Raw genomic sequence first — 57,671 nt, 5'->3', positions numbered from 1 at the left:
GCCAACTCTTCTTGAGCCAGACCTTTTTTCTTTCTAATCTCCCGAATTTTAGTTCCTATTTCGTTCACAGCTTTTATAGTTAATGATTAGAACGAAAGTAGTTATGGAGTAACTTATTTGGTAGCGGCTTGTCTGCGGCATTTTTACGACAATCTTGTCAAAAGTTTATTTTATAGCTCTAATTAGGGCTAACGGTTTGCACAGTAGGAGCGGCTGACGTTAAGAGCCAGGTTAAGAAGATAGCAAATGGCAGTGAACTTTGCTACTCCAGGAAACCAGCCGTTACTACTTTGCGGTGTTGCCCACAGTTATTTTTTGAGCGTTCTGTAATATAAATTCCAGGTTCCTGAATTTGCCTCTATAATGTCGGGAAATCCATCATCATTTAAATCTCCAATATTAATATTGTAGGTATCATCTTTTAAGTCCTCTCGTAAACCAATCTCCGTAAATTCTAAATTACCATTGCCTAAAAGCACATAATTTCGGTCTTCAAAATTCCCTTCCACTATGTCCAAATATCCGTCTTGATTTAAGTCTGCAACTTTTATTGATGAAGTCATACGCTCCTCTCTAAATTCAAAAATTCTTTCAAAAGATAATTTCTCATCACCAAAATATATAATATTTTTTGAGCCTAAATTTCCTGTTATAATATCTAAGTAACCATCCTTATCAAAATCTCTAATGTCAATAGAGCGGGTTTCATCTTTTTCATTTCCAAACTCAATTATTTTTGAAAAATTATGGCTTCCATCATTGAGATAAATGTTGTTTTTAGCCCCTCTTTCTGCTGTAATTAAATCTAAAAATCCATCTTTGTTTATGTCAACTATAATTGTTTGCAAAGTTTGGTCTGATTGTTTTCCAAAAGTTACTATTCTTTCAAAATTGCCTTTTCCATCATTTAAATAAATTTTATTTTTAGCTTTCCTATTTGAAAGTATGAGGTCAAAATCTCCATCATTGTCAATATCCGCTATTTCAAGATTACGTGAGGGCGATTTTGAACCAAAAGTTGTTTCTTTATCAAAGTTCTGGTTGGCTGAACCAAAGTATATTTTATTCGCAATATTGTCATTGGCAACAGCAATGTCCATAAATCCATCATTGTTAAAATCGGCACTTTTTATAGCATAAGAAGCGTCAAGGAATTTGCCAATGGGTTGGGCTACTTTAAATCCTCCATAACCGTCATTGTAGTAAATATAATTTTGTTCCGCCCAATGTCTTCCATTGGCTACTAAGGCATCTAAGTCTCCATCTTGATCAATATCAAATAAAGTTATAGAAGCCGTACGGAACGATTGTGTTCCGATGGAAAAAAATCCATCAGCATTGAAAAATGACACCTCTTGGGCAAATCCATTAATCGTGATTGTTAAAAAAGCAAAAAATATTAATTGTGTTCGTATTTTTTTCATAATTGTGGGCAACTATCGGCTAAACAGAGTTATTCGGCCTATCTGTCGAAATCTAGAGATAACCGTAACCGGACTAACGAACATACTATATATACGGAGCAATATAAAGGAACCTGCAGACAATTCCGCACCCCGTGAAAGTACCAAAAGGAGCGGGTGCGATTCCAGCCCCTGGGGGATGTATCACCTATAACTAACGATATGCTAAATGGAGGCCATTTTCTGGAAAGAGTTCAAATTAACTGTAACAAGGAATGGGGTATCCTTTCTAGTTTTTCAACCTACAGTTCTGAAATAGTCTAATCACAGTTGCTTATACGCTGCTTTAAAGCACTACAATCAGTAATACCGCCCTACTTTCTCCACTATCGTTTTCTTCATTTCAGCAGGCACGATAGTGCCTTGTTTACGGTACAGCACCTTGCCACCCGGCTCAATTAAAAGCGTATAGGGCAGCGCTCCCTGCCACTCCGGGTCAATGGCCTCTATCAATGCATACTTGTCTTCTGAATTGAAGAGGTAGTTCGTGTTGGATGCCTCCAGCTTCTTCAGAACAGCCAGGGCTTTATCTTTCTTGTCTGGCTTATCGGCGCTGATGGTGATAAATTCGAAATCGCGGTTGCGGTACATGCGGTTGATGTCCACAAAATCAGGCAGCTCCTGCACACAAGGACCGCACCAGGTAGCCCACACATTTACCAGGCGTACTTTATCGGTATCGTTCTTCAACAGGGCTCTCAATGCCGGCTCGTCAATCAGGTCCAGCAACACTTCTTCCTTTGCCCATTGCGCCCTTGCCCGCTCCGCCATTTCTTTCTTGTCGGCCCACTTTATAGAGCAGCCAAACGTTTTTGTTTTGGCAACAGGCACGGGTTTATCCGTCAGCAAGGCGTCTATGGCATTCCGTGTGTCTTCCGCGTTAGCAGAACCGGGCTTTTCAGAGGAATCGAGCCTGCCGTTATACTGTAGTTTACGCTGCTTATCAAAGACAAAAACATGCGGCGTAGCGGCCGGTCCGTAAGCCATCGACATTTTTTGGGTATCGCCGTCGTAGAGGTAAGGGAAGTTGTAGCCCTTCTCCTTCGCCCGGGTTTTCATTTCTTCAAAGGTGTCGCCCATGTCGCTGTAGCCCAGTTCGTCCAGGCTAACTGCCTCCGGGTCATTCGGGGAAACCACCACCACAGCCACTCCTTTATTTTTGTAATCTGCCGCTAAAGCCTTCATACGGTCTTCGTAGGCCTGTGCCGTAGGGCAATGGTTGCAGGAGAAAATAACCGCCAGCACTTTGGCGTCGGCAAAGCTTTTCAGCGTATAGGTCTTGCCGTCAGTACCCGGAAGGCTGAAATCAGGTGCCGGTGCTCCAATCTCCAGGGGCTTGGGATCGGCTGCAAAGCTCTGGGTAACCAGCAAAAGGAGGCAAGACAGCAGGAGGCTTTTTTGTAGAACAGTTCGTATCATAGTCATTCCCGTTTAGCAGTCCGTAATTCAGGTAAATCTTTAATTCCCAAATGAATATATCAAAATTATACCCTGCCACCAAACACCTGCAGGTTTATATCTTCTGCTATGGTATGTGCCTCGGTGAAGATTGTCCGTCTTTATAAACAAAACGCCCGCGCCAGGTAGTATGGCGCGGGCGTTTTGTTTTAGATATGCGAACAGCTTATGCTGCCGGCTTGAGTGTAAATGTACGGGTTACGGTGTTAAATGGACCCGGAATTACATTCCCGTTATTGTCTATCAGCTCCAGTTGAATGGTGTTCTCCCCCATAGGAAGCCCCTCCATGATATACGGCAGCCATCTGTTCAGCACAAACTCAGTACCGTTGATGGTTGCGCGAACCTTGTTGCCTTCGGCAGAAAGGTCTGTGTTAACCAGGTAGAAATCCAGCATCACCTGCTCTGTATCTGCACCTATATACTCCCCTTTCGGACGGCTATAGAACATATGTTGGGCATCGGTATCAAAATTCATCCGCTCTGCAGGTCTGCCTGCTGTCACCACACGCAAATCATAGGCACCTTTGTGCTTTAAGCTCTCGTGGTAAGAGCGGGACAGGAACGACAGGATAACGTGGTCACCTTCCTCCAGCTCTTTCGTGAACTCTGTTTCGTAGTGCGCCGTGTACGGTTCGTTGTCCACGATGTTATGGATGTGCTGCCCCTCCTGCGAGTTTGCCAAATGCTCCGCATTAGAGTGTGGCGTCATGCGGGTCAGCTGGTAGTTCGAAAGGTCGTAGTCAAACTGCACCGGACCGGGCTCTACCACTCCTCCTGCAGGTGGCACATTCAGGCGCAGCATCGACTCCGGGTAATTCTGAGAATTGTCGAAAGCAAACACGCGTATGCCGCCCTTGCTCTGAACAGCGCCTACAGGCACCGGGCCTGCTCCTCTGCGTGGAGTTGTAGTTGCTTGAGTATCGGTGTCCTGTGTCTGGCGGGCAGTATCACAGGCTGTAAAGCCTATCATAAGGGCTGATGCCAGCAGTAAGTACGTTTTTTTCATCTAATTGTAGTTTGGTTTAGCAATTGAGCCAATTTAGCGATTTTATTTTTTCGTATATTGCGAACTACGTAAAAATCACTAAAAAGTATACAGTTATTACTATATGAGCGAAATTTTGTTTGATGAGGTTCCCTCGCTGGATTTGGCGGACTTTACATCAGGTGATGCTGAAAGAAGGGCTCGGTTTGTAAACCAACTAAGCGATGCCTATCAGAATATTGGCTTTATCGCGCTGCGCAATCACGGTTTAAGTGATGAGCTGACCCAAAGGCTGTATGCTGCCACAAAGGCCTTTTTTGCCCTGCCTGATGAGGTAAAGCAACAGTATGAAGTACCTGAACTGGCAGGCCAGCGCGGCTATGTGGGCAAGGGGAAAGAGCATGCAAAAGGCCGCAATACCGGCGACCTGAAAGAGTTCTACCATGTAGGCCAGGAAGTAACAGACAACGACCCGATCAAAGAAGAATACCCGGACAATATTTTCCCGAAGGAGATACCAGCGTTCAGAGAGGTAACACTGGAGGCTTACCAAAAGCTGGAAGCAGCCGGCAAGCAGGTGCTGAAGGCCATCGCCATCAACCTTGACCTCGACGAGAATTACTTTGACGACAAGGTGCACAACGGCAACAGCATTCTGCGCCCTATCCACTACTTCCCTATCGAAGACCCGGACAGTGTACCAGCTGATGCCGTTCGCGCTGCCGAGCACGGTGACATTAACCTGATTACGCTCCTGATGGGGGCCAGTGCCGATGGCCTGCAGGTGCTGCGCCGCGATGGCAAGTGGATTCCGATAACGGCCCTGCCGGAGCAGGTGGTGGTTAACGTAGGCGACATGCTGGCCCGCCTGACAAATAACAAGCTGAAGTCTACCATCCACCGTGTGGTGAATCCGCCGCGCGAGCTGATGAACACTTCCCGCTACTCTATTCCGTTCTTCATGCACCCGCGCTCAGAAATGGACCTGACTTGCCTGGAGAGCTGCATTGATGCACAAAATCCGAAAGCATACCCTGATGCCACAGCAGGAGAGTACCTGAATGAGCGCCTGATTGAACTCGGCCTGAAGAAAGCATAAGCGTTTGTGATATTTTGCCTTTGAAAGCGCGCTTTTGCAGCTCAAAGAATAAAGTTACACAAGCTTCAAAAGTAAAAGACAATATTAAAAAGAGAGATAGTTAAAACCTGTCTCTCTTTTTTTACTTTTATGCCCACATGAGTTTGCGCTACTACATCTTTCTCAGAGACGTTCTGACGCTGGCCCTCACTGCTTTCGGGGGGCCGCAGGCGCATATTGCGCTGATGTTTAAGCTGCTGGTGGACAAACGCCATTATTTAACGGAGAAGGAGTTAATAGAGCTTAATGCGCTTTGCTCTATCCTGCCAGGCCCCACCTCTACCCAAACCATCACCGCCATTGGGTTTAGAATTGGTGGCCCTAACCTGGCCTATCTCACCCTGATTGTCTGGATAGCACCTGCCGCCACCATCATGGCGCTGGCGGCCTTAGGCATATCGTACCTGCAGGAACAGGGCATATCGCTGGGCTTCCTGCGGATTATCTTACCAATGGCCGTAGGCTTTGTGGCCTACGCCGCCTATATGATAAGTGTTAAAGTGGTGCACACGAAAACAGCTATCGTGCTGCTGGTCATCTCTTCCATACTTGTTTACTTTTTCTCCTCCCCCTGGGTGTTCCCTGCTTTACTGATTGCAGGAGGCGCTGTTACAGCGTTACGCTTTAAACAGCAACCCATGGAGGAAAACAAGCACCTGCATATACAGTGGGCTAACTTTATACTTTTTGTGGGAGTGCTCATAACGGCGGCGGTGTTAGGCGCTACCACCTCTTCGCTGCCCGTCAGGCTTTTTGAGAACTTTTACCGGAACGGCACCCTGGTTTTTGGCGGGGGGCAGGTGCTCATTCCCCTGCTTTACACAGAATTTGTTGACTTTAAAGGCTACCTTACCGGCGAAGAATTCTTATCTGGCTACGCGATTGCGCAGGCACTGCCAGGGCCAACTTTCTCCTTTTGCGCCTTTGTTGGTAGCCTCGCGATGCGGCAGTTTGGCTTACCTGGCCAGTTGTTAGGTTCTTTTGTGGCCACGGCAGGTATTTTTCTGCCAGGCACCTTCCTCATCTTCTTTGTTATCCGGTTTTGGGACGAGCTGAAGAAGTATAGAGTAGTCCGGGCCTCACTAGAAGGCATTAGCGCCGTGAGTTCCGGCATGGTAGTGGCAGCAGCTATACAGCTGTATCACCCCATCGAAAACACGCCCCTGAACTTTGGTATAGTGGTAGCGACTTTCTGCCTGCTCCTCTTCACCAAGATTCCGGCCCCCGTGCTCATCCTGACGGGGCTGGTGCTGGGGCTAGCTATTTATTAAACAGAAACGTCCGGCCAGGTTTCCTCAGCCAGACGTTTCTGTTAAAACATGCTGTTGCTATCTACTTCAGGATGTTCAGCAGGTACTCCCCGTAGCCGCTCTTTCGCAGTGGCTCCGCTACGCGCTGCAACTGTTCGGCGTTAATAAAGCCCATACGATAAGCAACCTCTTCTATACTACCGATTTTCAGCCCCTGCCGATCCTCTATTACCTGCACAAAGGTAGCGGCTTGCATCAACGAAACGATAGTACCTGTGTCGAGCCAGGCTGTACCTCTGTCCAGAATGCCCACTTTGAGTTTGCCCTGGCGCAGGTACTCTTTGTTCACGTCTGTGATTTCGTATTCGCCGCGGGCGCTTGGCTCCAGGTTTTTAGCAATTTCCACCACATCGTTGTCATAGAAATACAGGCCCGGCACCGCAAAGCTTGACTTTGGCTGCTTCGGCTTTTCCTCTATGGAGATAGCCTTGTTATTCTCGTCGAATTCTACCACACCGTAGCGCTCCGGGTCTTGTACGTGATAGGCGTACACCACACCACCGTCCGGATCGTTATTAGCCTGCAGCAGCTTGCTCATACCAGAACCATAGAAGATGTTGTCGCCCAGTATCAGCGCTGCTTTGTCACCACCAATAAACTCCTCTCCGATGACAAAGGCCTGCGCCAGCCCGTTTGGCACTTCCTGCACGGCATAACTGAAATTACAGCCAATCTGGCTGCCGTCGCCCAGCAGGCGCTCGAACAGCGGCAAGTCATGCGGTGTGGAAATGATCAGAATGTCCCGGATGCCGGACAGCATAAGGGTAGACAGCGGATAGTAAATCATCGGCTTATCATACACTGGCATCAGCTGCTTACTAACGGCAATGGTTAATGGGTGTAAACGTGTTCCGGAGCCTCCGGCAAGTATGATTCCTTTCATTCTCGTTGTTCGTTATTAGTTATGCGTTGTTCGCGCTCTTCCTCCCACTCTTTCCCAACGAACAATTCATAATTTGAAATTCATAATTTATAATTGCCGCTTTAGCGGCTGACATACTGCTGATCGTAATAGCTTTGGTAATTACCCGACGTTACGTTCTCGAGCCATTCCGGGTGCTGCAGGTACCAGTCTACCGTTTTGCTGAGGCCTTCCTCAAACGTGACAGACGGCTTCCAGCCAAGCTCATTCATCAGTTTGGAAGAGTCGATGGCATAGCGCAGGTCGTGGCCGGCACGGTCTTTCACAAAGGTGATGAGCTTACGAGAGTGCCCCTGCTCACGGCCTAGCTTTTCATCCATCTGGTCGCAGAGCAGCTCAATCAGGTCAAGGTTTTTCCACTCATTCACGCCGCCGATGTTGTAGGTTTCCCCCACCTTTCCTTCATGGAAAATAACATCGATGGCGCGGGCATGGTCGATAACGTACAGCCAGTCGCGCACATTTTCGCCTTTGCCATACACCGGCACAGGTTTCTCGTTCCGGATGTTGTTTATTGCCAACGGGATCAGCTTCTCCGGGAAATGATTCGGGCCGTAGTTGTTGGAGCAATTTGATATTTTTACCGGCAGGCCATAGGTATGGTAATAGGCCCGCACAAAATGATCAGAGCTTGCCTTGGAAGCCGAGTAAGGAGAGCGTGGATCGTAGGCTGTCTCTTCTGTAAAGAGTCCTTCTTTGCCTAACGAGCCATACACTTCATCTGTGGAGATGTGATAGAACACATGATCCTGCAGGTTATCTGCCCACTGCTTACGCGCCGTGTTCAGCAGGTTTACCGTCCCAATCACATTGGTGTACACAAACGCCAAGGGATCGGTGATAGAGCGGTCCACATGCGACTCCGCCGCCAGGTGAACCACGGCATCAAATTGATGTTCGTTGAAGATGCCATCCACGTAAGCTGCATCCACTATATCTCCTTTCAGGAACGTATAGTTATCCTTGTCCTCGATATCTGTCAGGTTTGCCAGGTTGCCGGCATACGTCAGCTTATCGAGATTAAAAATCTGGTAATTGGGGTACTTGTTTACAAATAAACGTACCACATGCGAGCCGATAAATCCGGCACCGCCTGTAATCAATATTTTCATGCTTATTTTTTTGATTTGTCTTGAAGGGAAAGCTGCCAGTCCCAGGCACTTTTCATTGCTTCATCGAGGGTACTGGTGGTTTCAAAGCCTAGTACTTCGGTGGCTTTGGTTACATCGGCATAAATCTTCGGCACATCACCGGCACGGCGGGGTCCGATTTTATAGTTCAGCTTTTCGCCTGTGGCACGTTCAAAAGCCTGCACGGCCTCCAGCACAGTGTTCCCCCGGCCGGTGCCTACGTTAAAGAACTCTATCGCGTCTACCTTGCCGGCTATCATTCTTTCTACCGCTACTACGTGTGCTTTGGCAAGGTCCACCACGTGCACATAGTCGCGGATGTTGGTGCCATCCGGTGTATCGTAATCATCTCCAAAAATAGTTAAAGCTTCCCGAATGCCTGCGGCTGTCTGGGTAATGAACGGCACCAGGTTGCTTGGCACGCCCAGCGGCAACTCTCCTATTTTAGCGGATGGATGCGCTCCAATTGGGTTAAAGTACCGCAGCGCAATGCTCTTGATACTGCTGCCACTGTTGGCCAGGTCTGTCAGGATATCCTCACAGATTTTCTTTGTGTTACCGTAAGGAGAATTTGCTTTCTGCACCGGCGTCTGCTCTGTTACCGGCAAGCTTTCTGGTATGCCATACACCGTACAGGAAGAAGAGAACACCAGGTTCGTTACTTTAAGCTCACCCATCACCTGCAGCAGCGCAATAAGAGAGCCCACATTGTTGTGGTAGTACTTCAGTGGCTGCTCCACCGACTCACCCACGGCTTTATAAGCTGCAAAGTGAATAACACCCGCGATGTCCTGCTCCTGCTCAAACACACCTCGTAGTGCGGCCGCATCCGTACAATCAATGCGGTGGCACGGTACGCTGCGACCTACTATAGCCGCGATGCCTTCCAGTGCGCTTTCTTCAGAATTTGAGAAGTTGTCTATAATTACAGGCTCATAGCCTGCTTCTATCAACTCTACCACTGTATGCGACCCAATGTAGCCCGCACCTCCGGTAACCAGTATTTTTTCTTTTGCCAAAGTACTATTGAATTTATCTTAAAAATTGTGATTACAAACCGCTATGCATTTGAAGCCCTATATATATTTAAAATATTATATATACGCCATTCTGGTTGTAAAGGTACAAATTTTGATTTTTTATACAACTGCCTAAAATCCAGCACTTCAAACTCTAAACTATTTCACAGCACGCACCATGCGGTCTTTGCCAAATAGGTCCTGCACCACGGCAGCCTCTGTAAAACCAGCCTCCAGCAGACCCGCCTGTACCTGCTTCCCGTAGCGTTCGTTTATTTCAAAGTACAATTTACCTTTTTCCTTTAAAAGCTCCTTTGCTACCGCTGTTATTCTTATGTAATATTTCAGCGCATCCGTATCCGGCACAAACAGTGCGAGGTGCGGCTCGTACTGCAGCACGTTTGGGCGCATCAATTGCTTTTCTTCTTCCAGTACATAGGGCGGATTGCTTGTAATGATGTCCAGAGACCCGTCTGCTATACTTTGCACCGGCTCAAAGATATCCTGCTGCAGCCACCCTACCGGCAGCTTGTATTTTTCAGCATTGGCCTTTGCCACCTCCAGTGCTCCTGCCGATACCTCCAGCCCATACGCTTTTGCCGCCGAGAGGTTAGCCGCCAGTGCCAGTGGTATACAGCCGCTTCCGGTGCAGATGTCCAGCACCTGCAGCCCCTGCTTCCCTTTATGCTCTTTTAGCACCAAATCTACCAGCTCCTCCGTCTCGGGCCTCGGAATCAGCACCCGTTCATCTACCTGCAGCTCTAAGCCATAAAAATGCGCCGCACCCAATACATACTGCACCGGCTCCTGCTGCTGCAGGCGCGCTATTGCCTCCTGTACCTGCGCCTCCTGCGCGCTGCTTACTACCTCCTGCTGCTGTAGCCTCAACTGCATTCGTGACTTTTGCAGCACATGCTCCAGCACCAGCTGCGCAATGGCCCCCGCTTCCGGTTCCGGATAGGCATCACGTATATTCTGACGAATTAGTTGCTGAACTTGCTGGACAGTGGCCACAGATATGCTTTCGTTAGATTTTAGGTATCTTTGCAAAAGTAGCTCTTCTGAGTTAGAAAGTTAAAAAGTTAGAGGGTTAGAGAGTTAAAAAGTTGTTTGAGTTTGAAGATGAAAAAATATCTGAGTTTAAGAGTTTCGAAGTACATGAGGATAAGGTAAGAACATAGTATATGTCTTAATATATATCTACGGTATTAACTTTTTAACTTTCTGACCCTCTAACTCTCTAACTTATTAGACTTTCTAACCCTCTAACTTTTTAACTTTCTAACTCAGTAGTAACTTTCTAACCCTCTAACTCAAGAAATGTCCGACGAACGATACATGCGCCGCGCTTTGGACCTGGCCCGACTGGGCAACGGCTTCACCTATCCTAATCCGATGGTTGGCTGCGTGGTGGTGCACGAAGGGCAGATTATTGGCGAAGGATGGCACAGAGCTTACGGCGGACCACACGCGGAAGTAAATGCACTCGCCGCTGTGGAAGACAAAAGCCTGCTGCCGAAGAGCAGGGTGTACGTTACTTTAGAGCCTTGCTCTCATTTTGGTAAAACGCCACCCTGCGCGGATCTGCTTGTGAACAGCGGCGTGAAAGATGTGGTGATTTGCAATACAGATCCGAACCCACTGGTGGCTGGCCGCGGCATTAAAAAGCTTTTTGAGGCGGGGGCGCAGGTAAAAGTAGGCGTGCTGGAGGAAGAGGGCCTGGAGCTTAATAAACGCTTCTTCACCTTTCTCAGTCAAAAGCGGCCGTTCATCCTCCTGAAGTGGGCCGAGACAGCAGACGGTTTTATAGCCGCAGCCGATTATAAGCAGGAACAGATCAGCGGTAAGCTGGCACAGCGGCTGGTGCACAAATGGCGCTCCGAAGAGCAGGCTATCCTGATCGGGAGCCGCACGGCCCTTTACGATAACCCACGCCTGAACACCCGCCTCTGGACCGGCAGAAACCCATTGCGTGTGGTCATAGACAAGAACCTGCTACTACCCCAGCACCTGCACCTGTTTGACAAGAGCCAGCCAACGGTAGTATATAATTATCAGAAGCAGGAGGAGCAGGAGAGCTTACACTATGTGCAGCTCCAGGAAAAAGAACTCATGCTTCCGCAGATAATGCAGGACCTGCACCAGCGTAATGTGCTTTCGGTGATGGTGGAGGGCGGAACATTTCTGCTCGAAAGCCTGCTGCAGGCAAATCTTTGGGACGAGGCATTGGTTTTCAAGAGCCTGCACAAAACGCTTCCTGCTGGAATAAAAGCTCCGGGCATAGCTTATGGCCAACTACAGAACGTTCAAACTTTAAGCCCTGATCAGTTGTTTCACTACCGCAATAATTCATTTAACAATTAACATTTAACAGAAGGTGTAATCACTTCACATTTCTAATTATTCAGTCATTCAAAATTCAGTTATTCAAAATTCCCTATGGCAGAATCACTTTTAGTTGATGCAAATCTCAGTAAAGAGGAAAAATACAAGGCCCTTGTACCACAAATTGAAGCATTAGTAACGGGCGAGACAGACCTGATTGCAAATATCTCTAACCTCGTGGCGGCTTTGCGGCAGGGTATGGGCTTCTTTTGGGTAGGCGTGTACTTTAACAAAGAGGGAGAATTGGTGCTGGGGCCGTTTCAGGGACCGGTGGCTTGTACCCGCATTCCGTACCACAAAGGAGTATGCGGTGCCTGCTATACCCGCCAGGAAACAATTCTGGTACCTGATGTAGAAGCTTTCCCCGGCCACATCGCCTGCAGCAGCGATTCCAAGTCGGAGATTGTGATTCCGGTTATAAAAGACGGTGAAGTAAAACTGGTGCTGGACGTAGACAGCGATAAACTCAACGACTTTGACGAAGTAGATCAGAAGTACTTGGAGCAACTAATGAAGCTGGTGGAAAGCTGGTATTGATTTTTGCGTATCATGTAGCACAATTTATGTAGCACGTATTACGACACACGTAGCACGATAAAAAACACAGAAGGCTTTTAGTTGCTGTCCTGACTCCGTTTTGTAACGTTGTCTTTTCAGCCACTCTTTCCCGCCAGTTAAAAACTGACTCCATAAAAACCACACGTTAAGCTTCGCTAAACTTGCGGTAGAATAGAAAAAAGGAAGGCCGCTGCAGTTTATATCTGCAGCGGCCTTCCTTTTTATCGTGATACGTGTGTCGTGCTACGCAGAGAATTATCCAAAGAACGTTGGTGTCTGCGTTTTCAGCTGGGCAATAACGGTCTGACCGCCTTTTGTTTTCTGACCAAGCTCCACTTTAATATCTGTATCTAAAGGCACAAAAACGTCTACGCGGGAGCCGAACTTGATAAAGCCGAACTCCTCGCCCTGGCTCACTTCATCTCCCTCGTTTACATACCAGACAATACGACGGGCCATAGCTCCGGCAATCTGCCGAAAAAGTACTTCCGGGCCGGCAGTAGACTCTACCACCACGGTGGTACGCTCGTTCTGCGTGCTCGACTTCGGGTGCCAGGCGACAAAGTAGTTGCCAGGGTGATATTTAAAATACTTCACAATACCTGAAACCGGGTTCCGCGTAATGTGCACGTTAATCGGCGACATGAAAATGGAAATTTGCTTGCGCTTACCCTGGAAATACTCCGGCTCCTCCACCTCCTCAATCACCACTACTTTCCCATCAGCAGGGGCCGTAATTAAATCTTCGTGCAGCAGCAGGTTACGGTAAGGGCTTCTGAAAAACTGAAGGATCAGGAGAAAGAGCACGACAGAAACAGCTGAGAATATTCTGTTAAAGGTTCCATTCTCAGTGTTGAAGTAGTAGAGCAACAGGTTGAGCACTAGCAAAACCAATAATGTAAAAAATAATATTCTCCGTCCTTCTTTATGAATCTTCATCCGTGTTTTGGGTTATCCGCAGGTACTGTCTATCTAACAATAGCCCATCCATTTTGGTGGACGGGCTATTATCCTGCTCCAAAAATAACAAACTTACGTTTATAGTTATAAAAATTTAATATTTAGAATCCACCACGGTACTTATACGTCATCGCCACTTTATCGATTGCCACGATATAAGCCGCAATACGCATCGGTACGTTATATTTTTGTGAAGCTGCATAAACACGCTCAAAAGCTTCATTCATAATACGCTCGGCGCGCTCGTTTACGCGTTGCAGGGTCCATTTAAAGCCCATGCGGTTCTGCACCCACTCAAAGTAAGACACCGTAACACCGCCCGAGTTGGCCAGGATATCCGGCACCACCATAATGCCTTTTTCGTTGATGATGCTGTCGGCTTTGTAGGATGTAGGACCGTTGGCACCTTCCACAATCAGGCGGGCCTGTATCTTATCCACATTATGAATCGTGATAACATCTTCCACGGCGGCAGGCACTAACACATCCACTTTGGTTGTCAACAGCTCATTGGGATCCATCATTTCGGCGCCTTTGTAGCCTTCCAGACGGCCGTTGTGCTCGTTCTTATACTCAATGGCCGCCTCAATGTCAATGCCGTTGTCGTTCCAGTAGGCGCCGCTCACATCGCTGATTCCTAAAATCTTTACGCCGCGCTCCGCCATCAGTTTGGCAGCCCAGGCCCCTACGTTACCGAAGCCCTGTACCACGGCTGTAGATTTATTAGGGTCCATACCCAGTTTTTCCATGGCAGCCATAGCAGACACCATTACCCCACGACCAGTAGCCTCTACACGGCCCAGTGAGCCACCTAATACAAGCGGCTTTCCTGTAACCACCGCATGTTCTGTAGAACCTCTGGTTTTAGAGTACTCGTCCATCAGCCAGGCCATTTCGCGCGGGCCTGTTCCCATGTCCGGCGCTGGAATGTCACGGTCCGGACCAAAGATATCTATGAGTGAGTTGGTATAAGCTCTTGTTAAACGCTCAATCTCACCGGCAGACATAGAGTAAGGGTCGCAGATGATACCGCCTTTGGCACCGCCATAAGGGATGTCAACCACGGCACACTTCCACGTCATCCAGGCGGCAAGGGCTTTCACCTCGTCCAGGAACACATCCGGGGCATAGCGGATACCGCCTTTAGAAGGACCTAGGATGTTGGAGTGCATCACCCGGAAGCCTTCGAATACACGTACTTTCCCATCATCCATTGTAACAGGAATATTAACGATTACCTGCCGGGTAGGCGACTTCAGGACGTTGTACACCTCCTCATCCAGCCCTAGTACCTCAGCTGCAACGTTAAAACGCGACATCATCGATTCAAAAGGATTTTCTCTGTCCTTGATCGGTGCAGGCTCTTTATATAGCATCATCTACTATGTATAATTTATAGTGAGTAATCAATTATTCGGCAAAGTTGATAATATTAGTTGCAACCTCCTAAAGGCCGCGCGCAATTTTTTTAGAAGATTTTAAGGAAGACAACGATGAAGGGGATTGCCATTAAAAGACTGTCAAAGCGGTCTAACAGCCCCCCATGGCCGGGCAGCAACGTTCCGGAGTCTTTTACACCCAGGCTGCGTTTCAGCATGGATTCTGTCAGATCTCCCAGCACCCCGAACACAGAGACAATTGCTGCTACCCCAACCCACTGGTACACCTGCAGGTCTAAGAGAAAAATCGACAGCACATACCCTACTGCTATAGAAAACAGGGTACCGCCTGCCCACCCCTCCCAGGTTTTACCTGGTGAGATGCGCTCAAACAGTTTGTGCTTCCCAAAATTCTTCCCGGCAATATAGGCGCCCGTATCAGCGGCCCAAATCAGCAGCATCAGGCCCAGGATAGGTTGCCAGGTATATACCCCCTCCAGATAAGCCAGCAGGTGCAGCAGACCGAACGGACCAGCCACGTACACCATTCCTAATATAGTAAAGGCTATATTTGTGAATGGCTGCGGCCGTTTGCGGTAAAGTTCATTGATGAAAACAAAAAAGAGCACCGGCAGCGTCAGGTACAGCAGCTCGCCGGGCATTACCTCTGCCTGCACTAAGAACATGGACACGAAGAATAAGCCACCCAGTAGAAACCCGACTCCCCGGTTTGCATGAATGCCCTGCTCGTGCACCATCCTGTAGAATTCAGCTATCCCCAGGAGCGTAAGCCCCAGGAAAAGCAGGAAATAAGTCCATTCGCTAAAGCAGATACTCCCGATAAAAATCGCGGCACCCAGCACCCCGACAATGATACGTTGACTTAAATTACTGAGGGTGGATACTTTTTTTCTCATGAATTGCTTTTGTGTCGGCGGGGCGACAGCTCGTGTGTTTGTTTAGGAGTTATAGTGGCTCTGTTCTTCTTCCGTAGCCTCTGCTGCACTTTCCGGGCGCACCGGCAAGGCGGCAAACTGCTGATAAAGAAAATAAATAATAGCCGCACTCAAAATTAAGGAAACCGCGATAGCATATAAAGGCATGGCCTCCGTACTTTCTATATCAGTCTCGATGGTACGGGTTTGGTGCAGGTATAGCATAAACACCGTAAAGCCGTTGTTTACAAAGTGCGCCACCATCGGGATAATAATTCGGCCCGACCAAAAATATAAATACCCGAACAAGGCACCAAGCAAAACCCTCGGAAAGAAACCGAAGAACTGCACATGAATAGCGCCAAAGATGATAGCTGCCAGCCAAATAGCCACATGCTGATTCTCTAACCAGCGGAAGAACTGCCGCTGCAAAATACCCCGGAAAACCAGTTCTTCGCCAACAGCAGGTATAAGGGCAAACACCACCAGGCCTATCAGCAGATCACCCACTGTATCAAAACGGGTGATGAGCTTCATAATCTCGGCCAGGCTATCTTCCTGCTCCCGCGCCCAGCGCTCAAACCCTTCCATAAAATCGGGGAAGTCAAGATTGGCGTTCCAGTTGATGATAGCGGAGTTGGCGGGCATGATGGTGATGATCAGCAGGCCACTCAGCAGCACCAGCAACAAATTTGGCCGCACCTTCCAGCTTAAGTAATGACCGATATTATAGCCAAGCACCCGGAGCAGTATGAGCGGACCAATGATAAAAGAGGTAAACTGTAGCACCGCCTGCAGCAGGATCATCACGTTCGGCCCCTGCGGATGCGAGGCAGGGTCAGCAGCCACATCCATCAACTCGAAAATACCCACTCCAAAAAACCACTCAGCCAGTAGAGTAACTATAAACGTGGCCACAAAATAGCCCCCAAACATAAACGCCAACAGCAGCAATATTACCCAAAATGGGTGCAGACCTTTGGAGATGAAACCTTTCATACAGAAGATTAGGTTTAATTGACGTAAATTTACGCGAAAAAATAGATTTAGCTGTGGTAAAGATAGCGAACATAGAGTTGGGGGAGTTTCCGCTGCTGCTGGCACCGATGGAAGACGTGAGCGATCCGCCGTTCCGGAAGGTATGCAAAGCGAATGGCGCAGACCTGATGTATACTGAGTTTATCTCGTCGGAGGGCCTGATACGAGATGCGGCAAAAAGCATTCAAAAGCTGGATATTTTTGATTACGAACGCCCCATCGGCATTCAGATCTTCGGTTCTGACATTGAGTCCATGCGGGAGGCGGCAATTGTCTCTTCACAGGCCGGGCCCGATTTAATTGACATTAACTATGGCTGCCCTGTAAAAAACGTGGCCTGCAAAGGTGCCGGTGCTGCCCTGCTCCGCGATATACCCAAGATGGTGAAGATGACGGAGGAGATCGTGAAAGCGACGCACCTGCCGGTAACGGTGAAAACCCGCCTGGGCTGGGATGAGAACACCAAATACATTGTAGAAACAGCCGAGCGGCTGCAGGACATTGGCATCCAGGCCCTCAGCATCCACGGCCGCACCCGTGTGCAGATGTACAAAGGCGAAGCTGACTGGAGTTTGATTGCCGAGGTGAAGAACAACCCGCGCATGAAAATCCCCATCTTCGGAAACGGCGACATTGACACGCCGCAGAAGGCGCTGGAGTACCGCAACCGCTATGGCGTAGATGGCATCATGATTGGCCGCGCCAGCATCGGCTACCCGTGGATCTTCAACGAGATAAAGCACTTCATGAACACTGGGGAGGTACTGGAGGGGCCAACACTGGAGGAGCGCGTGGAAGTTTGCCGCCAGCACTTCACGCATTCGCTGGAGTGGAAAGGCGATAAGCTGGGCATTTTTGAGATGCGCCGCCACTACACGAATTACTTCCGCGGGCTGCCGCACTTCAAGCCGCTGCGCATGCGCCTCGTACAGTCCGAAGACATCAATGAGATCTACGACACCCTGGACGAGATTGCCCAGACGATGAGCTATGCTACTCTTTAGAGAGTTAGAGAGTTAAAAAGTTAGAAGGTTACAAAGTTGAAAAGTGGGGAGTTGGAGTTTCTGATGTTTATTTTCAAAGTTCCAACTCTTTCAGTTTTTCAAATTTCTGACTCGCTCTAACTTTCTAACTCCAGTAACTTTTTAAATTTCTAACCTTCTAACTTTCTAACTATTAAGACCGAAGCCGCTCCCGCGCAGGAGAAAACCGCTACCCCGCTACTGACCTGGGTGTTGATTGTGGTACTCACGTTTATCTGGGGTACTTCTTTTATTCTCATCAAGAAAGGGCTTGTTGTTTTCAGTTCTGATGAGCTGGGGGCACTGCGTATTGTGATTGCCTGCCTCTCGCTTTTACCTTTTGCCATCGCCCACCTCCGGAAAGTGGAGCCGCACCGTTGGAAATTTTTGGTGGCCAGTGGCCTGCTCGGTAACCTGTTCCCTGCTTTTCTGTTTGCCTACGCCGAAACCCAGCTGGCAAGTGGGCTGGCAGGCGTACTTAACTCCCTTACAGCCCTCTTTACCCTGTTGATTGGGGCCATTTTCTTTCAGCAGTCCATCACCTGGATGCGCATGGTGGGCATACTGGTAGGCATAGCAGGTACTGCCATGCTGATTTTTACAGGTAACGGCAGTGCTGATTTCAGCAATGCCTTTTATGGCCTGTTCATTGTGCTGGCTACTGTGTGCTACGGCGGCAGCGCCAACATCATCAAGTACCGCCTGCGAGGCATCAAGCCAATCGTGATGTCGAGCCTGGCGCTGCTCACGGTGGGGCCTGTGGCCGCAGTATACCTTTCTACTACTGATGCCTTTCAGAAGCTGCAATATGCGCCTGGCGCATGGGAGGCGCTGCTGTACATTGCGCTGCTGGCTGTTTTCAGCACAGCCGTCGGCCTTATTCTACTCAACAAGCTCATCCACATTTCCACACCGCTGTTTGCCAGCACCATTAATTACCTCATCCCGATTGTGGCGCTCATGTGGGGCGTACTGGACGGGGAAACCATACACCTGTGGCACTATGTGGGTATGGTGGTGATATTGGCAGGTGTGTTTATCGTGAACAGGGCCAAATAGCGATTGCCCAAACCTTAGATGCATCTCAAAAGAGCATCTTTGCCAGGAGAAGTACCTCCTACAGAATAGACCTTAACTCCGGATACTTCCCGAAGCCTGCAGTTCGCCGGCTCCCAGGCAAATTTCCGTTTGTCGCCTTTTTTTGCTTACTTGAGGGTTTGTAAAATACGCTACGCCCAATAAATGAAGCTATATAAGTCCCTGCTGAGCCTGATGCTGCTCCTGCTGCTAAGTTCTCAGGCACAGGCTCAGGAAGCAATAGATAAGACCGCTATTGAAGAGCTTACCCTACAGGCCATTAACGATACAGCCTTTACCCTCCGCACCACCAATGAGGCCGGAAACTTAGTTAAATACACCGGTACACTGCCGCTCCGGGTTAACGGAGAGTTGCAGGAAGCTACGCTTGTTGATGGTGAAACATTGCTTGCATTACCCGAGGCCGCTGCACTGGTGCAGGTAAGTGCTAATTTAGGCACCCATACTCTGGCGCGCCTTTACCGGCTGGATGATGAAGCGGAGGGAGGGCTGCGCGAGTTTCCGATGTGGCTCTCCATTCTTCCGCCACTCATCGCTATTGTGCTGGCGCTCATTTTTAAGGAAGTGCTGCTGGCCCTTTTCGCCGGCATTTGGGTAGGCGGCTTCGTTATCTACGGCTTGTCTCTCAAATCCCTTTTCACAGGGTTGCTGGCTGTTGGCGACACCTACCTCGTATCAGCGCTTACAGACGCAGACCACATTGCTGTCATACTTTTTTCGATGCTGATTGGCGGCATGGTGGCTATCATTTCTAAGAATGGCGGTATGGCCGGCATCGTGAACCTGCTCTCCAGCTATGCAAGATCGGCTAAGAGTTCACAGGTCGTGACGTGGGCATTGGGCATCGCTATCTTCTTCGACGACTACGCCAACACGTTGATTGTGGGAAATACCATGCGCCCCGTTACGGACGGGCACAGAATATCCCGCGAAAAACTGGCTTACCTTGTAGACAGTACTGCTGCACCGGTAGCGTCCATCGCATTTGTAACGACCTGGGTGGGCGCAGAGTTAGGCTATATCAAGGATGCAGCCGCCTCACTGGGGATAGAAGAAGGAGCTTATTCGTTGTTCTTTCACTCGCTGGAGTACGCGTATTACCCGGTGCTGACGCTGGTGTTTATGTTGATGCTCATCCTCATGAACCGCGATTTTGGAGGCATGCACCGCGCAGAAATACGCGCCCGCAGCACCGGCGCCGTTACCTCCGCCAGCATGGATCCTAAAGGCGAGGCGAGGCAACAGCAGGAAATGGCAGAGTTTGAGCCTATTGATGTTACCCGCACGCGTGCTGTAAATGCGCTGCTACCCGTGCTGGTCGTTATTTTCGGCACACTAGGGGGGTTGCTCTATACGGGCTACAGCCCCGACATATGGGCAGACCCGAGCCTGAGTTTCGTGCGCAAACTCTCCATTACCATCGGAGACTCTAACTCTTATACCGCCCTTATCTGGGCTTCGCTTTCCGGAGTAATTGTGGCGGTTATACTGACGGTGAGCCAGCGCATCATGAGCCTGACGGAGACGATGGAGTCCTTAGTGACGGGCTTCAAAACAATGCTACCGGCTATACTCATCCTGGTGCTGGCCTGGTCGCTGGCAACGGTAACACAGCAGCTCTATACTGCCGAATACCTGACTTCGCTTTTCTCGGGCAACATCTCTCCGCACTTCCTGCCGGAGATTACGTTTTTCCTGGCAGCTATTATTGCTTTCTCCACAGGCTCCAGCTGGGGCACCATGGCGATTTTGTACCCGCTAATGCTACCTGCTGCCTGGTACGTATGCCAGATGCAGGGTTTTACGCTGGAAGAAACAATGCCGATTATATACAACGTTATCTCCGTTGTGCTAGCGGGCTCTGTGTTCGGCGACCACTGTTCCCCTATTTCTGACACCACTATCCTGAGTTCGCTGGCATCAGGCTGCAACCACATCGACCATGTGAAAACGCAGTTGCCGTATGCTGTTACGGTAGCCTTGGTTGCCAATGTAGTCTGCACGAATTTATCGACACTGGGCGTACACTGGCTGTTGGTTTACCTCATAGGGGCGGGCATTCTCTGGGGAGTCATCAGGGTAATTGGCAAGAAAAACGAAGTGGAAGCGGTGCCTGCCGCAGAAGCAGTTTAATCAAGATTTAATTCAAAGAGAAAGGCTGTTCTTACCCGGAATAGCCTTTCTTTTTGAGTTGCTATAACTAAAATTGCAGCTCGTAAAAATCATGCACCACGGTGCGTGCACCGTAGCTTTCCTTGTTCCGGACCAGTCCCTTGTTCAAGTGCTGCCCCTGCTGCTCCGTAGAAATGCCAAAGTCAAAGTATTTTTTGTGAGGGTATGCCTTGGTGATCAGATAGTCTGTTAAAGCATCCAGTGCAGAGATACTCCTGCCATAAGCTGTTGATGCCGTGTATTGGCAATGGGCCACTGTTTTAGTCTCGTATATGATAATGCCCGCATGCATTTCACCGGCCTCATACGCACCGTAGAGCTTGATTTGCTCCGGAAAAGAAGCCGCCAAATGCATCATTTCTGCTGCCGTGTGCACCGGCAGTTTGTTATACTTCTCCATCAACAGCGCGCGCTCCATTTCCATAAAGGTAGAAAAGTCATCTGACTGCCGAAGCTCAATACCTGCGTTCGATATTCTTGACAAGCGCCACCTCCTGTCCCGGTCATATCCTACAGCCTGCAGCAGTTCCACCACCGAGCTCACATCGCGCCTGTACAGCCTGGCATTATAACGAAACAGGGCGTACAGGTCCTCCTCTGCCGGCACCTGGTGGTATATGTGCGGTATGGCTTTGTATAGCATGCGCCGGAAGCCTTGATCCTTAAAGTACACCTTCATTGCCTCAAAAACCTCCAGCATCACAGACGCCTTCATGCGGCTGTCGCTGATGATGCCACCATAGGTCAGGCCGCCGTGCGAATGCACCTCCTGCCCCACCTCGTTGGCTGGCAGCAAAGCAATCAGTAGATCCTTGCGGTAAAAAAGCAGCGAATGATCCGTAAACCTGTCGGCGTGATACTCCATATAGTCGCGGTGCAGCAGAAAGGTGCCGTTCCTGGAGCTTGCTACAAAAGCATCCCAGGCAGCCTTATGCTCCGAGCCATACTTTACTACTTCTACCATTTATTTGACAAAGGACTACTAGATGAAGGACTTGTGGACAAGGAAAACAGCACAGGAAAGAACCCTCCCCCAATCACCCCTTTTAACTTTCTAATTTTTTAACTTTCTAACCCTCTAACTCCCAAACTCTCTAACTTCTTTCACCGGTTCAGCACAATCCTGAAAGTCGTGCCTTTGCCTACCTCCGACCATTTCACGTAGAGTCTGCCTTCGTGGTAATTATCAATAATGCGCTTGGCCAGTGCCAGACCAAGGCCCCAGCCCCGCTTTTTAGTAGTAAAGCCTGGCAGAAAAACAGCAGCCATTTTACTTTTAGGAATACCTTTGCCTGTATCGGTAATGTCCACAGCTATACTGCTTTTACCGAGCAACGACATCTGTATATCTATATTTCCCTTCCCCTCCATGGCATCCACCGCGTTCTTGCAAATATTCTCAATCACCCAATCGTAGAGCGATACGTTTACCTTCGCTGTAATATCCGGAGAGAAATTAGAGGTGACAGAAAAAATTACCTTGCGGGAAATGCGGTTTTGCAGGTAATTGATAGCGTTTTCCGTTACCTGCAGTATATTCTCGTCGCGGAGCAGCGGCACAGAACCAATATTGGAGAAGCGCTCGGTAATTATCTCCAGCCGCCGCACATCCTTACCCAATTCATCAATAATAGGCTCATTCTCGAACTTCGGACTCGCTTTGATGTACTCGTACCACGCCATTAAAGAGGACAGCGGCGTACCTAACTGGTGCGCCGTTTCTTTGGCCAGGCCTACCCAAACCCTGTTCTGCTCGGCACGGCGCGAATAGCTGAAGGCAAAATAGGCCATCGATATAAAGCAGGCGATGACGATGAGCTGAACGTAAGGATAAAACCTCAATTGAGAGAGCAGGGCAGAATCTTTGTAAAATACATAATTGACAGAACCCTCGCCCCAAGGCACTACAATGGGTGCGTGCTGCGTTTTCATCTTCTCAATCTCGCGCTGCAGCAGTTGATTTATTTTATCTGTGTCTCCCGAAATGTTTTCTGGAATATTTATGTTCTTTGAATCAAGAATGTTCTCATTCTCGTCTGTAAGTATAACAGGTACCGTATGGTTGGAAGAAAGGATTTCTTCTTCAATAAACACAATATTGTCGTCGCTGGGCGCATTAATCATGTAGCGAAGGCCTTTGGCATAGAGCTGGACGAGTTCCTGCTCCCGCTCAGATAGCCTGCTGACTAATATATTAGTATAGGTGATGGTGGCAGCCCCAATAATAAGGGCTACAATAACAAAAATAAGCTTTATCCTGTTCTTTTGAGAGTAAATGGGAATCATGCAGTTTACACGAATTTTATTTGAAATTAGTATAAATTAAACAATGAGCGCAAGTAAGTTTTATTTTAGTAAATTGAAGCTTACCTTTGCACTCCAGTAGACACACGTTATTATGCTTCAGAATTTCAAAGCAATCAGCTTGTCTTATAAAAAAGCACCGCTGGATATCAGGGAACTGATTGCCTTAGATGAAACTTCCTGCAGGCTATTCCTACAGACGCTCAAAAGCTTTATTCAGGCTTCTGACATACTGGTACTTTCTACCTGCAACCGCACCGAAGTTTATTACAATGCCGATGATGACTACAGCACAGAGATTGTAAAGCTGCTGGGCATTACCAAAGGCATGGAAAATATTTCCCAGTACCTAGACTATTTCACCATCCTGACCGAGCACGATGATGCCGTACAGCATCTGTTTGATGTGTCAATGGGACTGGAGTCGCAGGTGGTGGGTGATATGCAAATCTCGAACCAGGTGAAGCAGGCCTATCAGTGGGCGGCCGACAACGAGACCGCAGGCCCGTTCCTGCACCGCCTGATGCACACTATTTTCTTTACGAATAAGCGCGTAGTGCAGGAAACCGCTTTCCGTGATGGTGCTGCCTCTACCTCTTATGCCGCTATTGAACTGATTGAGGAACTGACAGCTGAGATACCTGAGCCAAGTATATTGGTAGTGGGTTTAGGTGAGATTGGCGCCGATGTATGCCGTAACCTGAAAGACAGCGGCTTTAAGAACGTAAAAATCACCAACCGCACACAGGGCAAGGCAAAAGCACTGGCAGAAGAGTGCGCCATGGAAATGATTCCGTTTGAGAACATCGTGCAGGGCATGAAAGAGGCAGACGTGGTTATATCGTCTATCGCCCACGAGACACCTTTCTTTACCAAAGAGATGGTGAAACGCCTGAATGTGCTGTCGTTTAAGTTCTTTATCGACTTATCGGTGCCGCGAAGTGTAGAGGCAGAGGTGGAAACAGTGCCTGGCGTGCTGGTGTATAACATCGACACGATTCAAAATAAAGCTTCTGAGGCGCTGCAGCTTCGTATTAATGCTGTCCCGAAGGTAAAAGAGATTATTACCGAGTCTATCGATCAGTTTAACGACTGGTCTAAGGAGATGATGGTGTCCCCTACTATTAACCGCCTGAAGAGCGCGCTGGAAACAATCCGCCAGGAAGAAATGGCGCGCTACATGAAAAAGCTCGGTCCGAAAGAAACCAAGCTCATAGATAACATCACAAAATCTATGATGCAGAAAATAATTAAGCTCCCGGTGCTGCAACTGAAAGCTGCCTGCAAGCGAGGTGAAGCGGAGACTCTGATCGACCTGTTAAATGACCTCTTCAACCTGGAAGAACAACCCGTAGACACAAATCACTAAATTGGGTGAACGGCCCTTTTTTCTTAGTTAAAATAAAAGCCTAAGGCCTCCGCAGACTTCATTTAGAGATGAAATGCGGGGGCCTTAGGCTTTTATTATACATACCATGGCTGCAACCAGGTAGAGCATAAGCTGATTAAATATCAACGCAGCACTCTTCCAGGCAGTCTATCACATCGATCAACTTCGGGATAGCCAGTGAATAATAAATCTTTGTTCCCACTTTAAACGAGGACAAAACGCCCTTGTCTTTTAGTGTAATGAGGTGTTGCGATGCGATAGCCTGAGGTAGATCTAACTGTTTATATATCTCAGTAACAGTCATTTTATCCTCCTTCCCAAGCAAATCCACTATCGCCAATCTCTTCGGGTGGGCCAATACTTTTAGCATGGCCGCTGCCTTATCTATCTTCTTAGATTCTACTCTTGACAACAAACTTTTCATAATTAATAATTATACCTTACAGTTTCTACAAATCAATTTACATTCCTAATCTTATTCATATTCAGATATATACGAAGCCTACACTATTTGGCTGACTTACTGTGCTTAGTATTTAGTAGTATTTATTATTTTTGGTAATGGACACTTCATATCATGTAATCGGCCTTATGTCGGGCACCTCTTTAGACGGGCTCGACATAGCGTATTTTAGGCTTACGTATACAAACGAAAATTGGATATATAAAATACTACATACTAATACATTAACATATTCAGATATTTTAATTGAATCCCTCCGTGATGCCGAAACTTACAATGCCTTGGAACTCATCCGGCTACACCATTCCTATGGCAAGTATATAGGACAACAGGTTCAAAGATTTGTACAACAACACGAAATCCGGCCTGATTTTGTTGCCTCCCATGGCCACACTATTTTTCATCAGCCGGAAAAACACGTTTCTTTTCAGCTGGGGGACGGTGCCTACATTGCGGCTAACGCCTGCTTGCCCGTAGTCTGCGACTTTCGGACACTGGATATCGCCTTAGGTGGCCAGGGCGCTCCACTCGTACCTATTGGTGATGCACTACTCTTCCCGGAGTACGATTACTGTATTAACCTTGGAGGCATAGCCAATGTTTCCTTCTCGCAAAACGACAAGCGGCTGGCGTTTGATATATGCGCCTGTAACATGCTCTTAAACACATTGGCGAACAGCGTGGGAAACGCCTATGATAACAACGGAGAAATGGCAAGGTCTGGTTCCCTGCAGCCGGACCTGCTACAGCAACTGAATGCCCCAGTCTATTTCACTGCACCGGCTCCTAAGTCCTTAGGCAAAGAGTGGGTGTTAGAACACAGCCTGGAAGCTATAGCCGCGCATAAATCCAGTATACCAGACAAACTCCACACTACCTGCCATCATATTGCCTTTCAGATAAAGCAGGCACTGCCAAAGCTGCATGAAAGGCAACACCGGGTACTATTAACAGGCGGCGGCGCATTTAACCTGTACCTTGTCGAGCTGCTACAGGAGTACCTTGGGGAGCAGTATAGCGTAGAGGTTCCGGAACCGGAGGTGGTGTCTTTTAAAGAGGCCTTGATCTTTGCTTTTTTAGGTTTACTGCGCTGGCGCGGAGAGCATAACTGCCTCCGCAGTGTAACGGGTGCTTCGCAGGATAACATCGGCGGCTCCATCTACCTTTGCTAGGTTTCCTTTGCCTGCACGCTCTCATCTTTTTCGTACCTTTGCGAAACGTTAGCAAACACGAGCAGAACAGATGAAAGAGTTACTTGAAAAGTTTGAAAATAAACGCCCTGAGATTGTTTTCGAGTGGAAAGACTCTGAAACAGAAGCCGAAGGATGGGTAGTTATCAACTCGTTGCGGGGAGGCGCCGCAGGTGGAGGCACACGCATGCGCAAAGGCCTGGACAAACGCGAAGTGGAATCGCTAGCCAAAACAATGGAGGTAAAGTTCACTGTATCCGGACCTGCTATCGGTGGAGCCAAATCAGGCATTAACTTCGACCCTGCCGACCCGCGCAAACGCGGTGTGCTGGAGCGCTGGTATAAAGTAGTTATTCCCTTGCTGAAGAATTACTATGGCACCGGCGGTGATATGAACGTGGACGAGATACACGAGGTGATTCCTATTACCGAGGATTACGGTCTCTGGCATCCGCAGGAAGGCATTGTAAACGGGCATTTCAACGCCACCGAACCACAAAAGATAAACAAGATCGGGCAGCTGCGCCAGGGGGTGGTGAAAGTAATCGAGGACCCGAACTACTCCCCCTCTACCGCACGCAAGTATACTATTGCCGATATGATTACGGGCTACGGTGTAGCGGAGTCTGTATGTCATTTCTATGCTATCTGGGGAGGGCAGTATGAAGGTAAAAGAGCCATTATACAGGGCTGGGGCAACGTAGGCGCCTCGGCAGCATACTACCTTGCCTCCAAAGGCGTTAAAATTGTCGGCATCATCGACAGGATTGGTGGTCTGATAAAAGAAGAAGGTTTCTCGTTTGCAGAAATAACGGAGCTGTTCCTGAACCGCCAGGGAAATACCCTTAACCCGGATGGGCTGCTGCCCTTTGAGGAGGTAAACGAGCGCATCTGGTCGTTGCCTGCCGAAATTTTTATTCCTGCCGCTGCCTCCCGCCTTATATCCCGGGCACAGGTAGAGCAGATGATCAGCAGCGGCATGGAAGTTATTTCCTCCGGTGCCAACGTACCGTTCCAGGATCCGGAGATTTTCTTCGGACCTACCGGTGAATTCGCTGACAGTAGACTGGCCGTGATCCCGGACTTTATTGCCAACTGCGGTATGGCCCGCGTGTTTGCTTACCTGATGGAGAGCGAAGTAGAGATTACGGATGAGGCTATTTTCACTGACATATCGGCAACTATCCGCACAGCACTGGAAAAGACACACGAAAAGAGCGCGCAGAAAACAGCCATTGCCAAAACGAGTTTTGAGATAGCGCTTAGCCAGCTGCTATAATTAGAGTATATGAACTGGAGAGAGAACTGGAGAGAAATTCTTGCCTATGAATTTCTAGGCAACACAGTAGCAGAGTTTCTGATATTTGTAGGCATCCTGCTTATTGGCTTCATCTTTAAAACCGTACTATCCAGGCTGCTGTCCAAAATCCTGTACAAGCTCGTAGACCGCTTTACAGACGAAGATAACCAGGCAGCTTTTAAACGCCTGCTGCTACAGCCGCTGGAGGTGCTGCTCCTGCTGGTGTTTCTGTACTTCGCATTCCTGGTGCTGGACTACCCTTTAGACCCCACCGAGATACGTGAAGGCGACCACTTTCTGAAAACATTTGCTTTCCGCACTTATCAGGTATTCGTGATTGTAGCCCTGACATGGGTTATCCTGCGCTTTGTTGATTTTGTGGGAATGGTGTTTAAACTCCGCACAGAGAGAACCTCCTCGAAGCTGGATGACCAGCTGGTGCCTTTCTTTAAGGATTTTGCAAAAGTGCTGATTGTAATTTTCTCGTTCCTGACGATGCTGGGGGCTGTGTTTAGCGTGAATGTAGCCGGCCTGGTGGCAGGTTTGGGAGTGGGCGGTTTAGCCATTGCCTTTGCCGCCAAAGAAAGCCTGGAGAACCTGCTGGCGTCTTTCACTATCTTCCTGGATCAGCCTTTTGTGGTAGGCGACCTCGTGCAGGTAGGCGAGTTAATAGGCGTGGTAGAAAAAATAGGCTTCCGCAGCACCCGTATCCGGACGCTGGAGAAAAGCTTTGTGACACTGCCCAACAAGCACATGATCGACAAGCCACTGGATAACCTGACACTACGCACTTTCCGGCGGGCCAAGTTCGACATCAACCTGACGTATGACACTACCTCTGAGCAAATACGGGCCATCACCCGTGATATTCAGGAGTTCATTGACCAGCACCCCCGCACTAACCAGGAAGGGCGCATTCGTTTCCTGAGCCTTGGCGCGCACTCCAAAGATGTGATGGTCCTGTATTTTGTAGATACCATGGACTGGAACGAGTATATTGATATCAAAGAGGAAATCAATTATAAGATAGTAGATATTGTGGAAAGGCATGGGGCAGAGTTCGCCTTCCCTACGCAGACGCTACACCTGCAACGTGCAGACCCTAAAAAACTACAGGCTGCTGTACCTGATAACAACACCTACTTCAGCGAATCAGACCTGAAATAAAGGGAAATAAAAAAGCCGGGGAAGCCCCGGCTTTTTTTCACCCTTATATCTTTAAGTTCATTCAATTAATCCGATTTCTTAAAACAGCTTTAGTACAATTCTCAAAAAACATTTAGCTTTTCAAGCCTTCGTTCTTTTTAGCTGCACATCCTGTTTATTGCAGTTTTGATTTCTTTAACGACCTAACAGTGTCACAGTTACAAGTAAACACTGATTTCCATTGACAAGGCATCAATTTTAACGTGAACGACCTATAACAGCAAGTGTAGGTTAAATACAAAATTTAAGATATAACAACTTCTCTGCCAGATAGGACATAAAAAAAAGAAGCTGTTTCAGGAAGAAAGCTTCTCTTAATTTCGCAGGCCTTGGGCAGCCTAATTAAAATCGAAGTACTCCCCCTCCTGCAGTTCCACTTTTTTCTCTTCTTTCGATTTAGGCTTTTTGCCCCGCAACAGGTCCTTTAGTTCCTGCCCCTCGTCCTTCAGGTCTGCTTTTACTTTCTGCCGCACACGCTCATCGTCATACGCAATTTTGAAGTCGTCTTCGTTGCCTTTCAGCGTCAGGAACAGGCTGCTGTTGCCAGCGTCCGGATCTTCCGCCACCACTCCGAACACAGCGTCTTTGTCCGGTCGGCGGCTCCCGAAGAGTGGCAGCTTTATCTTGTAATCCATCAGCTGATCAAAAGTGTGGGTACCGGATATAGACACAACAGGCGCAGCCGACACGTTGGAGCGAATGTCCATCTCCGGAATGTAAATGGTGCGCTGCTGAATCCAGAAGCTATTGTGCAGCTCGGCAAAGCGCATATTAGCCAGTTCGGAGCGCTTCACGAACGCAGACATCTTCTGCATAGGGGCAAAGTTAATAAGCTGCCCATTACGCACGGTAGCGTCTATTTCTGCCTGCAGCAGGTTGGTCTTCGGGTTAAGCTGGCTGTCGAAGAACACATCAGACACGATACTAGCGGTAAGCTGGCCCCGCAGGTGGCGTTCTTCTATAAAGTCCTGGTGAAAGTTCTCAAAGACATAGAAGAGGCTGTCTACACTCATGTTATTGAGTTTTGTAGCTGTACTAACCTTTATATGGTCCCGGGTCCGGGCATCGAGCGTGCCGCGCACGGCAAAGTCACCGCCTACGGCCCTGAAAGAGATGTTGGGAGTAGACAACACCTGGTTTCGCAGCTTCACCTCTCCCTGCACGTTCTTGCCCCTGAAGCGCCTGAAACGGAGCCGGTCAATGGAAGCGCTCAAGTCAAAGGCGATGTTTGGGGATATGGCGAATTTATAGCTGTCGCTGCTGCCTGTACGGTCGGCCTCGGCTGTATTCAGCTCCTCGCTCAGCAGTTGGTTAAAGTTAAGGTAATTGCTTTTAAAATCGGCCTCCACCAACAGGCGCTGCCGCTCCAAAAGCAGCCAGGCCATCATGTTCTTAAACATCCCGTTCACCACGAAATCAGACTCGCCCAGCTTACCTTTAAAGTCTGAGACAGCCACATCGTTGCGCTTAAACATCAGGTTACCACTCAGGTTCGTGACCGGCATCGGCAAGTCCTGCATGTTAAGCGACACATTGTGTAGGGTAATATCTCCGGTGGTATTGAGGGTGCTGTTGCCTGGGCGGGCTTTAAACTCGTTCAGGTTGCCAGCAAAGGCAATGCGCACATCTGCCAGACCGCTGCCGCTGCGCACCTGCTCTATTTTCGCCAGGCCCAGCACATACCCCACATCCAGCATTCCCTGCACATCAAGCGCTATATTGGGGTTGTCGAAGTTACGGTAGGCCAGGTTCCCTTTGAAAGGCCTGCCGTTGAGCACACCGCTAAGGCTTTTCAACTCCAGTGCCGATGTGCTGGCATTCTGTTTTTCGCCGTTTGTAAAGCTGCCTGTCAGGTTTATCTTCTCTACCCGCTGCTTTACATCCGGGTGATAGAAAGAAGCATCACGGGCACCAAAACTGAAGCTTATCAGTGGTGTCTCCTTTGCTGACATACTTCCTTTAACCGTTCCATTAAAATATATGTCACCTTCGCTGCGGTACTGCCGGAACTCCTGCGTAATGTCCTGCGGCAACAAAGACAGCAACGATTGAATATTGGTGTTTTTGCCCTCTAAATTAAGGTCTAAGGTTGTGGTGCCGGCGTAGCTAACGGTGCCCCCCACTTCGTATGCTGCGCCTTCTATGAGCACCACAGATGGCTGTAACAAAACGGCCTCTTCTGCTCGGTTTATTTGTAGCGCTGTGGCGATGTCTACCTTCTTGCCTTTGAAGTACTCTCCTGTGCCCACTTTAATCGTGTGGATGGTGGTATTGCCACTCGCTTCAATATCTATCGTCTCAGGAGAGATAGCCAGGGCTGCCTCCAACTCATGGGCATCTACGGCATATGTTTGCTGCAGCTGCTGATCGATGTAATGCACGGCTACTTCGCTAAGGCTGATTTTCTCAAGGTCGAAGGAAAAATCCTCTTCTTCTGAGGAGGTCGTGTCTGAATTGATAACCTGGTAATTCACACTTCCGTCCGGCAGCACTTTCACGTATACCTCCCCCTTCTCCATGTAGAACTGCTTTACACTGTACTTGCCCCGGAGCACATCCAACAAGCTAAAGGTAAAGTAGAGCTTGTCGGCCCGCGCCAGCGACTCCTCGCTCTCCGGCAAACCCTCGTGCACGTTTACCTGGTCGAGGCTGACGGCCACATGCGGAAACTTATCGAACAGGGAGAGTGAAATCTGCTCTACCTCTACTTTTGTTTTAATGTGCTTATTGGCCTCCGTTACAAAAAGCGCAATTATTTTATCCTGATAAGTGTACACCAACGCCAACGCTATGCTCATAACGGCCACCACTCCGATAACCGAATAAAATAGCACTTTTTTAACAACTCCTTTTCTCACCAAGCGAAAGTTCAGATTTATAGCACCTTATAAAAAGCTAAAGGTACAGCAGTTATAATAGACGAACAATAGGCGCTGCACGCAGAAAAATTTTTTAAGATTTTTTTTGCGAATGTTTTGCAGTTAAAAAAATATGCCCCATATTTGCATCATCAAACGGGGACAAAAGGTCTTCGGAAAGAAAAAACGGGGTGTTAGCTCAGCTGGTTCAGAGCACCTGCCTTACAAGCAGGGGGTCACTGGTTCGAATCCAGTACGCCCCACAAAAGGACAACTGCAAAGTTGTCCTTTTTTTATGTCCATACTTTTCTGTGCAAACGCTGCGCGCGTCCCTTTCTTCATTCTTTTTTACCGCAGCCCTACTTAGGCAACGCCGGGAACAGAGCATTAGTATCCTGCTCCGCTAATACCTTAGCGGATACAGAAGCCAGAACCCGAAAATCTTACTTGGTGATTTCTGATGCGATTAGCTGCTCGTGTAGCTTCAGCACCTGCGGGATGATCAGTTGCTGATCGTCGTTATAGATAATGTGTTCTGCGCGGGACATGCGCTCCTCCTCACTCAGTTGCTTGCTGATAATATTGCGGATGTCTTCCTCAGTTCGGTGGGTATCGCGGTGTAGTAGCCGCTTGATGCGTGTCTCCATGGGTGCAAACACGGTAATGATCTGGTCCATCTGCTTCCAGGCCTCAGACTCATACATCAGGGCCGCTTCTTTTAGCACATAGGGCTTGTCAGCATGCAGGGCGGCCCATTTTGCAAAGTCATGGCGCACGTGCGGGTGCACCAACGTATTCAACTGCTCCAGTCGCTCCGGGTTGTTGAAAACGACAGATGCCAGGTAAGATCGGTTCAATTCTCCTTCGGCTGTGAAGGCTTCCGCTCCATAGGCCGTTATAAGTTCCTGCCGAAGCACCTCATCATGCTGCATGACCCATTTGGCACGAGCATCAGAATCATAGACAGGCACGCTCAAAAGCGCAAACACACGGCTGACAACTGTCTTGCCCGTACCTATTCCACCGGTTATACCTATCTTCAGCATGTTTTACCTTTCTACCTCTACCACCTTAAAACGGTCTGGCCACACCAATAGGCGGCGGGTGCCTGTTGGCTTTTGCACCAGTTCTGGTACGATGGTAGAATCCTGCGGGTTGAGTTTGCTATAGTCTAGAATTACTCTGAAAAGATTCCGGTTTAGCAGCGGCACAGAGTCCTGCAACACCTGATAACGCACCATGGCGAGCGGTGGCCGTACAGAAACCCGTACACCCTCCGGCACATTTATTAGCTCCGGCGTTAGCTGCCGCTCCTGCTGCACAAGGGTTTTCACCGTTACGGCTACTTCCGCTTCCTCTACACTCGCGTTTATCAGCGATTCATAGTTATAGTCAATCGGCACAGTGATGCGGGAAGTCTCTGTTAGCTCCTCATCCTCTGGCAGGCGCAGTGTGAAAGGGTTGGGCAGACTATCGATAAGGGAGGAGGGCCCTGTGAAAGTGACGGAATCCGGGGTGATGCGCACCGGCCCGACAACAACATGATTTTCATCTGTCAGGGTCTGGTTAGGCGCCAGGCGCAATGGAATACGCTCACTCACCCGGGCATCAAAGTTAAAGTACACTGTATCCGTCACCACAAAGTTCAGTTGCAAACCATCAAGGGCGTTCACTAAAGCAGGGCGTAATGCAGAGCCTAACAGGTAATTGTTACGAGGTACACTGCGGATATAAATCTCAGCCGGCTGTAGCTCCAGCCGCAGCGTCTTGCGCAGCAGCTTCCAGCCTGTGCCGGTAACATTGATGTTTACCTCCTCTGGCAGTGGCGTTATAGGGATGAGTCTTCTTTGATCGTACACAAACCGGATAGGGTAAGAGGTTTGTGTGGAGTAGCTTTTATTTAGCGCGTTGAGCAGCCAAAAGGTAGAAGCCGCCACAAAACAAAGCAATACTATTCTCCAGTATTGCTTTGTCCGTGGCTGAAATGGCCTCATAAACCATCCAACTATATTTCTTGCTTTCTCAACCGGCAATGTCTTTAGGTTTTTGCATCTTCATGGTGGCTTCCATAGAAATAGAAGCTTTGTCAAACATTAAACGTACACCTCTGTCTACTTCTAACGTTACTGTCTCGCCCTCTATTGCTATCAGTTTACCGTGCATGCCGCCAATCGTGACAACATACATGCCTTTGGTAAGCTCTTCACGAAATTTTTTCTGGTCACTTGCTTTCTTTTGCTGTGGCCTGATCATGAAGAAGTAGAACACGAGAATAATTGCTCCGAACATGAGCAACTGTGGCAGCATACCCCCATCGGGTGTCTGCAATAATATGTTTTTCATATAATAGTGTGTGTCGCTGAAATCAGCGGTGCAAAATTTAGTTGCGGCGTACAGGTCCGTTGGCACCGGCAGTTGGTATGCTGCTGGACGCTACGTCACCTTTCATGGATACTTTAACAATATCCGGCTGTGTATTGGCACGCACCGTAACAGTAGGGTTTTGCTGCCCCATTTTGCCTGCGGTGTTAAACTGAACAGCAATCTGCCCTTTTTCGCCCGGCGCCACTGGCTCACGTGTCCAATCAGGCACGGTGCAACCGCATGTTGCAGAAGCATTCTCGATGATAAGCGGTGTACTGCCGGTGTTAGTAAATTCAAAGGAGTGGTTTACCACCTCGCCCTGCTTTACGGTACCAAAGTCATACTCCGTCTGCTCAAAGCTCATAACCGGCGCATTTGCTGATGGCGTTGCTGCTACCTCACCCTCTGTGGCAACATTAGGGTTTGAAACCGGCTGTGCTGCTGGTTGCTGCGTAGCTGCAGTTTCGTTATTGGTTACTACTGCATCGTTTCCTGCGGTGTTATCGCAGCTTGTAGTGAAAACAGCTACAGCAAAACTTGCTGCTAAAATCAGGCTCTTTTTCATATAAATAAAATGTAAAGTATTCTGCAATTATAATTTCGCAATGATGTTCTGCGCAAACTGCATGGTATTCGCTTTACCACCCAAATCGCCGGTGCATTCCTCTTTGTTAGCCAAAGTTGCCTCCAGAGCCGCTTCAATGCGGTTTGCCTCATCTTTGAGGTCAAGGTGGTGCAGCATCATAATGGCAGAGCGCAGTAACGCTGTAGGATTAGCAATTCCCTTGCCAGCAATGTCCGGAGCTGATCCGTGTACGGCCTCAAATATCGCCATCTCATCGCCTATGTTGGCACCGGCCACTACACCAAGGCCACCTACCAGGCCAGCGCAAAGGTCTGACAGGATATCACCGAAGAGGTTCGTGGTCACAATCACGTCGAACTGCTCGGGCTTCACCACCAGTTGCATGCACATGTTATCAATGATGATATCATCGGCTTGCAGATCTGGATAGTCTTTGGCAATTTCTCTGAACACGCTCAGGAACAAGGCACCTGCATGCTTCAGGATGTTTGCCTTGTGCACAGCAGTCACTCTTTTGCATCCGTGCCTGGTAGCATATTCAAACGCGGCACGCACAATCTTCTCGCAGCCCTCACGGGTAACGCGGGAAATAGAGTCCGCTATCTGCAGGCGCTCATCAAATATCTCCAAACCGGAATACAGGCCTTCGGTGTTCTCGCGAAACAGCACGGAGTTTACGTTCTCAAAGCGTGTATTCACGCCTGGTGTGGTTTTGGCAGGCCGCACGTTCGAGTACAGGTCAAACATCTGGCGCAGCTGCACATTCACGCTTTTAAAGCCCTTGCCCACTGGTGTGGTGATCGGACCTTTTAGTGCGACTTTGTTCTTATTAAGAGAGGCGATCAGCGTTGATGGAATCAATTCACCGATAGCATCAAAAGTAGTTTGCCCAGCATTTTCTTCGTCCCAGGTTACGGGCACGTTGGCTGCATTAAAAATAGTTTTTACAGCTTCTGTAATTTCAGGGCCAATCCCGTCTCCGGGTATAAGGGTAACTTGTTTCATGCTTTATAGTTCTTTGCGGCTGTTAATCTCGTTGATAAGTGAATCCACATCTCCAAGTAACTTTTCTGCTTTGTCTTTCGCGTCCTGTATTACCCGCTGTCCTTCTGATTTAGCGTTTGTTGGCAGGTTATCACTTTTAGCCATTAACTGCTGCGTTAAATCAGCCAGGGTGTCGCGGTATTTCTCTAAGCGGTAGCTTAGCCAGTAACGGGTTTCTCTTCCTTTTTCGGGCGCAAAAAGGATGCCAGCTACGGCCCCTACGGCCGCACCCGATGTAAAAGCCACTAGTACGGTTGTCTTTTTACTCATAGTTTGTATATGCTTATTAACGTCAGGGACGAATTCTCCTTTACTTACGGCAATTCCGGCATAGAGGTCACTCTCGTCCGGGCTGCGTTATTTATTATCAATCAGACCACGGCCCGATTTACGAATCTCACCTTTTGTGGTCAATTCCTGTGCCATTTTATCCAGCACGCCATTAATAAACTGTTTACTTTTCGGAGTGCTGTACAGCTTCGAAATCTCAATATACTCGTTGATGGTTACCTTCACCGGTATGCTGCGGAAAATGTACATCTCGCAAAGCGCCATCTTAAGAATGATCTTGTCCAGCATCGCCACACGCTCCACATCCCAGTTTTTCACGCTTTCGGAGATCATGGCTTCGTACTTTGCTTCCTCCTGCACGGTCTGGAAATACAAATCCTCAAAAAAGGCTTTGTCGTCTTCCCAGTTAGCTGACAGGTCCAGCAATTGCACCTCTTCTTCTGCCTCTTCTCCTAAGATTTTGATGGTTTTGTTGACAAGGCTCTTTACAATTGCTTTGTTTTCAACCCAGTTCAGATCCTGCTCTTCAAACAAAGATTGTAAGTTTTTTTCTTTAAAGATAATGTTTTTGAAAATATGTTTCACTATCTCCAGGTCGTCCTCAAGGGTCGGATTTGGCAGCGACAGGTAGTTCAGAAAGGCTTCGTCCTGCTTCAGGATGTTCTTATAAACAGCCCGGATCGCGCTGATGTCGGAGCCCCAGCTGATGTTGCGCCGGATGATGTGCTGCTGGTATGATTTGTTCTGGAGCAGGCGCTGCACCACGCGGTTTTGCAGGAATTGCTTCACATCAGGGCCGCTTGCAGCCGTAAAGCGCTTCTCTTTCTTTTCCTCCTCTTCCTCAATCAGGCTGACTAATACTTCCAGTATCTGGAGTGTACCCAAGTAATGGTCATAAATACGCTCCACAGCACTCAGCATCTGGTTGCCGTAATACGTGTAGTCTTTTTTAATGAGGTTCTTGTAATACACGATGGCCCTGTTAACCGCATCAATCGTCTCCTTATCCGATTCCTCTGTCTCGAACTGCTGCGTTTCGTACCACTCTTTGAAGAGCAGCGTGGCAATCTGCCTTCTACCTTCCAGCAGTTTTCTGTCCTGCACCTCCATTGAATTCAGGTCCGGAGCAAAGTCCTCGCCTATCTGGTCTAAGGCCAGTAAATAATCGGAACCTACGGCTTGTTTATAGGCATAAATCGCCTGCATCGCCTTAATTCGTAGTGTTCTGCGGTTAAGCATATTTGAAAGAACGTATGTTGGGTAAAAATCTTTGTTAAAACAGGCGCATCAAGCCTGGCAATTTTTTTTGATAGCTTTCTTCTAAAGAAAAGAAAGCCCGCTATAGTTCCGCAAATGCCGGAACCCATGGAAGCGCATTTTTAAATTATATTCTGAGCTGCAAATACACGCTTAGCAATTAGAAAGTAGAACGCATTTTGCCAATGCTCTCAATGCGCTTTTCTGCCAACCTCATGGCTGCCTGCTGGTTGTGCAGACCTTCTTTCTCAGCAAGCGCGAAGATATCCAATGTATATCCATAGATGCGCTCCGTCTGTGCATAGGCGTTGTCGCGGTTATAGCCCACCAACTCTGAGTACACATTAATCAAACCTCCTGCATTAATTAAAAAATCAGGTGCGTAAACAATGCCTTTCTTCACCAAAGCCGGCCCATGCACCTGCTCATCGCGCAGCTGGTTGTTGGCGCAACCTGCAATTACCTTACACTTCAGACGGTCGATCGTTATATCGTTGATGGTACCACCCAGCCCGCATGGCGCGTAAATGTCTACATCAAGGTCATAGAGTTCGTCCATACCCACCACTTTGGCGCCAAACTTTTTTGCCACTTCCCGCAGGCGGTCTTCGTAAATATCAGTCACAAATATTTCGACGTTTTCTTTCGTCAACAGCTCTACCAGGTAAGCACCCACATGGCCAACGCCCTGTACGGCGATTCTCTTGCCTTCGAGAGAGTCTGATCCGAAAGCCTTTTTTGCGGCCGCTTTCATACCCATATAGGTACCATATGCCGATACCGGGGATGGATCTCCGCCACCGCCCCTGGACTCAGGCAAACCACATACATGCTCCGTTTCCATCCGGATGTACTCCATGTCCTTGGTTGTCATGCCCACGTCCTCGGCTGTGATAAAAGAGCCGTTCAGGTTTTTAATAAAGCGGCCGAACCTGCGAAGCAAAGCCTCATTCTTGTCTTTTTTGGCATCCCCGATAATCACAGCTTTTCCTCCACCCAGGTTGAGGCCGGAGATAGCGGCCTTGTAGGTCATTGCTCTCGAAAGGCGCAGCACATCATCCAGCGCCTCTGCCTCTGAAGCGTAAGACCACATGCGCGTACCGCCCAGGGCGGGGCCAAGCACTGTATTATGTACTCCAATAATAGCCTTCAAGCCAGTATCTTTGTCGTGGCAGAAAACAACTTTCTCGTGGTTGTGTTCTGATACCAGATCAAAGACTGACTTGTCTTTCTTCCGCTTAACTTCTTTTAATTCGACCATTTATAGAGTTTGATTATGGGTTGTTCTATCTTTGCGAATGAGGCACCTGGTACCCCCTCCCCCTTTCGCGCTGCGAAATTAATTCTTTTTTTTTGTATTTCAATTTGTACTTTGTCAGACTACGTAAAAGCCCTAAGGCTTTAAATTTGCACTGTGAAATCATTACGTTACATAAATAAATATTTATTCCGATATAAGTACAGGCTCCTGCTGGGCATTGTATTTACCATTATTTCTAACTTTTTCCAAATTTTACCGGCCCAAGTGGTGCGCCATGCCTTTAACCTGATCAGGGAAGGCATTAACCTGTACGGCCTGTTCGAGGGGCTGAACCAGCAGGAACTGGTATATGATATTTTTGCTAACAGCATTCTGGTATATGGCCTTATTATTTTAGCCATGGCTTTGCTGCGAGGCATCTTCCTGTTTTTTGTGCGGCAAACTATTATCGTAATGAGCCGCCTGATTGAAAACGACCTGAAGAACGACATTTACGCGCACTACCAGAGCCTGCCACTCAGCTTTTACCGCAAAAACAACACCGGAGACCTCATGTCGCGCATCTCAGAGGATGTGAGCCGCGTGCGGATGTATGTTGGCCCGGCCATTATGTACGGCATCAACCTTATCGTTTTGTTTCTGATGGTGATTCCGTATATGCTTTCCGTGAACGTGAAGCTGACGCTATATACCCTGATTCCTCTGCCTGTACTGGCCATCAGCATTTATTACGTTAACAACATTATCCAGCGTAAGTCAGACGAGATTCAGAGGAGCCTTTCCGGTATTACCACGTTTGTGCAGGAGGCCTTCTCCGGTATCCGGGTGCTGAAATCCTTTGTGCGCGAGGAGGACTCCCATAATAACTTCACTACTGCCAGCAACAAGTACCGGGACAAATCACTGGAGCTGAACTTCGTGAACTCGCTGTTTTTTCCGCTGGTGCTGTTCCTGGTAGGCCTCAGTACTATTATCACCGTCTATATTGGTGGGCAGGAGGTCATTAACGGCAGCATCACGACAGGTAACATCGCAGAGTTCATCATCTACGTGAACATCCTCACATGGCCGGTTACCTCCTTGGGTTGGACAGCCAGCCTGGTGCAGCGGGCGGCAGCATCACAGCAGCGTATCAACGAGTTCCTCAACACTGAAAACGATATCGTTTCCCGTAAGAACATCAGCAAGCCTATCAAGGGAGATATCGCGTTCGAGAACGTTGACTTTATTTACCCTGATACAAACATTCATGCGCTGAAGAGCGTGTCGTTTAGCATTAAGCATGGCGAGACGCTGGCTATAATTGGCAACACCGGCTCCGGAAAAAGCACCATTGCAGCCCTGCTGCCACGCATGTATGATGCCACCAGTGGCCGCATACTGATTGACGGCGTGGATGTGCGCGACTACAACATCAAGAGCCTCCGCAGCCAGTTTGGCTATGTGCCGCAGGACGTTTTCCTGTTCTCCGACACCATCAGCAACAACATCGGCTTTGGTCTACCGGAGATTACGGAAGAGCAGATGGTGCAGTCTACCAAAGACGCCGACGTGTATGAGAACATCAAGCGCTTTCCGGAACAGTTCGAGACAAAGCTGGGGGAGCGGGGCATTACCTTATCTGGCGGCCAGAAGCAGCGGGTGTCTATTGCGCGGGCACTGGTGCGTGAGCCAAGCATCCTCATACTCGACGACTCCCTCTCAGCAGTGGACACCAAAACGGAAAACGCTATTCTCGGCAGCCTGCGTCGCATCATGCATAACCGCACGAGCATCATTATCTCACACAGGGTATCGTCGGTGAAGCTGGCGGATAGTATTCTGGTAATGGAAGACGGGGAGATAGTGCAGCATGGCTCGCATGAGGAACTGATAAACGAGGAAGGCCTGTACAAGGTACTGTATGAGCGCCAGCTGCAGTCGGAAGACACAGCATAGGTTTGCCATTTTTTTCCTGCCGTTTACCCTTGCAGGAGCATCATAGGCTACGGATAACGGTTCAAGGGATTTTTTTGGGACAAATTCTGTTATATCCTCGTATAGCAAGTTTAAAACTAAAATAACCCCTTTACATATGGCTGTTGACCTACAACAAATCGGTAAAAGATTCCGGTTTTACACCAACCTGAAAGAGCTGGAAATGGAGCAATTAAAATCTATGACCGGCAGCGACGAGGAAACCCTTTCGAACATAATTTGTGGTAAAAACTACGCTTTAGATGAGTTGGTGACCATTGTGAAGCATTTCGAAGACCTGAACCCCCAGTGGCTCATTTACGGTGAAGGCAGCATGTTTAAGCCGATGAGCGAAGACGGCACCTGTCAGGATGGCCAGAAAGGCTGCCTGAAGAAAGACAAAGCTGCTTACCTGGGGCAGATGAAGAACATGTTGCAGGAACTCGATGCCGCAGAAGTAGCCAAAGGGCATCATGCCGATGTAGAGGCGCTGAAAGCAAAGTTAGACGAGTATAAGGCGACGCATTAAATTGTTGCTTGCTAATTGTTGATTGTTCAAAGATTGAATAGTGCAGGAACCTTAAGCAATCGACAATTAGCAATCATCTATTCAAGCTGATGCCGTTGAGAACGAGGCCTATCGTGAAAAGGACATCCCGCTCTATTTTCTGAAAGTCGATAGAAGGCAGTTTGTGGAAATCAGCCCGCTGGAACTCCTCGAACTGGATAAGGTCTTTCACAACCATGATGGAATAGCCCACGCGCTCTGCTTCGCATGGCAGAAACATTCCGTTGCTGATGCCCTCTTTTATCACCGAGGCGTAGTAGTTTGACTCCTTGCCTCTCGACTCCCGGAACAGCTCCTGGAAAGTAACACGTGTTTCGATCAGCACCCGGATAGAGATGGTGTGCTGCGTCACGATTTCCTGGTAGTAGCGCAACGAAGACCGGATGTACAGCAGCAGGCGCTCGTGCGGATTTGGCTCCTGGTCTGCTATACGCTTGATGCGCGACAGGCTGTCCCGCCACTCCTGCGAGAAAGCCTCTATAAACAGCAGCTCCTTACTTTTGTAGTAATAGTACAGCGAAGGCTTCTTCATGCCGATGGATTCGGCAATATCGTCGAGGGTGGCCTTGCTGTAGCCTAACCTGCCAAACACTGCTTTCGCCGATTGCAGTATCTGTTCTTTTTTAGCCTCTGCTTTTTTGCTCAAAGTGTCTTGTTGCTGTTATTGCCGGACGTAATAGCCGCATGACTACTCCTTCCCTCAAAGATATACTTTTTCCTTTATTGGCGAGCTCAAATATTACTGCCTCACCGGCACCTCTACCACTCCCCTGTCATCTTCCGGGAACCATTCCACATAGAAATCCTCCAGTTGCAGGTTCTCTTCCTGGGCATAGTCAAAAACAGCAGCATAAAGCTTATCAGGAGCCACCGCTATCGTAGCATTTACTTCGGCACGGACTACCTGCCTGCCGCCCGGCACAGTACGCAGCTCATACCCTGCAGGCAGGGTTATGTTATTTGTGTCTGGCACAATAATACCAACAAAGGCTCTTAAGCTGTCCCCGCTTTTATCCGGGTCGTTGTAGTAGATATTTCCCAGCATGCCCTCCAACTCGTTGTTGTCCAGCACTTCGGCTGCCCGCTGGAAAGTTTTGCTCAAAGCCTCGTCCTTTATAGTGCCTTCATAGGGCTGGCCTGCCACATACTTCGTTTCGGAGGTAATAACAGAAACATCTGGAGCCGTAAAACCGCCTATGTATGTGTATAGCACCAGCAAAACAATGGCGACACCGGCCATTACATAGAAGAATGTTTTCATAAGTCAATCATGTTCTTGTACTGCATCTTGTGTAGTTGGGCGTAGTAGCCGTTCAGTTCCAACAGCTCTTCGTGCGTGCCCATCTCTTTCAGTTCGCCCTTATCCAGCACAATAATCTTATCTGCTTTCTGAATAGTAGACAGGCGGTGCGCGATTACAATGGAGGTACGGCCGTGCATCAGCTGGTCGATGGCGTACTGTATGAGTTCTTCTGTTTCAGAGTCTACGCTGGAGGTAGCTTCGTCCAGGATAATAACCTCCGGGCTATACACCATAGCACGCACAAACGAAATCAGCTGGCGCTGCCCCACTGATAAAGTGGCTCCACGCTCCATTACCTGGTAGTCCAGCCCACCGGGCAGGCGCTCTATAAACTTACGCGCGCCTACCAAATCAGCGGCTTCCCAGATCTGCTCTTCGGTAATGGATTTGTTACCTAAGGTAATATTATCGGCGATTGTGCCGGAGAACAGGAACACATCCTGCAGCACCACACCAATGTGGTGGCGCAACACACTCAGGTCATACTCCTGCAGGTCGTGGCCATCTATGATAATGTTTCCTTTGTTGATTTCGTAGAAGCGATTCAGCAGGTTGATCACAGAGGTTTTACCTGCACCAGTGGCGCCTACAAAAGCCACTGTCTGCCCGGCTTTCACCTCAAAAGACAAGTCGCGCAGCACCCAGTCTTCCTCTTTGTAGGCAAACCACACGTTTTGAAAACTTACATTCCCGCGTATCTTGTCTGGTGCATAGCTCCCGTTGTCAGGAATCATCTCTTTGCTATCGAGCAGGCGCATGAGGCGCTCTGTACTCACCACACCTAACTGCAGCGTGTTAAAGCGGTCGGCAATCATCCGGATCGGGCGGAAGAACATCTGGATGTAGAGGATAAAGGCCATCAGCGTACCAAGCGAAGTTTCGTCTTCAATTACACCGTGGGCACCATACCACACCAGCAGCCCCAGACCGGCCGCCCCGATAATTTCCGCCACCGGAAAGTAGATAGAGTAGTACAGCACGGAACGGATGTTGGCGCGGGTATGCTCTTTGTTGATGGCTTTGAACTTCTCCATCTCGCGATCTTCGTTATTGAAGATCTGCACGATGCTCATGCCGGTGATATGCTCCTGCACAAAAGAGTTCAGCTTCGCCACCGCCGTGCGCACCTCCTGAAAGGTGCCTTTTATCTTTTCTTTAAAGATATAGGTGCTGATGATCATGATCGGGAACGTAGAGAGGCTCACCAGCGTCAGTTCCCAGTCAATGTAAAACATAAAGCCCACGATGAACACCAGCTGCAGGATATCACCAATCATCGCCGCCAGGCCCTCACTGAACACGTCCGATAGCGTCTCCACATCCGACACGTTGCGTGTCACAAGGGTACCAATCGGGGTTCTGTCGAAGAATTTCAGACGCAGGTCCAGGATGTGGCGGTAGAGCTTGATGCGAATATCGCGCACCACATTCTGCCCTAACCAGCCGGCAAAATAGGTATGCAGGTACTGCACAATGGCATGCACCACTAACAGCACGCCCAGTATCACGAACATGCGGTTCAGACCTTCCCAGTCGTTGTTCAGAATCTCGTTGTCTACGGTATACTGAATCAGGAAAGGGCGTAATGCTGCCAGAATAGCGGAGGCAAGGGTTAAGAAAATGATAAAGTAAAAGGTCCTCATATAAGGCGACACAAACGTGAAAAGCCGCTTCAGCACATCAGAGTCTAATACTATACCACTGTTTTTAGATTTATCTTCCAAAGTAATAAAAAGTCGCTACAGGTTATGGATGAGATGGCGCAACCGAAGCCATGCCTTCTTCTAACCGTTTGTAAAGTTAATGGTTTTGGATCAGGATTCTCAGGATTTGTATGATGTAGAGGATTTACGCAATACGCATTCAAATGGTACCGCTGTATACCCAGATAGTTGATGCAGTGACAGGATTTTCTTTTCGTTATACCTGATAGCTTCAAGATCCCGCAGCTACAGCAAATTGTCTGCATCAGGATTTACAGGATGAAAAGAATTAGCAGGATGGCTATAATTAGATAAGAACAATTATCAGGTTTAATTCCAAAGGTCAGTTATCGTACATCCTGTTCATCCTACAAATCCTGCAAATCCTGATTCAGACAACTTACTGAAGCAACCCCTCCGGGTACTCTACTTTTGCCAGGTACAGGCCCTCTGCCGGCGCTGCTCCGCTGGACTGCCGGCGGTCCTGGCTTGCTATTACCTGCTCAAACTGCGCCACCGTCAGCTTACCACGTCCTACATCCACCAGTGTGCCGACAATGAGGCGCACCATGCCGCGCAGAAAGCGGTTGGCGCGAATGGTGAATACCAGTTCCTCCCCTTGCTGCCGCCATACGGCCTCATACATGTCACAGCGATAATGTTTGGTGTCGCCTTTTACTTTGCTGAAGGTGGTAAAATCTTCATACTTCAAAAGTATAGCAGCAGCCTCATTCATTTTCTCCACGTTTAGCGGGCGGCTGTGGTGGTAGGCATAAAAGCGCTTGAAAGGATTTCTTGTGAGGCTAATATGATAGTGATAGGTACGGGCAAAAGCGTCGAAGCGGGCATGGGCATCGTCCGGCACCAGGTACAGCTGCTTTGCCACCACATCGTCCGGCAGCAAACGGTTAAAGCGGTAAACCGACTGCTGTGTATCCAGCTCCTCCTCCACATCGAAATGAACGAACTGCTGGCTGGCATGCACCCCTGTGTCGGTGCGGCCGCTGCCGGTGGAACTGATTTGCTGCCGCAGCACTTTGCTCAGGCAACTGTCCAGCACCTCCTGCACCGACAGCGCATTAGGCTGCACCTGCCATCCGTGAAACCGGGTGCCATCGTAGGCTATCTCTAAAAAATAACGCATGGGGCAAAGGTATGAAATTCCGGGGGCTCTCGCATAACCTCACAGCGCCTCCCAAACCTGTGCGTGTTTTGCCAGCCAGCAGACGCTCGCAGGAGCTGCGCACGCTACGAAGTCTCTTGTATAGCTTTATATTATACTCTCTCTGCGTTTCACGTGAAATGCTGTAGCGCTTTCCGCGGACGCGGTTTTGTCTCCGCAAGTATATTTCCGAGGCTGCCGCCACACTTTGTCATCAGGTGCACTGGTAGCTTAACAGCATGAGCTTTGCGCATCTAATTTTTGTTTTACAGGTCTTTGTCTAATTTTGCATCTCTTTATGAGTTAAACAAACATTTTATGATACAAAGAATCCAAACCGTATTTCTGTTCCTGCTCATCGTAGCAATGGTCTCGATGTTGTTTCTGCCGCTTTGGTCCAAAACAGATGCCGTTACAGGAGAAACTGTCGTGCTTACTGCCTGGAACCTGAAGTCAGTTATCCTGAATGAGGAGGGCGACCCTACCGGGGCAGGAACACTTCCAGAGCGCGGCACCATTGGCATTGGCTTACTGGCTATTGCAGCGGCAGTGATTGCAGCTTATGAGATTTTCCAGTACAGGAGCCGCCTGAACCAGATGAAACTAGGCTTGCTGAACACACTTGTGATGGCTGCACTGCTGGGCACCACCTTCTATTATGCCACGTATGTTGGCTCGGAAATGGTAGAGGCTGATGGCAATGGCTCTTATCATGCCGGATTTTATATGCCCGTGTTCGGACTGCTGTTTAATGCCCTGTCAAACCGCTTCATTAAACGTGATGAAGATTTGGTACGGTCTGTAGACAGACTGAGATAAGTTAGAGAGTTGTTCTGAGTTAGAAAGTTAAAGATTTAGAAAGTTGAAAAGTGAGAAGCCGCTTCCGGACATTGCGTCTGAGAGCGGCTTTCAACTTTTAACTCCTTTATTCATAGCATGATTATCAACATGCTATGAGAGCTACCTCTATCAATTCATATAAACTTTCTAACTTTTTAACCTTCTAACTCTCTAACTTAAAACAACTTTCTAACTCCTAAACTACCTACGGCTGTTGCTGTAGCGCTCTAGCTCCTCCACGTTGCTGTCGAAGCGGAACACATCGTAGACGTAATAAAAGTGATCTCGGTCGCAGAGGTAGTCGTAGGCAAACTTGGCGAAATCCACTTGGTTGGACTCATACTCGAATTGCTGTAGCAGGCGCCTCAGGTCTTCTGCCATGATACTGCCGCTACGAACTGCCTCCCGGGCTATGGCCAGTTTGGTATTGTCGAACTCCCGGCTGTTCATGGCCTGTATTACCCGGTCCAGTTCCTGTGCCGTCAGCAGGTTGCGGCAGTTGTTGCTTTCTTCGTCATAACGGGGTAATTGAGGTTCACGCCGGTTGTCGCGTCCGTAATCCTCATAGCGGTCATCATAACGTGGCAAGGGCGGAGCAGGTGTAACGACTACAGGTGGTGGCACTACTCTAATCTCTCTGATTAGGTGCAGATATGCCCTCCTGCCTCTGGTACGCACACCGTAGTTGGCTTCCACCCCATTAGGCACAAGCACGCGCTGCCCCATCTGGTATACACCACGCCGGCTCCTAACGCTAACCTCCACCAGGTGCCTGCCCGGCTGCAGGTGATTGATGCGTACATAATTCGACGCCCTGTGGTTAATCGTCTTACCGTTCAGCTTGATATAGAATACCTCGCCTCTTTCGGCACTGAAGGTAAGAACAGAAGCCTGTGATATGACCGGCAACGCCAGCAGCACAAGCAGGAACGGAAGTAGAAGCTTTTTCATCGGAAGCATAGGTTTTAGCTCATACTTCTGCTAAACCAAGTTTTGTGCCAGAAAAGACTACCTCAGTCTATAGTTGACGCCAAGTGCCAAGGACCTGTAAATTGGTTGCTGATTCTGTAACTGCGGCTCCTAGAATATCTTTTATGATGATATTAGATGCTATCTCCTCCAATACCTTTCTTTAAACGGCCGCTCAACTATTTAGAGATTATAATTAAACCCGACTCCTATAGATTTAAAAATGCGGTCAAACCCAGTTAAGCGCTGGTCCCAATCATAGTGAAATGAATTGTTTCCTGTCAGGTTATATTTGAAGGCATGATATTCTATAAGCCCACTGAAGCGCTTGCTTATCTTATAGTTTAAGCCAAAGCCAGCAGTAACAAAGGTATTCATACCAGTGTCTCTTACATCCAGTACAGTGGAGATGTCATCCTGCCGTGTCTCTATCCTTTTGAACTTGGTGGTGCCGAAGGCAGGCATCATCGTACCCGTGCCATATAGTTGAAACCGTCTGAAAACTTTGAACAACACGTATCGCATGGTAACGGGCACAGCCAAAACATGTGTGCTGGAGTAGGAATCGTACATCAGTGTGTCTGGGGAACCCGGCGACCAGTTGGTATGGTCTGAGCTGCCCCCGTAAGCAAGCCCTACCTGTATGCTTGCCCGCTCATCCAGCTGATAACCGAAGTTGATTGCAAGCGGGGCAAAATAACCTGACGTGACATCCTTAGCGCCCTTGGGGTTTTTATAGTAGATGTGGTGTGAGACAGTACTAAAACTGACACCAACATAAAATCTATCCCTATCAGATACAGCGGAATCTGGATGCTGTGCTATGGCTTTTAAAGACAGCAGCATCAGGAAATTTAATAATAATATCTTCATAGCTTATTCCTTATTTCTACCACAACATCACAAAAAGGCCTTTGTAAAAGGAACACAAAGAGTAGCTGCCTTATCGGCGTGCTCCAGAATGGTGGGAGTAAATGTTTGTTCATCCAGGAAGCAGAATCATATACGCGGCCTATATATTCAATATAAAGAAAAGAAACCTCACATAAGAGGTAATTATTAACCCTTTTGTAACATGTAGTAGGTGCACTGTTAGCTGTAAAGGATACAGTACCCACAGCAGCAGCCTCAAAGCCTGATTTTGCAATATGGGGCTTAAAACATAAGAGCCACAGGCAAAACACCTGTGGCTCTTATATAATCATAATCTTTATCAGCCGAGCAACTACCCCTCATAGTAGAACTCGCCGTACTTGCTTTTGATGGTCAGTTCGTTACTGTCGCTTTTCTTTACGCGGCCAATAATTTTTGCCTCCACGCCAAACGCTTTGGAAATATCTATCAAATCCTTCGCATGGGCCTCAGGCAGGTAAATCTCCAGGCGGTGGCCCATGTTAAAGACCTTGTACATCTCTTTCCAGTCGGTGTGGCTCTGCTCCTGTATAATGCGGAACAGCGGCGGCACCGGGAACAGGTTATCCTTCACAATATGCACTTTGTCGGTAAAATGCAGCACCTTGGTTTGCGCCCCACCACTGCAGTGCACCATGCCGTGAATGTGCTGGCGGTGCTCCTTCAGTATCTCCATTACAATAGGGGCATAGGTGCGCGTCGGCGACAATACCAGTTTACCCATTTCCAGGCCTGTCTCTTTGTTCACGTCTGTTAACCTATAGTTGCCCGAGTACACCAGATCTACCGGCAGCTCCGGGTCATAGCTTTCAGGGTAAGAGGCAGAGAGGTATTTATGGAACACATCGTGCCGGGCAGAGGTCAGGCCGTTGCTGCCCATGCCTCCGTTGTACTCGTCTTCGTAAGTCGCCTGCCCGTAGGAAGCAAAGCCCACGATTACGTCTCCGGGTTGAATGTTGTCGTTTGAGATGACCTCATCGCGGCGCATACGGGCCGTCACGGTGCTGTCTACGATGATGGTGCGCACCAAATCTCCTACGTCGGCTGTCTCGCCGCCAGTACTGTAGATGCCCACGCCATTGTCGCGGAGCATTTGCAGCACTTCTTCTGTACCGTTAATGATGGCTGCTATCACCTCCCCCGGTATCAGGTTTTTATTTCTTCCGATAGTAGAGGACAGCAGGATGTTATCAGTAGCGCCCACGCACAGCAGGTCGTCGGTGTTCATAACCACAGCATCCTGGGCAATACCTTTCCACACACTCAGGTCGCCGGTTTCCTTCCAGTACATGTAGGCCAGCGACGACTTTGTGCCCGCGCCGTCGGCATGCATGATGGCGCAGTACTCCGGATCTCCGGTGAGTATATCGGGAATAATCTTGCAGAATGCTTTCGGGAAAAGTCCTTTGTCGATGTTCTTGATGGCGTTGTGCACATCCTCTTTAGAGGCAGAAACGCCACGGCGTAGGTATCTATTTTCCATAGCTCAGGGTAGTTTTTACAAATTTAAGAAAGGCTTTTGGATTAGCGGTAGCGGGAAGTATAAATTCAAAAGATATAGCGGTTAAGGGATTTGTGCAGCGGAAGCCCGAAGCGCAGCAAGGGTTAAAGCTGCATTGGGTTAGGCAGCGTTTTTCTCAAAGCGTTTAATTGCTTCTAAATCTTTCTGTTTATTTATCTTCTCTTCTTCCAAATCATAGTCGTCTTGCAAACCAAGCCAGAACTTAGGGGAGTTTCCAAAGTAGCAGCTTAATCTTAAAGCCGTGTCTGCTGTAATTCGCCTGTTTCCTTTCAAAATTTCAGACACTCTGGTCTGAGGAATCCCAATGTCCTTTGAAAGTCTGTATGCTGTGATGCTTAGAGGAACAAGAAACTCTTCTCGCAGTATTTCTCCCGGATGAATGTTGGGTAATCGTTCCATATTATTCTTTATAGTGGTAATCAATAATTTCTACTTCTGATGCTTGGCCGTTATGCCATTGAAAGATGATTCTCCATTGGCTGTTTATCCTGATGCTGTAAAACTCTTTTAGGTTTCCCACTAATTTCTCTAACCTGTTGGAGGGAGGAATCCGAAGGTCGGCAAGATCTTGAGAGTTGTTGAGCATCCTTAATTTACGCCTGCCAATCGTCTGGATTTCCATAGGCAGCTTCGCTACCCTTTCTCCATTCCAAATTTTTTCAGTTTCCTTTGACCCAAAAGAAATAATCATGCTTACTTTTTACGTTACTAACGCCAAAAGTAAGCACAGGGTTTAGAACTAAAAAGGCTTTGAAATTTTATTTTAAAATTCTGCCTAACACAGCCATAATGGGGTATCACACATTATGTTTCCTCTTCTGTTATATAACACTGCCAATAGTATGAAAATCTCTTCCATCCTAATACTTCCGAAGGGCTGCAACCATTTGTTACAAATATGGCTCCACCTATATAGAACTAACCTTATAACCTGATGAAAAACAAACTGATGCTCCCTTTACTGGGTGCGCTGGCACTTGCTGCCTCTCCCCTTCGCGCCCAGAACGAAATGCCTATCTCCAAACCACAGGCTACAGCACCTTACAGAACCGCCATCGGATTCAGAACGAACGCTAGTGGGCCAGCGGGTGCAAAGTTTGAACTACGGATGAAGCATTTTGTCAAGCCGGAATCGGCATTTGAGCTGCAGGTGGGCCAGTGGCACTATCATGAATCTTACCAGGCCTCGCTGCACTATATTTGGCAACCACAGTTACTCACCTCCAGCCGCCTGAAGCCTTATGCCGGCATTGGCATTGGAGCGGTGGGCACCACCCGAAACAGGTACCTGGAGAAACAGGACATGGAGGTTGGCGCTGTATTGCTGGCGTCTGCCGGTCTGGAGTATACCTTCCCTAAGATTCCGCTGGCACTTTCTATCGATTATCGCCACACTTTAATTGGGCATAACACGCATACGCTTAGGTCGCTACCTTTAACCCGCATGCACAGCTTTGGCATCGGGATAAAGTATATTTTCCGCTAAGCCTTTCACAGGTACAATACAGTAATCAAAAGAAAGAGCAGCATGAGAATAAACTCATGCTGCTCTTTCTTATAGCGCTACACTGATTATTCCTGTATACGCACCACTTTGAATTCGGTACGGCGGTTACGCTGATGTTCTTCCTCCGTTGTGGCGTTTGGCACCACAGGGCGGCTTTCACCGTAGCCTCTGGCTGTGATGCGTGAGCGGTCGATGCCCTGCGAGATGATGTATTCTACGGCCGACTCGGCACGTCGCTGCGACAGGTCCAGGTTATAGGCTTCGCTACCGCGTTCATCGGTATGGGAACTTAGCTCAATCGAAATACCTGGATTATCTTTCAGTATCTGCACCAGCTTATCCAGCTCCTGTGCCGCATCCGGACGAATATCCGCTTTATCGAAATCGTAGAAAATGTTCTCCAGCACAATGGCCTTCTCCCGCACAATTTCATTCAGCACCAAAGTAGCAGTTAGCCGCACTTCGTTCGTTCCTTCCTCCAACTCATCCTGCGGTGGCGTTTTACCCACTGTCGTTATCTGCTCACGGGCTGTAAAGAAGCCGGGCTTATCTGCCACCAGCGAGTAAGTAGAGGCTGAGTCGAGGGCAAAGGTAAACTGCCCGCTTGCATCTGTCGTTGTTTCCCGTAAACTTTGGCCGCTGGCGTCCTGCAGTACTACAGTTTCGTTCGGCACTACGGTACGTTGGCTAGCGCCTTCGCGCTGCTGATACAGCGTACCATCCACAAAGAAGTTAACCAGCCTGATGTCACTCCTCACAAAGCGGTACAAGTCATCGCCCCCCTTGCCGCCCTCGCGGTTAGAGGAGAAGAAGCCTGTATTGCCCGCCCCGACAAAGATTCCGAAGTCATCGCCTGGTGAGTTGATGGGCTGCCCCATATTTACGGGCTTTCCGTCTTCTATGCGGAATAGATCCAGCCTTCCCAAGCCAGGCAGTCCATCGGAAGCAACATATATGGTACCATCCGGCCCTACTGAAACAAAGTCTTCATTGCCTGCCGTGTTAATATCCGGTCCCAGGTTCTCTGGTCTGGAGAAGCGGCCATTATCGTCGATGGTGGTTTTGTAGATATCGTTCCCACCCAGGCCACCTCTGCGGCTGGAGGAGAAGTATAGTGTTCTGCCGTCAGGGGAGAAAGCCGGGGAAGAGTCCCAGGCCTCGGGGTCGTTGATACTGAGTGGCTGTGGTTCTGTCCAGGCGCCGGATCGGAAGTTTGAGATAAACAAGTCCACGTTCTGGCGGCCCTTTTTCGTTCCTTGGTTTCCCCGGGCAAATATCATGGTGCGCCCCTCGTTTGTAAAAGTGGCCAGGGCATCATGTATTCCCTCAGCGTTGATGTTCTCGTACGGACGCACAGCACCGCCCATTTCAGCAGCAGAATCTGTGAGCGTAGTGGCATACAGGTTTAAGAAGCCTTCGCCATTTCCCATATACTCTTTGCCCGGACCACGCGTGGAGGAGAATACCAGTTCGTTTTCCAACACGTAAGGAGCAAACTCCGAGGCTTCTGTATTCAGTGCCTCCAGATTACTGATCTTGTAAGGCGAAGAGAGGCGGAGTATATTGCTCAGGGAGCTCAGCGTTTCAACCTCACGGGCAGCCAGCGCCTTTAGTTGCGGGCTGGTGCCTACGCGCACGTAATCCTGCAGTTGTCGCAGCGCCTCCTCATATTGTCCGTTGGCTTTCAGGGCAAGCCCATAGTAGTAATAAGCGTCCTCTTTGCGGAAATTGGCATCCAGGGCTGCTTTATAATAAGGCATTGCCTCCGCTATGCGGTTGGAGCGGCGGTAAGCTTCCGCTATTTTGTAGTTTACCTCGCCCGGGTTGTTTGCGTTCGTCAGTGCCTGTTTGTAGAACTCGATGGCACGCTCATACTGTTCCCGCTCAAAACGTTTATCGCCTTTGCTAAGGTACTGCCCTGCACAACCGCCGAGCACCAGCAGGAGCAACAACAATACACTGATGGATTTAATTTGATGCGCTATGGATTTAAATTTCAGCGTTTGGTGCATGAACAAAATATGGTTAGGGTTTTGCCGTATCAGAAATAGCGGGAAAGCCAGCTGTTGCCGGCAGGCCGTGGCCATGCTTCCTGCAGCTCTCCGTAATTGTTTACTAATGTATCAAAGTATAATGTATTCTCACTAATCTCGCCGGCCGATACTTTCTTTTTCAGCTCCTGCACACTTATCAACTCTACCTCCCCCTCTTTCAGGAATGCCAGTTGCGTACGGTCGAAAAAGGAAACCTGAAGCTGTTGCTCCAGCTCCCGCACAAAGTTCACGGATTTATCGATAGAGCAGCCACTGGCAGCGGCGGCTGTTTCGTTATTGGCCAGCACTAAAAATTGGTTGTGCAGCAGCTCTGCAGAAGCCTGAAGGCCAGTACCATGGCTGCTCCACTCCTCTGCAAAACGCTGTAGCGTCGGTTTTATTTTATCCTGCTCTGCGTCCGTTAAGGGCCTGTTGGCTTGGTAAATCCAGAGGCGCGCATGTGGCGGCAGTTCGTTAAATGGAATATACATTTTTTGATTAATAATTGTTGTTTGTTGATTGTTAAGGCTCATGATCACATGGCCGCATTGCTTAATCGTTAACAGCAAAAAAGGAACAAAGATTTAACAATTAAACAATATAGCAATCAACAATTACTTCGTAAGCCCCTCTGCCTGTGCGATTAGTTCAGCGATATCGAAAACCTGTACGTTTTCTTCCTGATCCTTGTTCTTCACACCATCGTTCATCATGACCATACAAAAAGGACAGGCCGTGGCAATCACACTGTTTCCGGCTGTACCTAAGGTAGCCAGTGCCTCTTCTGTTCTTTCTATGTTCACATCCTTTTTGCCTGGCTCCGGCTCTTTAAACATCTGGGCACCACCGGCACCGCAGCAAAGGCCGTTCGCACGCACACGTTTCATCTCCACGAGGTCTGCATCCAGCACCGCCAGCACTTCGCGCGGGGCCTCATATATGTCGTTGGCGCGACCAAGGTAGCAGGAGTCATGGTACGTGATGCGGCGGCCTTTAAAGCTCCCGCCCTCTTTTACGCGTACTTTGCCCTCGTTTATCAACTGCTGCAGAAACGTGGAATGGTGAATTACCTCATAGTTACCTCCCAAATCAGGGTACTCATTCTTCATGGTGTTGAAGCAGTGCGGGCAGGCGGTTACAATCTTCTTTACGTTATAGCCATTCAGTACTTCGATGTTTGTCAGGGCCTGCATCTGAAACAGGAACTCATTTCCGGCGCGCTTCGCCGGCTCGCCGGTGCAGCTTTCTTCTGTGCCCAGCACCGCATACTTTACACCTATATGCTCTAAAATCTGCACAAAGGCACGCGTTACTCTTTTATAACGGTCGTCGAAAGAACCCGCACAGCCCACCCAAAACAGGATTTCCGGCTCTTCGCCGTTGGCGGCCATCTCAGCCATGGTAGGCACTTTCACTAATCTTTTATTTTCTTCCATCTGTTTTTATGAATTGTTGATTGCTAATTGATGATTGCTATTCTGTACCTGCCCCTTTCTATTTCTCTTTGTTGTTCACAAAAAGCAGGTATAGCTCGGGCAGGGCACAGCAATCAACTGTGTAACAATTCAACCTTCAATCAATTAACAAGTTAACAATCAACAATTAATTTTTGCTTGGCACGTAAATTTCGTCGGCCCAGTTAAAGCGGTCGGCTGGAGAGAACGCCCAGGGAGCACCGTTGTTCTCGATGTTGGTGAACATGGTGTTCAGCGAAGCCGGCGCAGCAGACTCTTCCAGCACCAGGTAACGGCGCAAATCCATGATAACGGATAGTTGATCAATGTTTACCGGGCAGGACTCCACACAGGCGTTGCAGGTAGTACAGGCCCAAAGCTCCTCCGGCGTAATATAGCCGCGCAACAGCGTTTTCTCCTCTGTCACCTCTACACGCTCTTCGCCTTGTTCCTTGTAATGGTTAGGTACAAATATTGCCGGGTGCTCTCCCTTTTCTTCCATTCTGTCGCGGGTGTCCATCACGATCTTACGCGGGGAAAGCAGCTTACCCGTAATGTTGGCCGGGCAAACAGAAGTACAGCGCCCGCACTCGGTGCAGGTATAGGAATCCATTAACTGCTTCCAGGACAGGTCTTCTACATCTTTGGCTCCGAAGCGCTGAATGATCGGGTTTCCTTCTGCATCCATCTCTGGGGCTGGTGGCTGGTAGCCCGGGTCCAGCATGGCCTTTATTTCATGCGTAATAGCTGGATTGGTGGTAAACTTACCTTTGGGCTTTAGATTAGAGTAATACACGTTCGGGAAAGCCATGAAGATGTGAAAGTGCTTGGAACTTGGCAGGTAGTTCATAAAAGCCAGGATACCCACAAGGTGGAACCACCAGCCTATTTTCGCTATCACGTAAAGCTGATCCGGGTCTTCACCAAAAATATTCACAAACAACAAACTCACAGGGTAATATCCTACCACTTCGCCACCTGCCACGAGCACGCGCTTCATATCTGCAATGTTGAAGACGAACAAGGCAAGCATCAGCACAATCTCTGTAACCAGAATGATATTAGCATCTATTTTTGGCCAGGCGCGCATTTCTACCCCATTCCACAGCCGTGGCACCTTTGTTACATTACGCCGCCACAGGAACATGACGCAGGCAATGATCACAAGCGCCGCCAGTATCTCGTTCAGGGCCATCAGGCCGCTGTACAGCTCGCCCACAAAACCAAGCGCACGGTGGGTACCAAAAATCCCATCAATCAGAATCTCCAGCACCTCCACGTTGATGACAATGAAGCCCACATACAAAAAGAGGTGCAGCACAGCAGGCAACATACGTTTAAACATTTTCTGCTGCCCAAAAGCCACCAGCAAAGTTTTATTAATACGTTCCGATGGATTGTCGTTTAGCGTAGTATCACGCCCCATCAGCACATTTTTCCTGATTTTGCGGATCTGCCATATAAACAAGCCAATGCCGATGGCAGCCACTATCAAAAAGATGATGTTCTCTATTCCTATCACAGCAAACTATTCGTTATACATACTAATTTATAGCTAAAGATAGCAGAATACTGAGAATAATGTACGCAGGAAACATTTTTAAAAATATTTTTCTCCAGAATATTTGCTACTTAAAAGTTAGTTGCTACTTTTGCATACCCTTACGGAACAAGGGGACACAACAAGAGCTGGTGATGTAGCTCAGTTGGTAGAGCAAAGGACTGAAAATCCTTGTGTCGGTGGTTCGATTCCACTCATCACCACGAAAACCTCTGTCAGAAATGGCAGGGGTTTTTTGCTTTTAGGCTCAATATGAGCGCTTTTTAGCAAGTAACAGACGGTAAAGGAACAGGTGTGAGGTGACTGCTTATAATCAGGACGAAACAGCTCTGCCAAGCCTTCTGCCTCTCGTTTGGAGAGATCATTGTCTCATGTATTGTCTCCCTTTTCCACTCTGATACAAGCGGCTCTCCCTCAAGGATAATAGGTAAGGCACCCATAAAACTCTTTGAAATTAAGAACAGCGCACAACCATTTCTGTTTCACTTTTTACTCGAAATGCTGCCAGCTCCTCTGTTTTAGTGCTATTTTTCAAACAGAGCAAACCTTTACAACTTTACAAATAATCAGAGGGGCTAATTACTTTGCCCTTGTTGCTCAACAGGGTGCCTAGCACCACCATATGGTAGCCATAGGTTGCTTCTCCCAAATCAGAACCTGACATATCATAATAGGTACAGCCAACTTGCCACAGGTTACTGATGTTAAAACCACCTAGCAGTACTATGCCGCCATACTTCCTGTAACTTTCTGCCATCCCCCCGCTGCAGATTTATTTGAAGTCTGCTGACAATATCGAGTTCATGGTTGCTTCGTATAGTTAATTTTAGAGTTTGTACCTAGAAACCACTCCCCGATGGAAAACAACGAAGAGCGTGAGCACAAGGACAATAAGAAGAGCAATGGCAAGCACAGCGGCTCCATGGGCATGCGCGGTGTGACAAGGCCAATGGCTGAGAAGGAGCTGCGCCAGCATAACAAGAAAATGCACAAAGACGGCCAGGAAAAACAGGACCAGCACAAAAGGGGGGATTACCAGCACGAAGGCCATCAGCATGAGAAAGGCCATCAGCACGAGAAGCACAGCGGACACGAAATGGACATGTCTGACGAGATGCGGGAGAAAATGCTGCACATGCACCACATGCAAACCCTGTGGGTGTACTGGATGATTATCATCCTCGGTGCCTGGGTGCTGCTCTCGCCGCTTACCTTCGACTATAGCATCGGTACCGTGGAACCGTCAGGCGGCAGGAGCGTGTGGCTCTCGCTGGACCAGCGCATTGCTTTCATGAAGTGGAGCGACATCATCAGCGGTGCTCTGCTCATCTTCTTCGGGTGGCGCGGCCTCACCCCCAACCGTCCCGTCAGTCTGTGGATCTGCTGCTTTGTCGGTATCTGGCTTACCATGGCACCCATCATTTTCTGGTCTCCCACGGCAGTCGCTTACCTCAACGACACCCTGGTGGGCGCACTTATCATCGGGCTCACCATCCTGATACCGGGCATGCCCAACATGATCATGTACATGAAGATGGGCCCCGATACACCTCCGGGCTGGAGCTACAACCCCTCCAGCTGGCCGCAGCGCTGGATTATGATGGTGCTCGGTTTCATCGGCTGGCTCGTGTCGCGCTACCTGACCGCTTTCCAGCTGGGCTACATCGACTCTGCCTGGGACCCTTTTTTCGG

At 48.6% G+C, this 57,671-nt stretch carries 54 protein-coding genes and 2 tRNA genes (1 of these 56 running past the window's edge); 18 read left to right on the top strand and 38 right to left on the bottom strand.

All coding sequences use genetic code 11. The features are described 5' to 3' along the window. The 4 genes from DXT99_RS17445 to DXT99_RS17430 all read right to left on the bottom strand — a co-directional run. On the bottom strand, nt 1–68 hold the beginning of the coding sequence (locus DXT99_RS17445) for a helix-turn-helix domain-containing protein (protein WP_115566867.1). It extends 496 nt beyond the left edge of the window; 68 of the gene's 564 nt are visible here — the first part of the coding sequence; its start codon is at nt 66–68; the stop codon falls past the left edge of the window. 240 nt (nt 69–308) lie between these two features. Then, entirely contained in the window at nt 309–1,424 is a 1,116-nt protein-coding gene (locus DXT99_RS17440) for an FG-GAP repeat domain-containing protein (protein WP_115566866.1), read from the bottom strand. 339 nt (nt 1,425–1,763) lie between these two features. After that, the gene (locus DXT99_RS17435; protein WP_115566950.1) at nt 1,764–2,882 is read right to left on the bottom strand and encodes a redoxin family protein; all 1,119 of its coding nucleotides are present in this window, start codon (nt 2,880–2,882) and stop codon (nt 1,764–1,766) included. Nucleotides 2,883–3,087: 205 nt separating this feature from the next. Further along, nucleotides 3,088–3,930, bottom strand: a complete 843-nt coding sequence (locus DXT99_RS17430) for a hypothetical protein (RefSeq protein ID WP_115566865.1) — start codon at nt 3,928–3,930, stop codon at nt 3,088–3,090. A gap of 103 nt (nt 3,931–4,033) precedes the next feature. Between DXT99_RS17430 and DXT99_RS17425 the strand changes: the two genes are divergently transcribed. Both DXT99_RS17425 and chrA read left to right on the top strand, forming a co-directional pair. Continuing rightward, nucleotides 4,034–5,008 (top strand): isopenicillin N synthase family dioxygenase, encoded by a 975-nt coding sequence (locus DXT99_RS17425; RefSeq protein ID WP_115566864.1) that lies wholly within the window; start codon nt 4,034–4,036, stop codon nt 5,006–5,008. Nucleotides 5,009–5,145: 137 nt separating this feature from the next. Continuing rightward, nucleotides 5,146–6,318, top strand: a complete 1,173-nt coding sequence (chrA, locus tag DXT99_RS17420; protein WP_115566863.1) for a chromate efflux transporter — start codon at nt 5,146–5,148, stop codon at nt 6,316–6,318. 61 nt (nt 6,319–6,379) lie between these two features. Here chrA and rfbA read toward each other — a convergent pair whose 3' ends face one another. From rfbA to prmC, 4 genes are all read right to left on the bottom strand, one after another. After that, a complete protein-coding gene (gene rfbA / locus DXT99_RS17415; protein WP_115566862.1) occupies nt 6,380–7,240 on the bottom strand; it encodes a glucose-1-phosphate thymidylyltransferase RfbA in 861 nt (286 codons plus the stop codon). 101 nt (nt 7,241–7,341) lie between these two features. Continuing rightward, nucleotides 7,342–8,391: a dTDP-glucose 4,6-dehydratase gene (gene rfbB, locus DXT99_RS17410; protein WP_115566861.1), complete on the bottom strand. Its 1,050-nt coding sequence runs from the start codon at nt 8,389–8,391 to the stop codon at nt 7,342–7,344. A 2-nt stretch (nt 8,392–8,393) separates the two neighbouring features. After that, nucleotides 8,394–9,428 (bottom strand): UDP-glucose 4-epimerase GalE, encoded by a 1,035-nt coding sequence (gene galE / locus DXT99_RS17405; protein ID WP_115566860.1) that lies wholly within the window; start codon nt 9,426–9,428, stop codon nt 8,394–8,396. A 159-nt stretch (nt 9,429–9,587) separates the two neighbouring features. Beyond that, nucleotides 9,588–10,478 (bottom strand): peptide chain release factor N(5)-glutamine methyltransferase, encoded by an 891-nt coding sequence (prmC, locus tag DXT99_RS17400; RefSeq protein WP_246000811.1) that lies wholly within the window; start codon nt 10,476–10,478, stop codon nt 9,588–9,590. 270 nt (nt 10,479–10,748) lie between these two features. Here prmC and ribD point away from each other — a divergent pair, with 270 nt between their 5' ends. Beyond that, nucleotides 10,749–11,792 (top strand): bifunctional diaminohydroxyphosphoribosylaminopyrimidine deaminase/5-amino-6-(5-phosphoribosylamino)uracil reductase RibD, encoded by a 1,044-nt coding sequence (gene ribD, locus DXT99_RS17395; RefSeq protein ID WP_115566859.1) that lies wholly within the window; start codon nt 10,749–10,751, stop codon nt 11,790–11,792. Nucleotides 11,793–11,867: 75 nt separating this feature from the next. Further along, a complete protein-coding gene (locus tag DXT99_RS17390; protein ID WP_115566858.1) occupies nt 11,868–12,350 on the top strand; it encodes a GAF domain-containing protein in 483 nt (160 codons plus the stop codon). Nucleotides 12,351–12,626: 276 nt separating this feature from the next. Here the strand turns inward: DXT99_RS17390 and DXT99_RS17385 are convergent, their stop codons facing one another. The 4 genes from DXT99_RS17385 to DXT99_RS17370 all read right to left on the bottom strand — a co-directional run bounded on the left by DXT99_RS17385 (nt 12,627) and on the right by DXT99_RS17370 (nt 16,644). Next, nucleotides 12,627–13,310 (bottom strand): phosphatidylserine decarboxylase family protein, encoded by a 684-nt coding sequence (locus DXT99_RS17385; RefSeq protein ID WP_115566857.1) that lies wholly within the window; start codon nt 13,308–13,310, stop codon nt 12,627–12,629. A 122-nt stretch (nt 13,311–13,432) separates the two neighbouring features. Then, nucleotides 13,433–14,707, bottom strand: coding sequence for a Glu/Leu/Phe/Val family dehydrogenase (locus DXT99_RS17380; RefSeq protein WP_115566948.1), 1,275 nt, complete (start codon nt 14,705–14,707; stop codon nt 13,433–13,435). Between the two features lie 92 nt (nt 14,708–14,799). After that, complete coding sequence (locus tag DXT99_RS17375) at nt 14,800–15,627, bottom strand: phosphatidate cytidylyltransferase (RefSeq protein WP_246000810.1); 828 nt, start codon at nt 15,625–15,627, stop codon at nt 14,800–14,802. A gap of 42 nt (nt 15,628–15,669) precedes the next feature. Further along, nucleotides 15,670–16,644, bottom strand: a complete 975-nt coding sequence (locus tag DXT99_RS17370; RefSeq protein ID WP_115566856.1) for a CPBP family intramembrane glutamic endopeptidase — start codon at nt 16,642–16,644, stop codon at nt 15,670–15,672. 53 nt (nt 16,645–16,697) lie between these two features. Between DXT99_RS17370 and dusB the strand changes: the two genes are divergently transcribed. The 3 genes from dusB to DXT99_RS17355 all read left to right on the top strand — a co-directional run bounded on the left by dusB (nt 16,698) and on the right by DXT99_RS17355 (nt 20,936). After that, entirely contained in the window at nt 16,698–17,687 is a 990-nt protein-coding gene (gene dusB, locus DXT99_RS17365) for a tRNA dihydrouridine synthase DusB (protein ID WP_115566855.1), read from the top strand. Between the two features lie 237 nt (nt 17,688–17,924). After that, entirely contained in the window at nt 17,925–18,764 is an 840-nt protein-coding gene (locus DXT99_RS17360) for a DMT family transporter (RefSeq protein ID WP_246000807.1), read from the top strand. 183 nt (nt 18,765–18,947) lie between these two features. After that, nucleotides 18,948–20,936: a Na+/H+ antiporter NhaC family protein gene (locus tag DXT99_RS17355; protein ID WP_246000806.1), complete on the top strand. Its 1,989-nt coding sequence runs from the start codon at nt 18,948–18,950 to the stop codon at nt 20,934–20,936. Between the two features lie 67 nt (nt 20,937–21,003). Here DXT99_RS17355 and DXT99_RS17350 read toward each other — a convergent pair whose 3' ends face one another. After that, nucleotides 21,004–21,939, bottom strand: coding sequence for a GNAT family N-acetyltransferase (locus tag DXT99_RS17350; protein ID WP_115566853.1), 936 nt, complete (start codon nt 21,937–21,939; stop codon nt 21,004–21,006). A gap of 140 nt (nt 21,940–22,079) precedes the next feature. Continuing rightward, nucleotides 22,080–23,261, bottom strand: a complete 1,182-nt coding sequence (locus DXT99_RS17345; RefSeq protein ID WP_115566852.1) for an ATP-binding protein — start codon at nt 23,259–23,261, stop codon at nt 22,080–22,082. 112 nt (nt 23,262–23,373) lie between these two features. Here DXT99_RS17345 and hemA point away from each other — a divergent pair, with 112 nt between their 5' ends. Then, the gene (hemA, locus tag DXT99_RS17340) at nt 23,374–24,648 is read left to right on the top strand and encodes a glutamyl-tRNA reductase (RefSeq protein WP_115566851.1); all 1,275 of its coding nucleotides are present in this window, start codon (nt 23,374–23,376) and stop codon (nt 24,646–24,648) included. Between the two features lie 136 nt (nt 24,649–24,784). Here hemA and DXT99_RS17335 read toward each other — a convergent pair whose 3' ends face one another. Next, entirely contained in the window at nt 24,785–25,093 is a 309-nt protein-coding gene (locus tag DXT99_RS17335) for an ArsR/SmtB family transcription factor (RefSeq protein ID WP_115566850.1), read from the bottom strand. A 137-nt stretch (nt 25,094–25,230) separates the two neighbouring features. Here DXT99_RS17335 and DXT99_RS17330 point away from each other — a divergent pair, with 137 nt between their 5' ends. The 3 genes from DXT99_RS17330 to DXT99_RS17320 all read left to right on the top strand — a co-directional run bounded on the left by DXT99_RS17330 (nt 25,231) and on the right by DXT99_RS17320 (nt 28,789). After that, entirely contained in the window at nt 25,231–26,304 is a 1,074-nt protein-coding gene (locus tag DXT99_RS17330; protein WP_115566849.1) for an anhydro-N-acetylmuramic acid kinase, read from the top strand. 70 nt (nt 26,305–26,374) lie between these two features. Further along, nucleotides 26,375–27,601: a Glu/Leu/Phe/Val dehydrogenase dimerization domain-containing protein gene (locus DXT99_RS17325; RefSeq protein WP_115566848.1), complete on the top strand. Its 1,227-nt coding sequence runs from the start codon at nt 26,375–26,377 to the stop codon at nt 27,599–27,601. Nucleotides 27,602–27,610: 9 nt separating this feature from the next. Further along, nucleotides 27,611–28,789 carry a mechanosensitive ion channel family protein gene (locus tag DXT99_RS17320; RefSeq protein ID WP_115566847.1) on the top strand — a complete coding sequence of 393 codons (1,179 nt, stop codon included), beginning with the start codon at nt 27,611–27,613 and terminating at the stop codon, nt 28,787–28,789. Nucleotides 28,790–29,166: 377 nt separating this feature from the next. Here the strand turns inward: DXT99_RS17320 and DXT99_RS17315 are convergent, their stop codons facing one another. Then, on the bottom strand, nt 29,167–31,662 hold the full coding sequence (locus DXT99_RS17315) for an AsmA-like C-terminal region-containing protein (RefSeq protein ID WP_246000804.1): 2,496 nt from the start codon (nt 31,660–31,662) through the stop codon (nt 29,167–29,169). A 212-nt stretch (nt 31,663–31,874) separates the two neighbouring features. On the opposite strand from DXT99_RS17315, the gene DXT99_RS17310 reads away from it, so the two are divergent. Beyond that, nucleotides 31,875–31,949: transfer RNA gene (locus tag DXT99_RS17310), tRNA-Val, on the top strand. 180 nt (nt 31,950–32,129) lie between these two features. Here DXT99_RS17310 and coaE read toward each other — a convergent pair. The 8 genes from coaE to DXT99_RS17270 all read right to left on the bottom strand — a co-directional run bounded on the left by coaE (nt 32,130) and on the right by DXT99_RS17270 (nt 38,489). Next, complete coding sequence (coaE, locus tag DXT99_RS17305; protein ID WP_115566845.1) at nt 32,130–32,732, bottom strand: dephospho-CoA kinase; 603 nt, start codon at nt 32,730–32,732, stop codon at nt 32,130–32,132. 3 nt (nt 32,733–32,735) lie between these two features. Beyond that, entirely contained in the window at nt 32,736–33,680 is a 945-nt protein-coding gene (locus DXT99_RS17300) for a YbbR-like domain-containing protein (protein ID WP_246000802.1), read from the bottom strand. A 28-nt stretch (nt 33,681–33,708) separates the two neighbouring features. Continuing rightward, nucleotides 33,709–34,029, bottom strand: coding sequence for a preprotein translocase subunit YajC (gene yajC / locus DXT99_RS17295; protein WP_115566843.1), 321 nt, complete (start codon nt 34,027–34,029; stop codon nt 33,709–33,711). Nucleotides 34,030–34,066: 37 nt separating this feature from the next. Further along, nucleotides 34,067–34,615, bottom strand: coding sequence for a DUF1573 domain-containing protein (locus tag DXT99_RS17290; RefSeq protein ID WP_115566842.1), 549 nt, complete (start codon nt 34,613–34,615; stop codon nt 34,067–34,069). Between the two features lie 27 nt (nt 34,616–34,642). Further along, nucleotides 34,643–35,641: an isocitrate/isopropylmalate dehydrogenase family protein gene (locus DXT99_RS17285; protein ID WP_115566841.1), complete on the bottom strand. Its 999-nt coding sequence runs from the start codon at nt 35,639–35,641 to the stop codon at nt 34,643–34,645. Between the two features lie 3 nt (nt 35,642–35,644). Further along, the gene (locus DXT99_RS17280) at nt 35,645–35,950 is read right to left on the bottom strand and encodes a YtxH domain-containing protein (protein WP_115566840.1); all 306 of its coding nucleotides are present in this window, start codon (nt 35,948–35,950) and stop codon (nt 35,645–35,647) included. Between the two features lie 87 nt (nt 35,951–36,037). Then, complete coding sequence (gene nusB, locus DXT99_RS17275) at nt 36,038–37,210, bottom strand: transcription antitermination factor NusB (RefSeq protein ID WP_115566839.1); 1,173 nt, start codon at nt 37,208–37,210, stop codon at nt 36,038–36,040. Nucleotides 37,211–37,388: 178 nt separating this feature from the next. Then, nucleotides 37,389–38,489 (bottom strand): Glu/Leu/Phe/Val family dehydrogenase, encoded by a 1,101-nt coding sequence (locus tag DXT99_RS17270; RefSeq protein ID WP_115566838.1) that lies wholly within the window; start codon nt 38,487–38,489, stop codon nt 37,389–37,391. Between the two features lie 153 nt (nt 38,490–38,642). Here DXT99_RS17270 and DXT99_RS17265 point away from each other — a divergent pair, with 153 nt between their 5' ends. Both DXT99_RS17265 and DXT99_RS17260 read left to right on the top strand, forming a co-directional pair. Further along, nucleotides 38,643–40,427, top strand: a complete 1,785-nt coding sequence (locus DXT99_RS17265; RefSeq protein WP_115566837.1) for an ABC transporter ATP-binding protein — start codon at nt 38,643–38,645, stop codon at nt 40,425–40,427. Between the two features lie 136 nt (nt 40,428–40,563). After that, nucleotides 40,564–40,974, top strand: coding sequence for a hypothetical protein (locus tag DXT99_RS17260; RefSeq protein ID WP_115566836.1), 411 nt, complete (start codon nt 40,564–40,566; stop codon nt 40,972–40,974). Between the two features lie 73 nt (nt 40,975–41,047). Here DXT99_RS17260 and DXT99_RS17255 read toward each other — a convergent pair whose 3' ends face one another. The 4 genes from DXT99_RS17255 to truA form a co-directional block, all read right to left on the bottom strand. Further along, the gene (locus tag DXT99_RS17255; RefSeq protein ID WP_115566835.1) at nt 41,048–41,659 is read right to left on the bottom strand and encodes a TetR/AcrR family transcriptional regulator; all 612 of its coding nucleotides are present in this window, start codon (nt 41,657–41,659) and stop codon (nt 41,048–41,050) included. 93 nt (nt 41,660–41,752) lie between these two features. Beyond that, entirely contained in the window at nt 41,753–42,274 is a 522-nt protein-coding gene (locus DXT99_RS17250; RefSeq protein ID WP_115566834.1) for a GyrI-like domain-containing protein, read from the bottom strand. After that, a complete protein-coding gene (locus DXT99_RS17245; protein WP_115566833.1) occupies nt 42,271–44,040 on the bottom strand; it encodes an ABC transporter ATP-binding protein in 1,770 nt (589 codons plus the stop codon). The genes DXT99_RS17250 and DXT99_RS17245 overlap by 4 nt, the downstream gene beginning before the upstream one ends. Nucleotides 44,041–44,419: 379 nt before the next feature. Next, nucleotides 44,420–45,163, bottom strand: a complete 744-nt coding sequence (gene truA, locus DXT99_RS17240; RefSeq protein WP_115566832.1) for a tRNA pseudouridine(38-40) synthase TruA — start codon at nt 45,161–45,163, stop codon at nt 44,420–44,422. Between the two features lie 336 nt (nt 45,164–45,499). On the opposite strand from truA, the gene DXT99_RS17235 reads away from it, so the two are divergent. Next, entirely contained in the window at nt 45,500–46,000 is a 501-nt protein-coding gene (locus DXT99_RS17235) for a DUF4293 domain-containing protein (protein WP_115566831.1), read from the top strand. A 222-nt stretch (nt 46,001–46,222) separates the two neighbouring features. On the opposite strand, the gene DXT99_RS17230 is transcribed toward DXT99_RS17235, so the two are convergent. From DXT99_RS17230 to DXT99_RS17210, 5 genes are all read right to left on the bottom strand, one after another. Next, nucleotides 46,223–46,972: a DUF4476 domain-containing protein gene (locus tag DXT99_RS17230; protein WP_115566945.1), complete on the bottom strand. Its 750-nt coding sequence runs from the start codon at nt 46,970–46,972 to the stop codon at nt 46,223–46,225. A gap of 201 nt (nt 46,973–47,173) precedes the next feature. After that, nucleotides 47,174–47,863, bottom strand: a complete 690-nt coding sequence (locus tag DXT99_RS17225; protein WP_115566830.1) for an outer membrane beta-barrel protein — start codon at nt 47,861–47,863, stop codon at nt 47,174–47,176. Nucleotides 47,864–48,215: 352 nt separating this feature from the next. Continuing rightward, on the bottom strand, nt 48,216–49,385 hold the full coding sequence (locus tag DXT99_RS17220; RefSeq protein ID WP_115566829.1) for an AIR synthase related protein: 1,170 nt from the start codon (nt 49,383–49,385) through the stop codon (nt 48,216–48,218). 138 nt (nt 49,386–49,523) lie between these two features. Next, nucleotides 49,524–49,823 carry a HigA family addiction module antitoxin gene (locus DXT99_RS17215; protein ID WP_115566828.1) on the bottom strand — a complete coding sequence of 100 codons (300 nt, stop codon included), beginning with the start codon at nt 49,821–49,823 and terminating at the stop codon, nt 49,524–49,526. Nucleotide 49,824: 1 nt separating this feature from the next. Further along, nucleotides 49,825–50,115 carry a type II toxin-antitoxin system RelE/ParE family toxin gene (locus DXT99_RS17210; protein WP_115566827.1) on the bottom strand — a complete coding sequence of 97 codons (291 nt, stop codon included), beginning with the start codon at nt 50,113–50,115 and terminating at the stop codon, nt 49,825–49,827. A 243-nt stretch (nt 50,116–50,358) separates the two neighbouring features. Between DXT99_RS17210 and DXT99_RS17205 the strand changes: the two genes are divergently transcribed. Beyond that, nucleotides 50,359–50,910, top strand: coding sequence for a hypothetical protein (locus DXT99_RS17205; protein WP_115566826.1), 552 nt, complete (start codon nt 50,359–50,361; stop codon nt 50,908–50,910). 86 nt (nt 50,911–50,996) lie between these two features. On the opposite strand, the gene DXT99_RS17200 is transcribed toward DXT99_RS17205, so the two are convergent. The 4 genes from DXT99_RS17200 to DXT99_RS17185 form a co-directional block, all read right to left on the bottom strand. Next, entirely contained in the window at nt 50,997–52,943 is a 1,947-nt protein-coding gene (locus DXT99_RS17200; RefSeq protein ID WP_115566944.1) for an OmpA family protein, read from the bottom strand. A 29-nt stretch (nt 52,944–52,972) separates the two neighbouring features. Continuing rightward, nucleotides 52,973–53,455, bottom strand: a complete 483-nt coding sequence (locus DXT99_RS17195) for a hypothetical protein (protein ID WP_115566825.1) — start codon at nt 53,453–53,455, stop codon at nt 52,973–52,975. A 123-nt stretch (nt 53,456–53,578) separates the two neighbouring features. Then, entirely contained in the window at nt 53,579–54,364 is a 786-nt protein-coding gene (locus DXT99_RS17190; protein ID WP_115566943.1) for a (Fe-S)-binding protein, read from the bottom strand. 202 nt (nt 54,365–54,566) lie between these two features. Next, on the bottom strand, nt 54,567–55,940 hold the full coding sequence (locus tag DXT99_RS17185) for a (Fe-S)-binding protein (protein WP_115566824.1): 1,374 nt from the start codon (nt 55,938–55,940) through the stop codon (nt 54,567–54,569). 169 nt (nt 55,941–56,109) lie between these two features. Here DXT99_RS17185 and DXT99_RS17180 point away from each other — a divergent pair. Further along, nucleotides 56,110–56,182, top strand: a tRNA-Phe gene (locus tag DXT99_RS17180). Nucleotides 56,183–56,535: 353 nt separating this feature from the next. Here the strand turns inward: DXT99_RS17180 and DXT99_RS17175 are convergent. Next, a complete protein-coding gene (locus DXT99_RS17175; RefSeq protein WP_115566823.1) occupies nt 56,536–56,736 on the bottom strand; it encodes a hypothetical protein in 201 nt (66 codons plus the stop codon). 99 nt (nt 56,737–56,835) lie between these two features. Between DXT99_RS17175 and DXT99_RS27565 the strand changes: the two genes are divergently transcribed. After that, on the top strand, nt 56,836–57,671 hold an 836-nt coding region (locus DXT99_RS27565), incomplete at its 3' end, for an SPW repeat domain-containing protein (RefSeq protein WP_449578115.1).

This window comes from Pontibacter diazotrophicus, from assembly GCF_003367245.1.
GTDB lineage: Bacteria > Bacteroidota > Bacteroidia > Cytophagales > Hymenobacteraceae > Pontibacter > Pontibacter diazotrophicus.
This window is presented reverse-complemented; position numbering and strand designations above follow the sequence as displayed.

Excerpts from the sequence above, each read along its gene's own strand:
- DXT99_RS17440 (WP_115566866.1), bottom strand. The coding sequence starts at position 1,424 with ATGAAAAAAATACGAACACAATTAATATTTTTTGCTTTTTTAACAATC.
- DXT99_RS17435 (WP_115566950.1), bottom strand. The coding sequence starts at position 2,882 with ATGATACGAACTGTTCTACAAAAAAGCCTCCTGCTGTCTTGCCTCCTT.
- DXT99_RS17430 (WP_115566865.1), bottom strand. The coding sequence starts at position 3,930 with ATGAAAAAAACGTACTTACTGCTGGCATCAGCCCTTATGATAGGCTTT.
- DXT99_RS17425 (WP_115566864.1), top strand. The coding sequence starts at position 4,034 with ATGAGCGAAATTTTGTTTGATGAGGTTCCCTCGCTGGATTTGGCGGAC.
- chrA (WP_115566863.1), top strand. The coding sequence starts at position 5,146 with ATGAGTTTGCGCTACTACATCTTTCTCAGAGACGTTCTGACGCTGGCC.
- rfbA (WP_115566862.1), bottom strand. The coding sequence starts at position 7,240 with ATGAAAGGAATCATACTTGCCGGAGGCTCCGGAACACGTTTACACCCA.
- rfbB (WP_115566861.1), bottom strand. The coding sequence starts at position 8,391 with ATGAAAATATTGATTACAGGCGGTGCCGGATTTATCGGCTCGCATGTG.
- ribD (WP_115566859.1), top strand. The coding sequence starts at position 10,749 with ATGTCCGACGAACGATACATGCGCCGCGCTTTGGACCTGGCCCGACTG.
- DXT99_RS17390 (WP_115566858.1), top strand. The coding sequence starts at position 11,868 with ATGGCAGAATCACTTTTAGTTGATGCAAATCTCAGTAAAGAGGAAAAA.
- DXT99_RS17385 (WP_115566857.1), bottom strand. The coding sequence starts at position 13,310 with ATGAAGATTCATAAAGAAGGACGGAGAATATTATTTTTTACATTATTG.
- DXT99_RS17380 (WP_115566948.1), bottom strand. The coding sequence starts at position 14,707 with ATGCTATATAAAGAGCCTGCACCGATCAAGGACAGAGAAAATCCTTTT.
- DXT99_RS17375 (WP_246000810.1), bottom strand. The coding sequence starts at position 15,627 with ATGAGAAAAAAAGTATCCACCCTCAGTAATTTAAGTCAACGTATCATT.
- DXT99_RS17370 (WP_115566856.1), bottom strand. The coding sequence starts at position 16,644 with ATGAAAGGTTTCATCTCCAAAGGTCTGCACCCATTTTGGGTAATATTG.
- DXT99_RS17355 (WP_246000806.1), top strand. The coding sequence starts at position 18,948 with ATGAAGCTATATAAGTCCCTGCTGAGCCTGATGCTGCTCCTGCTGCTA.
- DXT99_RS17350 (WP_115566853.1), bottom strand. The coding sequence starts at position 21,939 with ATGGTAGAAGTAGTAAAGTATGGCTCGGAGCATAAGGCTGCCTGGGAT.
- DXT99_RS17345 (WP_115566852.1), bottom strand. The coding sequence starts at position 23,261 with ATGATTCCCATTTACTCTCAAAAGAACAGGATAAAGCTTATTTTTGTT.
- hemA (WP_115566851.1), top strand. The coding sequence starts at position 23,374 with ATGCTTCAGAATTTCAAAGCAATCAGCTTGTCTTATAAAAAAGCACCG.
- DXT99_RS17335 (WP_115566850.1), bottom strand. The coding sequence starts at position 25,093 with ATGAAAAGTTTGTTGTCAAGAGTAGAATCTAAGAAGATAGATAAGGCA.
- DXT99_RS17330 (WP_115566849.1), top strand. The coding sequence starts at position 25,231 with ATGGACACTTCATATCATGTAATCGGCCTTATGTCGGGCACCTCTTTA.
- DXT99_RS17325 (WP_115566848.1), top strand. The coding sequence starts at position 26,375 with ATGAAAGAGTTACTTGAAAAGTTTGAAAATAAACGCCCTGAGATTGTT.
- DXT99_RS17320 (WP_115566847.1), top strand. The coding sequence starts at position 27,611 with ATGAACTGGAGAGAGAACTGGAGAGAAATTCTTGCCTATGAATTTCTA.
- coaE (WP_115566845.1), bottom strand. The coding sequence starts at position 32,732 with ATGCTGAAGATAGGTATAACCGGTGGAATAGGTACGGGCAAGACAGTT.
- DXT99_RS17300 (WP_246000802.1), bottom strand. The coding sequence starts at position 33,680 with ATGAGGCCATTTCAGCCACGGACAAAGCAATACTGGAGAATAGTATTG.
- yajC (WP_115566843.1), bottom strand. The coding sequence starts at position 34,029 with ATGAAAAACATATTATTGCAGACACCCGATGGGGGTATGCTGCCACAG.
- DXT99_RS17290 (WP_115566842.1), bottom strand. The coding sequence starts at position 34,615 with ATGAAAAAGAGCCTGATTTTAGCAGCAAGTTTTGCTGTAGCTGTTTTC.
- DXT99_RS17285 (WP_115566841.1), bottom strand. The coding sequence starts at position 35,641 with ATGAAACAAGTTACCCTTATACCCGGAGACGGGATTGGCCCTGAAATT.
- DXT99_RS17280 (WP_115566840.1), bottom strand. The coding sequence starts at position 35,950 with ATGAGTAAAAAGACAACCGTACTAGTGGCTTTTACATCGGGTGCGGCC.
- nusB (WP_115566839.1), bottom strand. The coding sequence starts at position 37,210 with ATGCTTAACCGCAGAACACTACGAATTAAGGCGATGCAGGCGATTTAT.
- DXT99_RS17270 (WP_115566838.1), bottom strand. The coding sequence starts at position 38,489 with ATGGTCGAATTAAAAGAAGTTAAGCGGAAGAAAGACAAGTCAGTCTTT.
- DXT99_RS17260 (WP_115566836.1), top strand. The coding sequence starts at position 40,564 with ATGGCTGTTGACCTACAACAAATCGGTAAAAGATTCCGGTTTTACACC.
- DXT99_RS17250 (WP_115566834.1), bottom strand. The coding sequence starts at position 42,274 with ATGAAAACATTCTTCTATGTAATGGCCGGTGTCGCCATTGTTTTGCTG.
- truA (WP_115566832.1), bottom strand. The coding sequence starts at position 45,163 with ATGCGTTATTTTTTAGAGATAGCCTACGATGGCACCCGGTTTCACGGA.
- DXT99_RS17235 (WP_115566831.1), top strand. The coding sequence starts at position 45,500 with ATGATACAAAGAATCCAAACCGTATTTCTGTTCCTGCTCATCGTAGCA.
- DXT99_RS17230 (WP_115566945.1), bottom strand. The coding sequence starts at position 46,972 with ATGAAAAAGCTTCTACTTCCGTTCCTGCTTGTGCTGCTGGCGTTGCCG.
- DXT99_RS17225 (WP_115566830.1), bottom strand. The coding sequence starts at position 47,863 with ATGAAGATATTATTATTAAATTTCCTGATGCTGCTGTCTTTAAAAGCC.
- DXT99_RS17220 (WP_115566829.1), bottom strand. The coding sequence starts at position 49,385 with ATGGAAAATAGATACCTACGCCGTGGCGTTTCTGCCTCTAAAGAGGAT.
- DXT99_RS17215 (WP_115566828.1), bottom strand. The coding sequence starts at position 49,823 with ATGGAACGATTACCCAACATTCATCCGGGAGAAATACTGCGAGAAGAG.
- DXT99_RS17210 (WP_115566827.1), bottom strand. The coding sequence starts at position 50,115 with ATGATTATTTCTTTTGGGTCAAAGGAAACTGAAAAAATTTGGAATGGA.
- DXT99_RS17205 (WP_115566826.1), top strand. The coding sequence starts at position 50,359 with ATGAAAAACAAACTGATGCTCCCTTTACTGGGTGCGCTGGCACTTGCT.
- DXT99_RS17200 (WP_115566944.1), bottom strand. The coding sequence starts at position 52,943 with ATGCACCAAACGCTGAAATTTAAATCCATAGCGCATCAAATTAAATCC.
- DXT99_RS17195 (WP_115566825.1), bottom strand. The coding sequence starts at position 53,455 with ATGTATATTCCATTTAACGAACTGCCGCCACATGCGCGCCTCTGGATT.
- DXT99_RS17190 (WP_115566943.1), bottom strand. The coding sequence starts at position 54,364 with ATGGCTGAGATGGCCGCCAACGGCGAAGAGCCGGAAATCCTGTTTTGG.
- DXT99_RS17175 (WP_115566823.1), bottom strand. The coding sequence starts at position 56,736 with ATGGCAGAAAGTTACAGGAAGTATGGCGGCATAGTACTGCTAGGTGGT.